Here is a 57,671-nt window from a genome sequence, read left to right on the forward strand (position 1 = left end):
TGCGTGAGTAGCCGCTTTCATCCGCCAGACCCAGGTCCACCGGCACTTTGCGGCCGTCCTTCGCCCGGCTCAGGTATTGCAGGTAGGTTTGTTCGTCAACGTCGAACGATGCGTAGATCGGCGAAACCGACACCAGCGTGGTCAGCGGCGCCGAGCTTGCGCCTGCGGCCACCACATTGCCCACCGTGATTTCCGCACGCGAGACGCGGCCCGCCACCGGCGCGACGATCTTCGTGTAGCCGAGATTGATGCGCGCGGTTTCGACGGCGGCTTGCGCGGCCTTCAGGTTGGCGCTCGCTTCACGCGCGGCGTTCTGCTTCTCGTCGTAATCGCGCTTGGCGATTGCGTTGTCGGCAATCAGCCGTTGCGCACGTTCCCAATCGCTTTGCGTGTAGCCCGTACGCGCTTGCGCTGCCGCGACCTGTGCTTCGGCGCGATCGACTTCGGCGGCGTAAGGACGCGGATCGATCACGAACAGCGTATCGCCCTTCTTCACGAGCGCACCGTCCTTGAAGTTGACGGACACGATCGTGCCCGGCACCTGCGAACGAACGTCCACTTTTTCGACTGCTTCGAGGCGGCCTGAATAGCTTTGCCAGTCGGTGATGGTCTTTTGCACCACAGTGGCAACATCGACCTCCGGCACGATGGTCGGCGCGGCGGGCGAGCTCGCGTCGACCCGGATCGCGCCGAACGTGCCCAGCCCGGCCACAACGAGGACGGCTAGCGCGGCAATCGCCACACGGCGACGGGAAAGAGGAAGGATAGTCATGAGAAGCTCCCGGTATCGTTGATTAAAGTTCTACTTATTTCTGTCTCAGCGATGGGCGCGCGCATCGAAGCGCCACTGAAAAAATCGCACCGCTTCCTGCAACGCAGGTGGATGGTCGGCCAACGCGGCGTGCGAGACACTGGGATAGCGGACCACCTGGGTCAGCACACCCGCATCGATCAGACTGCTCGCGTATTTCTCCGCTTCCACATGCAGCACATCGTTTTGAGCCGTCGCGATCAGCGTGGCCGGCAGGCCCGCGAGGCGTGACGATTCGAGCGGCGCGGCATACGGATGCATGCGTTGCGACGCTTGCGGCAGATATGCGCGATAACACGCAGCGCATTCCTTCGCGGTGATGTCCGAACTGAGGCGTTGCTCGTCGCCCAAACGCGTGAGGCTCGGATCGAGCATCGGTCCGAACAGCGCTTGCGCGGCAATGCGCACGTCGCCGCGGTCCCGCGCGATGAAAGCGAGGCAGTTGGCCAACTGCCCACCCGCATCGTGGCCCGCCACGCCGATCTTCCCGCTATTTCCGCCAAACGCACGTGCTCTTGTCTGCACCCACAGCGCCGCACGGTGTGCGTCTTCAGGCGCCGCCGGAAACGGAAACTGCGGCGCCAGCGAATAACCAACCGAGACGACGAGAGCTGGTAAGTGTTCTGCGAAATAACGCGCGGCGTACTCAGCCTGATCGATCGAGCCCTTCGTAAAACCACCGCCGTGAAAATAAAGCAGTACTGGCAGTGCGGTTTTTTGTGACTGCCGGTACAAACGCAACGTAATGTCCTGGGCGTGCCCTTCGATCTGCACGTCAGTAACGTCGAGTGCCGTGCTGTCTGCCTGTGCCGGGCCGCTGCCAGCGGGCACAAAGGAGTACGGCGGTTTAAATGCATCCATGTCGAGCCGCGCAATGCGCATAGAACTTCAATGGTGCGAATTGTGGGTTCAGCAGACTCGTAAATAAATGCCTATAATCCGGCAACACAATTCGGCGCACCTGAACAATCGAATGCGATTGCTCTCCCGGATTCGATCCCTGCTCAGTGCGCCCGCCCCTTTCGGAGGTTTGCAATGGACCGGCTTCAGGCCATGCAAGTGTTCACGCGCGTCGTCGACACCAACAGCTTTACTCGTGCGGCGGAAACGCTCGACCTGCCGCGCGCATCGGTTACCACCATCATTCAGAACCTCGAAGCGTTCCTCGGCACGCGGCTGATGCACCGGACCACGCGGCGTTTGTCGCTCACACCGGACGGCGCGGCGTATTACGAACGCTGCGTGCGCATCCTCGCGGACGTCGAAGAAACCGAGGCCAGCTTCCAGAGCGGCAACAAAAAACCGCACGGCAAGCTGCGCATCGACATGCCGGGATCGATCGGGCGCCTGCTGGTGATCCCTTCGCTGTGTGAATTCCACACGCGTTACCCGGACATCGACCTGCAACTCGGATTGACGGACCGGCCCGTCGATCTGTTGCAGGAAGGCGTGGATTGCGTGGTACGTGTGGGTGCGCTACAGGATTCGTCGCTGGTGGCGCGGCGCATCGGTTTGTTCGAGGGCGTGACCTGCGCGGCCCCCGACTACATTGAGCGAGCGGGCATGCCGACTTCGCTCGATGACCTCGAGAATCACAAAGCAGTCAATTATTTTTCGAGCCGCACGGGGCGCACGATCGATTGGGCCTTCATGGTTGATGGCAAAGAAATGGAAGTGAAGATGAAGGGCATTGTGTCGGTGAACGACGCCGATGCCTACGTAACTTGCGGACTGGAAGGCTTCGGCCTGATTCAGCCGGCGCTCTTCATGGTGTTGCCGCATCTGCGTTCGGGCCAACTGGTTGAAGTACTACCGGAGCTGAAGCCTTTGCCGATGCCGATTTCCGCAGTCTATCCGCACAGTCGGCATCTGTCGCCTAAAGTCCGTGTTTTCGTAGACTGGATCGCGGAGCTGTTCGACCGCTGCCCGCTGCTGAGCGGACGCGGCAGTCTGGACACGATGTGCACGAAGCGTACTTTCGAAGAACGCGAATCTGCTCCGACGCTCGATACGCCGGTAATAACGGAGTGGGTCGCCTGATTCGCCCGAGTTGAAGTACGTAATCTGGAACAGTGAATTCCAACCGCGGCTCTAATGCCGCGGTTGTCCCGCGGTTGTCCCGCAGTTGCCCTGTAGTGCCCTCTGGTTGTCGGGGAGACACGCGCGCTGCGATGATTGTTCTGGAATCGCGACAATTCATTTCGCGAAAGTGCGATTTATCCGAGTCGCCTCGAAGTCTACATTTCACCCTGTCGCAGCGCTCGTCGTGCTGCAAACGAATCGACAGGAGTGAATCATGAAACGCAATCTCTTAGCAGGTCTGGCTCTTTCGCTGCTTGCCAGCGCATCGGTTTTTGCTCAAAGCAATGGTGGTGGGATTGGCCATGCCGGCACATACGAAACGCAACCCACGCCGACCACAGGCGGTAAAACCCGTGCTGAGGTTAAGGCCGAACTGGTCGCGGCGTATCGTGACGGTTCCCTGCCTGCGCTGAATCGTACGTCGTATCCGAATAAAGGTCTGATTGGTCAGACGCAGGCTGCGCGTATTGCATTGCAGGAAGGCGCCAGTGGCGACGTGACACGCGTTGCTAATGGGCAGTAAGGCTGATGCACCGCGATGATTCGGTTTCCAAAATAAATAGTCATTGCGGTGGTGTTTGTGCACTCTTTATGAAGGAGCATGTGATGACGCCGTCTGAACTTGATCATTGGGATATGGATACGCCTGTGTGGACGCCTTATCGGGCGTCGTGACGATGGGGGTTGGTTTTTGCCGTGCGGCGCTTGTTTGTCTGTTTGCCTGCGGCGTTGGGTTTTTCTCGAGTTGTTTGCCTGCTCGGCGCGTTTTTTTGTGCGTTTTTGGTGTTGGCCTTTCCTTGATTTCTTAGTGGTTTATTAGCGTCGCCCCTGTGCGGGGCAGGCACCTACTTTTCTTTGCCTGCCGCAAAGAAAAGTAGGCAAAAGAAAGCGGCTCACACCGCTAGCTTATAAGCGGGTCTCTCGCACAGTTGCGGTAGTGGAGCATCTGGAATCTGCATTCCCGCACACTCCGCGTTCGTGACAAGGCAGTCATACTTCCGGCGGCGCTGCGCGCGCCGAAGCGCACGTTCTCAAAACCGATTGCGGTGTTTTTGCACTCGCGTTTCATCCGGCGTTTCGCCGAGGCGAAGCCGATGATTCCCTCTGTGCTTAAACGGAGCCCGAGGTTCCTCGTGCAACTTCGTCGTCGCCTGGCCGGAGCCGATCGCCCCCCCAAACGAAGCTCCAGGTTTTCCTGGCAGACTCATCCGCGACGCACGCAGTGCGGAGTGGGAGCGGATGAGCCCTTTGTCACTCACGCCGAATGTGCGAGAACACAGATTCCAGATGCTCCACTACCGCAACTGCGCGAGAGACCCGCTTATAAGCTAGCGGTGTGAGCCGCTTTCTCTTGCTTACTTCTCTTTGCGGCGGCGTAACTATTCAGCGGTTGTAAACTGGAACCAGGCCATGCATAGTGAAGGACATGACGAAGATGCCCGACATCAAGGATCTGACGCCTGAACAGAAGGACGCACTGATCGTCGATCTTGTGAGGCGTCTGAACGAGCTTGAGGCGAAGCTTGAGAAGGACAGTCATAACTCCAGCAAGCCACCATCAAGCGACGGCCCGAAGCGCAAACCGAAGTCGTTGCGCGGCGTAAGCGGTGCACGCCCGGGAGCGCAGCCCGGTCATAAAGGCAAGACGCTAAAACGCGTGGCGCAACCCGATCACATTGAGATTCACCCGGTGGCGCGGGTGTGCGATGCATGCGGGGCACGGCTTGATTCCACACGGATCACCGTGGTGACTGAAGGACGTCAGGTGATCGATTTGCCGCCCACGCGTTTTGAGGTGACCGAACATCGCGTGCAGATCGCACAGTGTCGCTGCGGCAAACGTCATTCGGGCGTGTTTCCCGAAGGCGTAAGCCGGCGGTGCAGTACGGTGCCCAGGTGCGCGCCGCGGCAGTCTATCTGACGCAGTACCAGCAACTGCCAGTGGGACGCACCGCTCAGGCGCTGACGGATCTGTTCGGTCTGCGTGTGAGTACCGGCACCGTGCAGCACAGCATTGATCAGGCAGCACATCTGCTGGCGCCCGCAGTTGAACAGATCAGCCAGGCACTGCATAAGCAGCCGGTCGTGCATTTCGATGAGAGCAGCATGCGCGTGGGACGTACGCCCCACTGGCTGCATACCGCGTCAACGCGCACGCTGAGCTGGTACGGTGCGCACCACAAGCGCGGTCGCGAGGCACTCGACAGTTTCGGCATTCTGCCTGGCTTCACGGGCATCGCGGTACATGACGGCTGGCGACCGTATGCCTACTATGACTGCGACCATGCGCTATGCAATGCCCACCATCTGCGCGAGTTGGTGTTTGTGCTGGAGTCCACCGGGCAGGCGTGGGCCCAGCAGATGATTGATCTGCTGTGTCAGGCCAAACGCGAGAGTGAGCTCAGTCTGGCCTGCGGCAACACGGCACTGAGTCGATCGCGCCAGCGCTATTACGCCAGGCGAAGTCGGGCGCTGATTGCTCTGGGAGACAGGCTTAATCCCCAGCAGGCGCGCGAGTCCAGGCGCAAGGAGCGGCGCGGCAAGATCAGGCAGAGCTTTGCCTACAATCTGCTGCGCCGCCTGCACACACAGACGCGCCAGGTATGGCGTTTTATTGCAGATCACCGTGTGCCGTTCGACAACAATCTGGCCGAGCGCGATATCCGCATGCCCAAACTCAAGCAGAAAATATCAGGGTGTTTCCGCTCTGTCTGCGGCATGGAGGCGTTCTGCACAATCCGCTCCTATCTCGCCACTTTGCGTAAGCAGAACCGCTCGCTGATCGATGCGCTGGCCTTGAGCTTTGCCGGTTTGGTCGTTTCGCCCCTGCCGGCCGCTGAATAGTTACGCGGCGGCAAAGAGAAGTAAGTGCCCGCCCCGCACAGGGGCGACGCTAATAGACCACTAACAAAACAAGGAAAGGCCAACACCGTAGGCAAACAAACGACAAATGCTGCGCAAACAAACAATCCAAGCAAAGCCCACCGCCGCAGGCACTCAACTCAACCCAAACAAGCGCCGAGCAGGCACAAAACCTCTACCTCTTCTGCACCCCCTCCCGCCACTCCCCCCAATGAGTCACAATATCCTGCACAAGCGGATTCCCGGCCCGAAACAAATTCTCAATAGCGATCGTAAAACCCCCTTGCGCAGCATAGTTAAGCAAATTATCCGCACTAGTCTGCCCATCGTAAGGCCGGTCAAAATCAGACCCTGCCCTCACCACAGCAACGCGATTCAAATCGACCTTATGCACCGAGGCCGCGCGCTTAAGCGCCTCATACGTCGCGTTATCCTCCTGCTGCGTAGTGCAATAAACCCCCTTGTTATCAGTCAAAATCCTGGTCCAATCGCGCGCCCGCTGACCAAGCAGTGTCCCTGACCACCAGGTATCGCCCGCAAGCGTATCGCACTGAATAACAGTCGGCGTCCGATTCGCAGGCGCGTACGAATACTTGGCCCGCGCAGCCTGCGCCTGAGCGTTGTCCGACAGCACAACGCTGCGCGACAAATCAAACGCCGTATCGGCAAGCTGGGTATTCAACTGGAACACCTCCGTCCGATAGTCAAGCGGCGGCTTGTCCGTCGGGCTCGTCGTATTGATCCCAAGGTACCCGGTATTCCAGCCAGGCGGAATCTCCCGCCCGTCAATCTCCCACTGAATCCCAAAGTCGACCAGATACTTCGCCCACGCGGCAGATCCGACCGTGCCCTGCTGCGGATCGATCCCCGCAATCCCCGCCACCATAAAGTACGTATGCCGCAAATCGAAGCGAGGCGAGAAGGTCAGCGCCATGATCGACGCGGCAGCGTTGCTATGCCCCATGCCAGTAGTCATGACACACACGTCCTGCTTGTTGCAATGAACCGTCGGGTAATCGGGAGATAGGCCGTCGACCTGAATTTCACGCCATGGCCCCAGCCGGTCGAGCCACACCTGCCCCTCCGGCGCGAACATCGAAATGATCATCACCTTGACCGGCCGGCCATGCGAGCCGCCGTCGCCTTGCGAGAAACCATCGTTGTCGTCCGCGCTGGCGGCGCCGGGCGTGAAGGCGGCGCAAGCCGCGAGTGCAATTGCGGAAATTGCACCAAGTGTGCGAGTCAGCATCGGGATCCTTCCTTTTTGCTTGTGATGCAGATTGGGAGAGGGACTGCTTTCAAGCCGAAAGAAGTATAGATGCGAAGGAATTTTTTTCCACTACGTGTTACTGCATTTCATACGCCACGTCTGAACCCCGCTGGCTCCCGCGTCTGGCCAGCCCGTCGGCCCCTCAGCACGTCAACGCGTCCCTTCCTATAATGGAGGACCGTCAGCACGCACCGCGTTTGTACCGTTCAATACAGGAGCACCACAATGGATTATGTGAAGCTAGGCCGCACCGGCCTCGATGTATCGCGTCTTTGTCTCGGTTGCATGAGCTACGGCGTGCCCGCTCGCGGCACCCACCCCTGGTCGCTTGATGATGAAGCGGCGCGTCCCTTTATCAAGCAGGCGCTCGACCACGGCATCAATTTCTTCGATACCGCCAACGTTTATTCAGACGGCACCAGCGAGGAAATCGTCGGCCGGGCGCTGAAGGACTTTGCGAAGCGCGACGAGATTGTGCTGGCTACCAAGGTGAATAGCCGCATGCATCCGGGCCCGAACGGTGAAGGCCTGTCACGCAAGGCGATCATGGCGGAAATCGACAACAGCCTGCGGCGTCTCGGTACCGACTACGTCGACCTCTATCAGATCCACCGCTGGGACTACGGCACGCCGATCGAAGAAACCATGGAGGCGCTGCACGACGTCGTGAAGGCAGGCAAGGCACGCTATATCGGCGCATCGTCGATGTATGTATGGCAGTTCGCCAAGGCGTTGCATGTGGCTGAACGCAACGGCTGGACGCGCTTCGTAACGATGCAGAACTATGTCAACCTGCTGTACCGCGAAGAAGAACGCGAGATGCTGCCGCTGTGCGAAAGCGAAGGCATCGGCGTCATTCCGTGGAGCCCGCTGGCACGTGGACGACTGACGCGCGACTGGAACACCGAGAGCGCGCGCTCCGAGACCGACGAATTCGGCCGCACGCTGTACGCGCATACCGAAGACGCGGATCGCCGGATCGTGGAGCGAGTGAGTCAGATCGCCAAGGAACGCGGCGTACCGCGTGCGCAAGTCGCGCTAGCCTGGGTGTTGCAGAAGAAGCCGATCACCGCGCCTATTGTCGGCGCGACCAAACTGCATCACCTCGACGATGCGGTTGCGGCGCTGTCGTTGAACCTGAGCGCGGACGAAATCCGTCAACTGGAAGAACTGTATGTGCCGCATGCGGTGACCGGGTTCAAATAAGCGGAAAATGCACCGCTCAGCAGACACATGAGGGGGCACCTGAGCGGCTACCCACCCGGAATCCCACCCGGAATCCCACCCGGAATCCGCCAGTCCCGGACAGACCGGACGCGCCCCGCCAGGCAGCGCGAAAGCGCATCAGATCCGCGGCACGTCCGGTTCAAAAAACACCCAGCGCACTTGCGGAAATGTCGCCTGCAAGTCCGCTTCGATCACGTTGATCGCATCGACCATCGCGCGGCCGCTCGCATAGTCGATCATTTCCGCCTGCACCGCCACCACCACGTGACGGCCCCATTGCAGCGTAATCATGTTGATGATGCTGCGAATCTCTGACCTGGCGCGCAGATGCGCCTCGATCGCGCGGCGCACTTCCGGGCCCGCCGATTCGCCGACGATCATCGACTTCACTTCACGCGCCACCAGCCACGCAATCACCATCAGCAACACACCCACACCGATGGAGCCCAATGCGTCGTAGACGGGATTGCCGGTCACCATCGTCAGCAGCACGGCGACGAAGGCAATCGCAAGACCCGCTAACGCAGCAATGTCCTCGCCGGCCACCACCAGCAATTCGGACTCGCGCGTTTCGCGAAACCAGCGCCACATGCTTTTGTCGGGATGCGTCTTGCGGATTTCCTTAACCGCGCCCCACAAAGAAAGGGCTTCGAGCACCACCGAAACGCCGAGTACGACGAGCGCTACATAGGCATACTGTAAAGGCTCACGTGCAAACAGTCGATGCACGCCCTCGTACACCGAAAACGCCCCACCGACAAAGAACAGCAGTAACGCCACCAGCAGTGAATAAAAATTGATTTCACGGCCGCTACCCATGGGATGCAACGGGCTCGCGGGTTTGCGCGCTTCACGCAAACCGAATAGCAGCAGCAACTGGTTACCGCAGTCGGCGGTCGAGTGAATGGCTTCGGCGAACATCGAGCCGGAACCCGTGAAGGTGGCAGCAGCGAACTTGCAGATAGCAATGCCGAGGTTGGCGGCGAGCGCATAGAAAATGGCTTTCGGCGATTCTTCTTTCATCGTCGTGGAGAGGGTCCGTGGGTTTGCAGAGCGGTTTCGGTTGGCAATTGTTCGTATTATGGACATGCCAGACGGCATGCGTCCAACCCCGGTGCGGTTTTGCACCGTGTTCCATGACGTCTGCAGTCCATCCGCCCTCTCTCACGGTCCGTTGTGCTAAGCCCTTTCGAGCGCGGCCATCTCCCGCACGATCACCAGCAGCATCGACAGGCTCGCGCCGCCCGTGGCCCGCAGATCGGCAAGCAGGCGCGCATAGCGCTCCAGTTGCGCGGTGCGTTTGTCACGCCACGTCTGAACCAGTGCATCCGGCGTCGACGCATCGTCCGCGCCGGTCAGCGCACTCGTGGTCAACGCGCGTTTCAGGCGTGCAAGCTCGGCGAGCGCCGTAGCGCGCGCCAGCATGTCCCAGTGCGTGGGCGCTGGCAGTGCGGCCGCGCGTTCGCTGATCCAGCTGTAGTTCAGCAGCGTACCGAGCGCGAAGTAGACACCCGCCACGAGTTCGAGACTGCGCCCGCAGGTCGACGTCACCTCGGCGATGTCGAGCAAAGCCGCCGATATCTCGCCGCTGGCGATTCGCACCGCCAGTTCGCTATCGACACCCGCGTCCGCGAGCGCGCGTTGCCGCTCGGACAACGCCTCGAGATCCGCGCTCGGCAGCAGCGCAGGCCATTGCGGCGCGAGGCGTTGCGCCGCGTCGCGACAGCGTGCAAGCAAGCCGGCGACGTCACCGTCGCTGACCGCTCCCGACTGCAACTGCCGCAGAAACCACAGCGCCGAGCGTTCGACAAGCCGCGCCACTTCGACGAACATGCGCGCCTGCACATCGTCGGCGACACGGTTATCGAGCGCGTCGATACTGCGCCATACGTCGTCCAGATCGAACACGTCGCGCGCCATAATGCAGGCTCGCACGATGACGCCAGGCTGTGCATCGGTCTCCTCCATCAGGCGATGCACGAACTCGCAGCCCACGCGATTCACCAACGCATTGGTCAGATGGGTTGCAAGAATTTCGCGCCGCAGCGGATGCCGTTGCATCGGTTCGCTGAAGCGTTGTCGCAATGGCTTCGGAAAGTATTCGATCAGCATGTCGCTGACGAGCGGATCTTCCGGCATCGACGATTCGAGCAGAGCGTCGTACAACCACATCTTGCTATAGGCAAGCAGCACCGCGCGCTCGGGCGTGGTCAGCCCTTGTTTTGCGGCCTGGCGTTCGGCGATTTCTTCATCGGTTGGCAAGAACTCGATCACGCGATTGAGCCGGCCCGCGCGTTCGAGGTAACGCATTAACCGCGCTTCGGCATCGAGCAACTCGACGCCAAAGCGTCCTGCGATCGAAAGCGCCTGGGTCTGATAGTAGTTGTCCTGCAAGACGAGCAAACCGACTTCATCGGTCATTTCCGCAAGCAGAGCATTGCGTTGTTTTTCGGTCATTTCGCCGTCGGAGACGACGAGGCCCAGCAGAATCTTGATGTTGACCTCGTGGTCCGAACAGTCGACACCCGCGGAGTTGTCGATCGCATCAGTATTGATGCGGCCGCCGCGCTGCGCGAATTCGATGCGTCCGAATTGCGTGAGCCCGAGATTGCCGCCTTCCGCGACGACCTTGCACTGCAGATCGGCGCCGTTGACGCGAATCGCATCGTTGGCGCGATCGCCGACCTGCAGATGCGTTTCCCGGCTCGCCTTCACGTAAGTGCCAATGCCGCCGTTGTAGAGCAGATCAACAGGCGCCAGCAGAATCGCGCGCATCAATTCAGCGGGCGCGAGCGCCGGCGCGCTGATACCGAGCACCGACTGCACCGCCGCAGACAAGGGAATTGTCTTGGCCGTGCGCGGAAACACGCCGCCGCCCGCAGAGATCAACGACGGATCGTAATCCGCCCAACTCGAGCGATCGAGCATGAAAAGGCGCCCACGCTCGGCAAGGCTTACCGCAGGATCCGGATTCGGATCGAGAAAGATATGCCGATGATCGAACGCGGCGACCAGCCTGATATGCGGCGACAGCAGCATGCCGTTGCCAAATACATCGCCCGACATGTCGCCGACGCCGGCCACGGTGAAGTCGGTCGTTTGGGTATCGACGCCCATTTCGCGGAAGTGCCGCTTGACCGACTCCCACGCGCCGCGCGCCGTGATCGCCATTTTCTTGTGGTCATAACCGACCGAACCGCCCGACGCAAAGGCGTCATCGAGCCAGAAACCGTATTCCTGCGAGATTGCGTTCGCGTAGTCGGAGAAGGTGGCCGTGCCCTTGTCGGCGGCGACGACCAGATAGGGATCGTCGGGATCATGCCGCACCACATCCGGCGGCGGCACCACCGCCGTGCCCGCGAGGTTGTCGGTCAGGTCGAGCAGGCCGCGCAGGAACGTCTGATAACAAGCGATGCCTTCACGCATCCACGCGTCGCGTTCGGTCTGCGGCGGCGGATTCTTCACGACGAAGCCGCCTTTGGAGCCGACCGGCACGATCACCACGTTCTTCACCATCTGCGCCTTCATCAAGCCGAGCACTTCCGTGCGGAAGTCCTCACGCCGGTCCGACCAGCGCAGCCCGCCGCGCGCGACACGGCCGCCGCGCAAATGCACGCCTTCCACACGCGGCGAGTACACCCAGATCTCGAACATCGGCTTCGGTTCAGGCAAACCGGGCACTTGCGCAGGATTGAATTTGAACGACAGATACGGCTTCGGATGACAGTCCGCGTCGAAGCGATAGTAGTTCGTGCGCTGGGTGGCCTTGATAACGCCGAGGAATTGCCGGAGTATCCGGTCCTCGTCGAGATTCGGCACCTGATCGAGCGCGCTGTCGATCGACTTCAACAAGCCGTCGACACGTGCCTCGCGCGTCACGCCCTGCGCCGGGTCGAAGCGCGCAATGAACAACTCCACGAGCATGCGGGCAATCGCCGGATTGCCGGTGACCGCGCGTTCGATATAGGCGTCGCTGAAGGTCGATCCCACTTGCCTCAGGTACTTGGCATAAGCACGCAGAATCGTCACCTCGCGCGCATTCAGTTGCGCACGCAACACAAGGCGGTTGAAATCGTCGCTTTCGATTCCGCCGGTCCACACCTGTTCGAACGCGTCTTCGAAAAGATCCTTCACACGTTCGATATCGAACTCGGCGTCGTCCGCGAGTTCGAGGCCGAAATCGTGAATCCACGCAGGCGTGGCGCCGAGCGCTTCGATCAGATAGGGCCGCTCTTCGTCCACACGCACGCCCAGATGTTCGAGCATCGGCAAGCTGCGCGACAACGCAATGGGTAGTCCCGCGCGATAAACCTTGAAGCGAAACGCACGCGGTCCTGCTTCGATCGGGCGGTACAGGTTCATTGCGAGCCGCTCGCTGCCCTGCACGCGCTCGATCAGCTCGATATCGCGCACCGCGGTACGGGCCGGATAATCGTCGCGATAGCCAGGGGGAAACGAATCCGCATAGTGTTGCAGAAGACGGTTGCCCTGTTCCTCGCCGAATGCGTCGAGTAATGCGTCGGCGAGATCGTCCTGCCAGCGGCGCGTGACCTGGACGAGCCGCGCTTCGAGTTCGCGCGTATCGACATTGGGCATACCACCCGGCTTTGCATGCACGACGAAGTGAATACGTGCGAGGGTCGACTCCGACAACAGCGGCGTGAATTCGACACTTTCCCCATTGAATGCATCGGCCAGCAGGTTGGCAATGCGCTGCCGCATATCGGTGTTGTACTTGTCGCGCGGTACGAACACGAGACACGAGACGAAACGGTCGAAACGGTCGCGCCGCACGAACAGACGCGTGCGCTGGTGCTCCTGCAAACGCAGCACACCCAGCGCGATATCGTAGAGCTGGTCTTCGTCCGCCTGAAAGAGTTCGTCGCGCGGATAGGTTTCGAGCACAGTTACCAGCGATTTGGCCAGGTGACCCTTCGGCAGGAAGCCGGCGCGCCGCACAATGTTCGCGCATTTGCGCCGCACGATCGGAATTTCCGAGGCCGAAACCAGGTACGCGGTAGACGTATACAGGCCGATAAAACGCCGCTCGCCGGTCACCTTGCCGTCCGCGCCGGTCAGCTTGATGCCGACGTAATCCAGATAGCCCGGCCGATGCACCGTTGCGCGCGAGTTGGCCTTGGTCAGGAAAATGGGCGATGAGCCGGAGATGATATCGGCGGCCGCCGGTGGCAACGGCGTGACGTCGGCCGCGCCTGCGGGACGCAGTGCGTCACGCAGAATGCCAAGGCCGGAGCCAGGTACCGCTCGCAGGCCAAAGCCAGTGTCGTGCTGCACCAGTTCATAATCGCGCTGGCCGAGAAATGTGAAATGATCGGCCACCATCCATTCGAGGAAGGCTCGGGCCTCGACACCTTCTGGTCCCGCCTCGCCGGCCTTCATGCCTTTCACCGTAACGCGCGCCAGCTCGACGATCTTCGGCCAGTCTTCCACTGCGGCGCGCACGTCGCTCAACACCTTGGCGATCTCGTCACGCAATGCGTCGAGCTTCGCTGCGTCGCCGCAACGGTCGACTTCGAAGTGAATGAACGAGGCAAGCTGCGAGCGCGTATCGGCTGCGTCTTCAGCGCCCTGGCCCACCCGCACGATACTGCCGTCCGGCCCGCGCCAGATGCGAAACACCGGATGCACGACCGAATGCAGCGCGAGCCCGAGACGGTTGACCGCCATCGACACCGAATCGACCAGAAACGGCATGTCGTCGTTGACGATCTCGATCACCGTGTGATCGGAATGCCAGCCATGCTGTTCGAGTATCGGGTTGTAGACGCGCAGCCGTTCGCTACCTGGCACGAAGCGTTGCGCGGTTTGCCAATGCGCGAGCGCCGCGCCGTAAAGATCGGCAATCGCGCGGCTTTGCAGGTCGTCGGCATCGACGAAATCGTAGTAGTGCTGCAGGAAAGGTTCGACGACTTTGAAGGTCGGCTCGGGCAAGCGCCCACGCGCAAATTCGAAGACATCGTTCAGCAGGTGCGTGACGGCTTCTTCATTCTTCGCTTGCATGATCAACTCCCCCGGCGGGCGGCAATAGCGAGTATCGCTTGATTCGCATGCATCGTATGAACGGGGATTATGCACCTGCTGGCCAGAAAAACGATGTGCGAGCTCTTAGGTTATACCCGCTGGCGGTTGAGGTGCTGCTGTCTGCGTTGTGGTCTGCGTTGTGGTCTGCGCTGTTGCCTGCGCTCTTGCCTGGCTAGAGCCCGGCTTTCGGCTCTTCGCCTTCCTGCATCAGCCACGCGCGAACCTGTTCGCTGGTCCATGCCGGCTCGTCGTGCGGCAAGTCATGACCGGCCCATTGATGCTCGCGATGGGTTGCGCCCCACGCCGCCGCGAGCTTCGCCGAACACGCCGGATTAACCAGCGTGTCGGCGCGTGAAGAAAGAATCAGCAACGGGCAACCCGGTTTTGCCACAGCCGCGCTAAAGCGTGCGGCGGCCCAAAGCTGCCGTAACGCATTGCCCCGGCTCACCGGCGCGGTCCGGCGAATTTCGCTCCATGCATCGAGATCGGCACCCAGCGTTTCGACGTTATTGCACGTCAGCCGATGAATGCCGCTTTCCGCGCGCGGCGCGTCGCGCCAGTGTGCTGCGACGCCCAGAAGGCCCGGCCATGCGGATGGCCGCAAGCGCTCGTGCATGCGGCTGAACGGTCTCATGCTGGTATTGATCAGCACGAGCCGCTCGATCTCGCCGGGATGCCGTTGCGCCCAGTCAGTTGCCACCATGCCGCCAAGCGACATTGCCAGCACGCGATAAGGGCCTGTTGCTCCAGTTTGCAGCGCAGCAATCCGCACGAAGCCCACCATATCTTCCACCGCAGCCGGCGCGCGCAGGTTCGCAAACTCGCCGTTGCCGGGCAGATCGAGCAACAACACGCAATCCGTGCCGATCGCCTCGCGCAACAAGCCAGGCAAACGCCCCCAATGGCGAGTTTCGCGCGTCAGCCCACGCAACAGAATCCACGTGCTCATGACACTTCCGCTTTGTACCAAAGGTCGATCGCGCTTTGCAACAGTTGCTCACGACGATGACCTTGCGGCAGCCAGCGTTGCGACGAGAACGCCGCGCGCGCGAGGAAATCGAGCAGATTCGCATGACGCCGCAACACGCGCGCGGTGCGATGTGCCTTCACCGGGTTGAACATACCTTGACGCGAAAACAGTTGGCGCGGATTCTTCTTGATCCACAGCCACGAACCGAGTTCGAGCGTCATCGGCAGGAAGACGTTCGGTGCAGGTGTGCGGTCGTACGCGAAGTCCCACAGATCGCCGTGCAATAGATACTGGTGGCTCTGCGGCTCGAACGCGTAGCCATGATGCGGATGCGCACGCTCGAACATGGTTTTCAGCACGTACATTTCCGGCAGATGCGGCATCAGCTTGCGCGTGCGCGCATAAGGAAACCAGATGCTGTCCCGCCAGCCATAACCCGAGTGGCAATCGAGCGCGATGCTCAAGGGTCGCGCGGCCATTTCGGTTTCTACCACCCGCAGGAGCGCCGCCGCCTCCGGCTCCATCGGCTCGCCTTGCCGGCCGCGATACCAGGGCAGCCATGCGCCCACCCGCTGGCCGCCGGCGAGCAGCGGCACGCGTTCGTCGGCATTCTGCGGCGCGTTGCGCATCAGATCGACACCGTTTGGATTGGCGCGCGTGGCGGCCCACATCCCGCCCGGATTGACGATCGGCATAAAGATCAGACGAATCGACTGCAATTGCCGCACCAGCAGTTCGTCCCATTCCAGCCGGGCGAGCAGCGCGCGCATGTAGTCGAGCACGAGCTGCGAGCCAATCCGTTCGAGCCCGTGAATGCCGCCAAAGAAGCCGATTGCCGGCGCGAGCGGGTCGGTCGAACCGATGCTCGCGGTGTGCACGGCGAACTGCCGCCCTCGCACCGTCGTCTCGCAGACCGTGCGGATCTCGAAGCTTGCGCTGCCCTGATCGAGGATCGTCTTGAGATCTTCGTACTCCGCAAAACTGTCGGGAAGAAAGCTCAAAGGCTGCATGACGACGTCGAAGGGAACTGCAAGGTTATTGGGGACGGCACGCCGGATGAAGCAATATAGCCTGGCTGCGCGCGATCATGCGCTGCCAGCCCCACCCCACGCAAATCGTGTCATACAGATGTCATTTTTTATTCGAACGAATGACTTCTACCTGTCTTTCTGGCGACGCAAAAAAGTCACATGAAGATATAGTCGTCTAGACGTTGCGATGCCTTCACTCAACCGTCACAGACGCTTCCTAGAATGAGCCCCACACAAGCCGGCAATGGCCGGATGCATCAAGGGGTACTTATGGAAGAGATTCGGGAAGCAATTCGTATCGAACGGTTGAGCAAGACGTTCAGCAATGGCCGCAAGGCGCTGGACGAAATCGATCTGCGCGTCGAACCGGGCGAAATGGTTGCATTGATCGGCGCCTCGGGTTCGGGCAAGTCGACGCTGCTGCGGCATATCGCGGGCTTCACGGCCTCGGATGCTCAGCCGTCGCAGATCGCGATTCTCGGCCGGCCGATCCAGCAGAACGGCCGCATCGTGCGAGAAGTGCGCAGCATTCGCCGCGATATCGGTTTCGTATTCCAGCAATTCAATCTGGTGAACCGGCTTTCCGTGGAGAGCAACGTGCTGATCGGCGCACTCGCGCGGCTGCCTTTGTGGCGCCGTCTCACCGGCAGATTTCCGGTTGCTGAGCGCGCCTTGTCGATGGCCGCGCTCAATGAAGTCGGCATCGGCGACCATGCGCGCGAACGCGCCGCCAATCTCTCCGGCGGCCAACAGCAACGCGCGGCATTGGCGCGAGCGCTGGTGCAACGCGCGCGCATCGTGCTTGCTGACGAACCGATCGCCTCGCTCGACCCGGAATCTTCGCGCCGTGTCATGGAAATGCTGCGCACGCTCAACGTCGAGCATCAACTGACGGTGCTGGTGTCGCTGCATCAGGTCGATATCGCGATGCAGTATTGCCCGCGCACCGTCGCGCTGCGTCGTGGCAAGGTGGTCTATGACGGCGCCTCCGCCGCGCTGAGCCCTGCCCTGCTCAAGAAGCTCTACGGCGACGATGTCCGCGAACTGCTCGACGAAACCAGTGCTGATAGCGCGGCCGATCATACGGACAACAACGCTAACGGTGTCGACACCGGCGCACCGGCGCAAGACGCCGCGCCCACCTCGACACGTTATGCGTTCGCCCTCAATCCGGCGCACTCGAACTGAGCGCGCTCACTCATTCTGTTCACTCAACCGGACCTCAAAAGAGATGAAATTCCTGCGTTCACTGATCACGCTGACCGTCGGCGCGGCCGCTTTCGCCTGCGTCGCTTCCGCACAAGCCGAGGACATCAACCTCGGCATCATCTCGACCGATTCGTCCTCCGTGCTGAAACAGCGCTGGGAACCACTGATCGCGGACATGAACAAGCAAACCGGCCTGAACGTCAAAGCGTTCTTCGCGACCGACTACTCCGGCATCATCGAAGGAATGCGCTTTAACAAGGTACAGATTGGCTATTTCGGCAATGCGTCGGCGATGGAAGCGGTGGACCGGTCGCAAGGCGAAGTGTTCGCGAAGGTCCTGTATGCAAACGGCGATGCCGGTTACAGATCGGTGCTGATCACCAATGTGAACAGCCGCTTCAAGACGCTCGACGACGTCTTTAAAAACACCAGGGACGTCACGGTCGGCTTCGGCGATCCGAACTCCACCTCGGGCACGCTGATCCCCGGCTATTATCTGTTCGCCAAGCACAACACGCCGGTCAACACGTCGTTCAAAGCGGTGCTGCCGTCGAGTCACGAAGCGAATCTGCTCGCCGTGGTGAACAACAAGATCGACATCGCGACCAACAACACCGAGATGCTCGACACACTGAAACAGCAGCATCCGGACAAGTTCGCGCAAGTACGCGTGCTGTGGACCTCGCCGTTGATTCCGTCGGATCCGCTCGTGTGGCGCAAGGATCTGCCGCAAGCCACCAAGGACAAGATCCGCAACTTTTTCCTGAACTACGGAAAAACCGATCCGCATGAAAAAGCGGTGATGGCGGCGATTACGGGCTACGCCGGCTTCGCGGCATCGTCGGATGCTCAATTGCTGCCGATCCGCCAGGTCGCATTGTTCCAGCAGAAGCAGAAGATCGAAAGCGACACGCATCTTTCCGACGACGACCGCAAGACCCAGCTGGCCGCGCTCGATGCGAAGCTGAGCGCACTCAACACCGCCGTAGCCAAGCAATGAACACGATTGATCTGATCACGTCGCCAACGCGTGCGAGCGAAGCGCTCGCCGCGCAGACGGCACGTGCAGCTCCCGCCGCGGGCAAGCGCAGCTGGCTGTCGCTCGTCGGCTGGATCGCGGTGCTTGCCATGTTGGGTGGCGCATGGCACGGCGCCGATATGCGTCCGCTTGACCTGCTCTCCGACTCCGGCAACATGGGCCAGTTCGCCAAGGATTTCTTCCCGCCGGACTTCACCGAATGGCGCAGCTATTTGCACGAGATGGCTGTGACGCTGTCGGTGGCAGTGTGGGGCACGGCCCTCTCGCTGGTGTGCGCGGTGCCGTGTGGACTGATGTCCGCGCACAACATGGCGCCGATGTGGATCGTTCAACCGATGCGCCGCATGATGGACGCGTGCCGCGCAATCAATGAAATGGTCTTCGCGATGCTGTTCATCGTCGCGGTGGGACTCGGTCCGTTCGCCGGCGTACTGGCGTTGTGGGTGCACACCACCGGCGTGCTCGCCAAGCTCTTCGCCGAAGCGGTCGAAGCCATCGATCCGCGTCCGGCCGAAGGCGTACGCGCCACCGGCGCGACCAGTCTCGACGAAATCATCTACGGCGTGCTGCCCCAAGTGCTGCCTTTGTGGATCTCGTACGCGTTATATCGCTTCGAATCGAACGTGCGATCGGCGATGGTGGTCGGCATGGTAGGTGCGGGCGGAATTGGCGTGGTGCTGTACGAGGCGATCCGCTCGTTCAATTACGCGCAGACGGCCGCGGTGATGATCATGGTGATCGTGGTCGTGACGGTGATCGATCTGGCGTCCGCGTGGCTGCGCGAACGCGTGACGTAACGTAACGTGATGTGATGTGATGTGATGTGACGCAATTTGATCGCTTCGCGATTCCTGCATGCCGAAGGGTTGGCGAGACGTGCTTCGTCAACCCTCATCCGGGTTGCTTCGATATTGCGTGCCTGCTGCGAGCCTACTGGGTACCTGCTGCGTGCCAGCGCGGCAGTATAGCGGCACGCAGGCGCCGCGCCGAAGTTGAGCAGCGGGAACTCGCCGCCACAAAATGCCGGCTTCCGCCACATAAAGCCCCTTCACTTTAGTCGTCCACCCCTCCATTCCGGCATTCTGCTGGAATAATCACGTGCTTACGGCCGGCCCCCGGCCGTCTCTCATCTCTCCCTGGTCTTCATGGACACCTTTGTCGTCTTGCTCGTGCTGCTCTCCGCGCTGCTGCACGCCACCTGGAACGCGTTTCTGCATTTATCCGAAGACCGTGTGTGGCTGCTCGGCATGATGGCGATTCCGTATATCGCCGTCAGCGCCGTCGGCGTGATCGTGCTGCCTTTGCCTGACCCGGCCGCATGGCCTTACATCTTTGCATCAGTGGTGCTCGAATTCGGCTACCTGCTGGCGCTGATTCGCGCGTACAAAAGCGGTGACTTCGGCCAGATCTATCCGATCGCGCGCGGTCTTTCGCCGATGCTCGTATTCGTCGGCGCGCTGGTATTCGCGCACGAAACGCTCAAGCCGCTGGCGGCGATCGGTGTGGCGCTGGTATCGCTCGGCATCGTCTCGCTGGCGTTCCGCCGCGACATGCGTTTTTCCGGCGAAAGCGTACCGTTTGCGCTGCTGACGGGCTTCTTCATCGCAACGTATTCGGTTGTCGACGGAATCGGCGCGCGCGTGGCGGGCAATGGCCTGAGCTACATCATGTGGGTCTATCTGATCTGGAATATCCCGCAGTTTCTGCTCGCCTGGCATTGGCGCGGTGGCGCCAAGGGGCTGTTTATCGGCCGCACGGTGGTGCTCAAGGGCATGGCCTCCGGCGCGCTCGCGCTCACCGCGTATTGCCTGATTATCGAGGCCTACCGCTATATGCCGATCGCGATGGTTTCTGCGTTGCGCGAGCTGAGTTCGATCTTCGCGGTGCTGATCGGCTGGCTGTTCATGCAGGAGAAGCTGACGACACGGCGTATCCTGGCGTGCGCATTGGTTACGCTGGGGGCCGTGTTGATCCGGATTTGAAGCGCATGGACACCCGTTGAAGACACGTTGACGCTATCAAGCAACCACGGCCGCCCTTACGCAAACTGCACGAGCGTCGCGTCGATCGCATCAGCCAACGTATTGAATGCCGGCGCGATCTCTTCGTCCGGCACGCATGCATAGCCGATCAGCAACCCCGATGGCGCCAGCGACGGTTGCGCGTAATACCCCGACAACGGCCGCACGACAATATTGCGCTCCAGCGCCGCAGCCGCCACCGCGCGGTCGTCGCTACCCTCGGGCAACTGCATCACGAGATGCAAACCGGCGTCGCCGCCCACAGCCGGCAGCGCGTCGCCATAACGATGCGCGGCGGCATCCAGCAGAGTCTGGCGACGCTGTCCGTAAAGCGTGCGCATCTTGCGGATATGCGAGGTGAAATGCCCTTCCGCGATGAACTCCGCGAGCATCGCCTGCTGCAATAACTGCCCTTCCCGATACAACTCCGCGCTCGCGGTCGCAAAGCTCTCCGCCAGCGCTTCGGGCACGACCAGGTAGCCGATCCGCAACCCCGGAAACAGCGTCTTGCCGAAGCTGCCCACGTAAATCACCTGCCCCGACGTATCCAGGCCTTGCAGCGATGCCAGCGGCCGGCTGCCGTAGCGGTATTCGCTGTCGTAGTCGTCCTCGATGATCCAGCACTGGTTCTGCCGCGCGTACTCCAGCAACATGCGGCGCCGCGCGAGGCTCATCACCATGCCAAGCGGATATTGGTGCGACGGCGTGACGAGCATCAGCTTAGGCGGGTGCGCAAGATCGTCGGCGGATGGATTGATACCTTCTTCGTCGACGGCAATCGGCCGCGATTGCAGGCCGGACACGTGCAGCACGCTGCGCACGCCCCAGTAGCAGGGGTCCTCGGTCCAGATCAGATCGCCCGGATCGGACAGCAGACGCACGGCCAGGTCGACGGACTGGTGGATCCCGGTCGTGATGATGATCTGCTCGGGCGTACATCGCACCGAGCGCGACGTACGCAGATAGTCGGCTAGCGTGTGCCGCAATGAGGCCAGGCCGCCACCCGGCGCATAGGTCAGTAAGTCCGGGCGCAGCCGGCGCCAATACTTGTTGTGCAGGCGGCTCCACACGCGCGCCGGAAACTTCGTGACATCCGGCACGCCGGGCATAAACGCGCCCCATTGCCGCTTCGACACGCCCGCACCCGCGATCAACCGCGCGCCACGCGTCGACAACGCGCGGTTGCCCTGCAACGGCGGCGGCAGTGACTCGAGCGGCGCAGCCAGCGCCTCGGCGTCGGGCACGCCGACGATCTCGTCCGGCGCGCTGTCGGCAACAAACGTGCCGCGGCCGGTTGCCGAGTTCACATAGCCTTCGAGCACCAACTGCTCGTACACCTGCGTGACGGTATTGCGCCCAATGCCCAATTCCTGCGCCAGCAAACGCGACGACGGCACCTTACTGCCCGCCGGCAATTCGCGCGACAGGATCGCCTGCTGCAACAGCCGGTGCAGCTGACGATAGATCGGCTGGCCGTTGCCACGGTCAAGGCGCTGCGCCAGCCAGTCGGACAAAACGCTTGCGCGCATGAATGGCTCCTACATTTTTATTGAAATGGCTCTGAAATTAAGAGCCAAATCTCATTATAGTCGCTACATGTGCTGCGCTAAGCGCGCGGGATCTGCAAAATCGAGGAGCAACGGAGATAACCATGAAGAATGCCGAACTGAAGAGCCGCAAAGACGCCGCCACGCCGCGCGGTGTCGGGGTGATGTGCGATTTCTACGCCGAGCGCGCTGAAAACGCCGAGTTGTGGGACGTCGAGGGCCGCCGTTTCATCGATTTCGCTGCGGGTATTGCCGTGTGCAACACGGGCCACCGTCACCCGAAGATTCTGGCCGCGATCCGCGACCAGCTCGATCATTTCACGCACACCGCGTATCAGATCGTGCCGTATGCGTCGTATGTCGAGCTGGCTGAAAAGATCAACGCGCGTGCGCCGGGCGACTATCCGAAGAAGACGGCCTTCTTCACGACGGGCGCCGAAGCCGTTGAAAACGCGATCAAGATTGCGCGTGCCGCGACCGGCCGTCCGGGTGTGATCGCATTCACCGGCGGGTTCCATGGCCGCACGATGATGGGCATGGCGCTGACCGGCAAGGTTGCGCCGTACAAGATCGGCTTTGGTCCGTTCCCGGCGGACGTATTCCATGCCCCGTTCCCGAATCCGCTGCATGGCGTGACGACGGCCGATTCGCTGAAGGCGATCGAGTTCCTGTTCAAGGCCGACATCGATCCGAAGCGCGTCGCCGCGATTATTTTCGAACCGGTTCAGGGCGAAGGCGGGTTCTATCCCGCACCGGCCGAGTTCGTGCGCGCCTTGCGCAAGCTGTGCAATGAGCATGGCATTTTGCTGATTGCCGATGAAGTGCAGACTGGTTTTGCCCGTACCGGGAAGCTGTTTGCGATGCATCACTATGACGTGGTGCCTGATCTGATGACGATGGCCAAGAGCCTGGCGGGCGGCATGCCGTTGTCGGGGGTGGTCGGGCGTGCAGATCTGATGGACGCTGCCGCGCCTGGCGGTCTGGGTGGCACTTATGCGGGTAACCCGTTGGCGGTTGCTTCCGCACATGCTGTGCTCGATATCATCGATGAAGAGAAGCTCTGCGAGCGGGCGACTGTTTTGGGTGATCGTGTTAAGGCAAAGCTGATCGCGCTTCAGAGCGAAGTTCCGCAGATAGCCGATGTGCGCGGGCCGGGCGGGATGGTGGCTGTTGAGTTCTGCAAGGCGGGTGGGACGGAGCCGGATGCCGACTTTACCAAGCGGGTGCAGGCTCGGGCGCTTGAGCGCGGGCTGCTGCTACTGGTTTGTGGTGTTTATTCGAACGTTGTTCGTTTCCTTTTCCCGCTTACGATTCAAGACGCCGTCTTTGATGAGGCGATGGGGATTTTGGAAGCTGTGCTTAAGGAAAGTGTTGCTGTAGCTGTTTGACGGTTTTTTTGGGCCTGCGCGGCGCTTGGTTGTTTGCCTGTGGCGTTGGCCTTTCCTTGTTTTCTTAGTGGACTATTGGCGTCGCCTCTGTGCGGGGCGGGCACCTACTTTTCTTTGCCTGCTGCAAAGAAAAGTAGGCAAAAGAAAGCAGCTTAAACCGCTAACGCTTAAGTGGGTCCCCTGGCTTGGAGGGGGTAGCGGTGCATCTGGAATCCGTGTTCTCGCACATTCGGCGTGAGTGACAAGGGAGTCATCAGCTCCCACTCCGCACTGCGTGCGTCGCGGAAGGGTCCGCCAGGGAAACCCGGGCTTCGGGCACCGTGGGGGCGATCGGCTTCGCCTCGGCGAGGCGCTGCAATGTGGCGGTGGTTCGGACATGGCGATGGTTTGGTGAAGTTCCCTTCGGCGCGCGCAGCGCCGCCGGAAGTATGACGCCCTTGTCACTCACGCCGAATGTGCGAGAACACAGATTCCAGATGTGCCACTACCGCGTAGCTGTGCGGGGGACCCGCTTATAAGCTGGCGGTGTGAGCCGCTTTCTTTGCTTATCTTTCTTTGCGGCGGCAAAGAAAGTAAGTGCCGCCCCGCACAGGGGCGACGCTAATAGACCAATAAGAATTCAAGGAAAGGCCAACGCCACAGGCACACAACAACAAGCGCCGCGCAGGCAAAAAACCCTAAATCCAAAACCCCAGGAGCAAAAACCAAAATGCCGACGCTAGTCCTAAAAGACCCTACTCTTCTAAAAACAAAATCCTACATAGCAGGCGAATGGCAATCCGCCGACGACGGCGCAACCTTCGAAGTAAAAAACCCCGCCACAGGCGAAACAATCGCCACCGTGCCCCGCATGGGCACAACCGAAACGCGTCGAGCCATCGACACAGCCAATGCAGCATGGCCAGCATGGCGAGCCACCACCGCCAAACACCGCGCCACGATCCTGCGCAAATGGCATGACCTCATGCTGGAAAATGCCGACGATCTGGCCAAAATCCTGACCACCGAACAAGGCAAGCCCCTCGCCGAAGCCAAAGGCGAAATCCTGTATGCCGCCTCGTTCCTGGAATGGTTCGCAGAAGAAGGCAAACGCGTCAACGGCGACACCATCCCCACGCCGGCAAGCGACAAACGCATTGTCGTGACGAAAGAACCGATCGGTGTCTGCGCGGCCATCACGCCCTGGAATTTCCCGGCGGCCATGATCACGCGTAAGGTCGGTCCCGCCCTCGCCGCCGGCTGCCCGATCATCGTCAAACCGGCCGAAGCCACGCCGCTGTCGGCACTCGCCCTCGCCGTGCTGGCCGAACGCGCCGGCGTGCCGCGCGGCGTGTTCAACGTCGTCACCGGCGAGCCGAAAGCCATCGGCGCAGAAATGACCGGCAATCCGATCGTGCGTAAATTGTCCTTCACGGGCTCAACGCCGGTCGGCCGTCTGCTCATGGCGCAATGCGCGCCGACGGTCAAAAAGGTATCGCTCGAACTCGGCGGCAACGCACCGTTCATCGTCTTCGAAGACGCGGATCTGGACGCGGCTGTCGCGGGCGCCATCGCGTCGAAATATCGCAATAGCGGCCAGACCTGCGTCTGCACGAATCGCTTTTATGTGCACGATAAAGTCTACGACGCATTCGCAGAAAAACTGCGCGTTGCCGTCGAACAACTCAAGGTAGGCCGCGGCACCGAAGACGGCGTCACGCAAGGTCCGCTGATCAACGAAGCCGCTGTGCTCAAGGTCGAATCGCATATCGAAGACGCTCTCGCCAAAGGTGCACGCATCGTCACCGGTGGCAAGCGCCATGCGCTCGGTCACGGCTTCTTCGAGCCGACCGTGCTCGCGGATGTCACCCCCGCCATGAAGGTCGCACGCGACGAAACCTTCGGCCCGCTCGCGCCGCTGTTCCGTTTCTCGTCAGATGAAGAAGTAATCCGCCTTGCCAACGACACGGAATTCGGTCTCGCGTCATATTTCTATAGCCGCGATATCGGCCGCGTCTGGCGTGTCGCCGAAGCGCTCGAATATGGCATGGTCGGCATCAACACCGGGTTGATCTCCAACGAAGTCGCGCCATTCGGCGGCGTCAAGCAATCCGGTCTCGGCCGCGAGGGTTCGCATTACGGCATCGACGACTACGTTGTCATCAAGTACATGTGTGTCGGCGGAATCTAAAGCAAAAAAAGCCACGTCGGCATGCCCGACGTGGCCACTTCAACCTCTCAGAACGAATGGCGAATGCCGGCCATTACACCGAGTTGCCCGATGCCTGGCGCCGGCGTCGTGCCACCACCGCCCTGGCTCACCGTGTAGGCGGCATGCGGGCTATTGAACAGATACGCGCCTTGCAGGTAAACCGCGGAACGCGTCGACAACAAATACGTAGTGCGTAGCGCGGCGATTGTGCCACGCGTATCGTCGGCACGATTGATGATGCGATACACGCCACCGTCCAGGATGAACGCAGGCGTCACGTTATACGCCGCGGTCAGGTAGTACAGATTCGAGCGCACGTCCGGCAACGCCGGAGACACCGTTTCGACGTGACGGCCAAGCCAACCCGCCCCAAGTTTCACCGGCCCGATGTGTCCGTAACCGTTCAACTGCATCCGCACGTCCTTGTCGCCAGGCTGCGTCAATGCAAAAGGCGCCGTGCCGTCGTACAGATTTGCGGCCGCGCCCGGGCCGCCGCGTTGTTCGTCGTACGCGCTCGCCACGCCGTAGCCGTTCATGTCATAGCGCAACATCGCCGACCATTCGCGGCAACTCTGCGAACTGCCCGGAATCGATCCCACACAGGTGCCCTGTCCCGGTGAGTTGCCGGTACCCGCGGAATCGCGGCCGAAAGAATAGGTCGCCCCGAACGTGAAGCCCGAGAACGTGCCCTTGTACGCAATCGTATTGTCGCTGCGCGCGCTCGGCATATACTGATCGAACGACCCCGTGCCGCCGTAAATGTCAGGACCGAGCAGATCGGAATCGAGTATCGCCCAATACGTCATCGTGTACTGGCGGCCGAACGTCAGCGTGCCGTACGGACTCTCAAGCCCCACGTAAGCTTGCCGCCCAAACAGCCGGCCACCCTGATTGAGCGTGCCGCCCTTGGTGTTAAAGCCGCTTTCCAGCACGAACACCGCGGACAACCCGCCGCCCAATCCTTCCTTGCCGCGAATCCCCCAACGCGACGGAAATTCACCGGTGATGCCCGGCATGCGTACAAGGCTATCGCCCGCTGCGTTCGCATGCGTCACCAGTTCGATACCGGTATCGATGATCCCGTACAACGTCACGCTGCTCTGTGCGAACGAAGAAGCGCTGATTCCGAGCAGCATACTGCCCAATGCGAGTTTGTATTTCATTGTCTCCATGTCTCCTTGACTGGTGCTTTGTGTAAGCGCGCACCGATCTGGATGCGCTTCATATGCAGCGTTTTTATGTAGCGATACTAATTACAGACGTGACGATACTGACCGCTATTCAAGCCGTCCGATACGCTGAAGATTGACTGCTTCAGATAGCGGCGATCCGCGTATCACGCCCGATCGCCGCGATTCAGGACATTGCGCCCCTCAAACGCCCGGCTTTGGAATATGGCGCTTGACCACCATCAGCGCGACCATCACGATGACCATCGCGATTCCGAGCATCCACAAGTACGACGATGCGCCGCCCGCTGTGATCACCACGGCGCCCGCAAACGCGCTGGCAATCGCGCCGAGCCGGCCGAATGCCAGCGCCGATGCAGTGCCGGTTGCGCGCACACGGGTCGGATAGACGTAAGCGCACAGCGCAAACATTGTCGACTGGACCGCGTTGACAAACAGTCCGTGCACACCTAGACCAAAGATCAGCAGACCCGTGTGATCGGAGATGTTCACGCCGAGTAGCAGCAATGCGCTCGCCGCGCCACCCGCGCTGCAGATAATCAACGGCCAGCGCGAACCGGTGCGAGCGATCACCACCGCGCACAGCAACGCGCCCACCACGCCGCCCAGGTTGTATGCGGTGAGCCCCGAACCCGCCACCGAAACCGACAAACCCTGCGTGCTCAGCATGGTCGGTAGCCAGCTGAAAGCGCTATAGACGGCCAGCAGGCACATGCAGAACGCGCACCAGATCGCCACCGTATCGAGTGCCAGGCCTTCGCGGAACAACGCGGTAAAGCCGGTGTGCTTTTCCGCGGCCTGTTCGCGAACATCGGTAAAGACGCAGTTGCTTGCCACAGGACGCGACATACGGCCAAGCAGGCGTTTGAGCTCCGGCCAGCGCTTTGGCTGCCGGGCGAGAAAGCGTGGCGACTCGGGCAATGTGAAAAACAGCAACACGCTGAGCGCCAACGGCAACACGCCGCCGATCAGGAACAACCCGCGCCATCCATACGTCGGCAGAATTTCATGCGCGAACAAACCCGCCACCATGCCGCCGAGCGGCACGCAAACGATCGTCGCGGTGACTGCCAACGTGCGGCGGCGAGCTGGTGTGAACTCGGCGGTCATCGTCGTCGAACTCGGCAATGCGCCGCCGATGCCGAGGCCGGCGACAAAACGCAGCACGGCAATCGTCACAACATCGGGGGCGAAGCTGATGCCGCAGGTAGCGGCACCGAACACGAGCACGCTGCCGATCACCGCCCACCGCCGGCCGAAGCGATCGGCCAGCAGCCCGGCACACGCGCTGCCTATGCCCATGCCGACCAAGCCGGCCGCCACCACCGGCGCAAAAGCCGCGCGCGTGACGCCCCATTCCTTGATCAGCACTGGAATCGCGAAACCGATTAACTGACTATCGAAGCCGTCCAGAACGATCGACAGCGCGGCGAGAAACACCACGATCTTCTGCATCGTGGTGTAGGGGCCTTCGTCGAGCGTGCGGCCGATGTCGACCGCGTGACGTCCCTCGTCGAATCCTGCCTGATGGCCGGCGAGCGACGTGTCGGTCGCACCGCTCGCCGCACTGGCCGGGCCGGCCGGTGGTACATAACTGGTCATGTAGCTGTCTCCTGGTGTGTGTGCGCGATCTGAGCGCCGCGCTTCTGTCGTCACGCTCTCTGGTCAAACTTTCTGGTCGCGTTTTTTTAGTCAGTATGTAAGCGAGCGGCCGGCTATTGACATTGCCATTTCGCGTAAAAGCCATGACATGTATGCATGGCTTTCACGGCGCGCGTATCGCTGCAGTAAATCAGCGCACAGCGATACGCAGCGACCGGAACGACCATCGCCCCTTCAGAACGGGTAATGACGTGGCGTGGTCTGCACGGTAATCCAGCGCAAATCCGTAAACTCGGCGATTCCCGCCTGCCCGCCGAAGCGTCCAAAACCGCTGCCCTTCACGCCTCCAAACGGCATTTGCGCTTCGTCGTGAACGGTCGGCCCGTTGACATGGCAGATACCCGACTCGATGCGCCTTGCGACATTCATCGCGCGCGCCACATCACGGCTGAACACCGCAGACGAAAGCCCATATTCGTTGTCGTTCGCACAGGCAACGGCTTCGTCTTCGCCGTTCACCCGCACGATGCCCTTTACTGGCCCGAACGATTCATCGGCATAGATGCGCATGGCTGGCGTGACGTGGTCAAGCAACGTGGCGGGCATCAGGGTGCTGTCCGCCTTACCGCCGCAGACGAGCGTGGCGCCTTTGGCCAGCGCATCGTCGATCAGCGCATTACAGCGTTCCACCGTGCTCATATCGACGACCGATCCCAACACCACCGGCCCTTTGCGTGGGTCGCCGAGCGGCAAGCCGCGCGCTTTCTGCGCAAGCTTTGCAACGAACGGGTCAGCGATCCGTTCGTCGACGATGATCCGCTCCGTCGACATGCAGATCTGCCCCGAGTTGGCGAACGCGCCGAATGCAGCCGCATTGACGGCTGCATCGATATCCGCATCATCGAGCACAATCAACGGCGCCTTTCCGCCGAGCTCCAGTACTGAAGGCTTCAGATAGCGCGCACACGTGGCCGCGATGATCTTGCCCACATGCGTGGAGCCGGTGAAATTGACACGCCGGACTTTCGGATGCGCGATCAGTGCCTCGACCACCGCGCCTGCATCGGCCGGGGCATTGGTGACGAAGTTCACCACGCCCTTCGGCAAGCCCGCTTCCTGCAAGACTTCGATAATCAGGCCATGCGTGCCGGGACAAATCTCCGAGCCCTTCAGCACGACCGTATTGCCGCACGCGAGCGGCAATGCAATGGCACGCACCGCGAGGATCACCGGCGCATTCCACGGCGCGATGCCAAGCACGACGCCGGCCGGTTGACGCACGCCCATCGCGAGACTGCCGGGCACGTCGGATGGGATCAGCTCGCCGCCGATCTGCGTAGTAAGCGCCGCCGCTTCCATCAATCCGCCGGCGGCGAGATGCACGTTGAACCCCGCCCACATCGCAGACGCGCCGGTCTCCGCTGCCATCATCGCGGCGAACGCAGCGCTGCGTGCTTCCAACGCATGCGCCGCCTTCATCAGCAGCGCACGGCGCTCGCTCGGCCCCAGCGCGGACCATGCCGGAAACGCCGCTGCGGCGGCATCGGCGGCGGCTACCGCGTCAGCAACCGTCGCCGCGGGGGCACGCGTCGCGACTTCGCCGTCGAGCGGATTGCGCCGCTCGAAGGTGGCGCCGTTGCTCGCCTGCACCGCTGCGCCGTTGATTAGCATCGAAATACTCTGCATCGTCTTGTCTCCTGCGGAAAGTTTTATGAATGCGGGCACGACGCTCGCCTGAGCTCAAGCCACGACGACTTCAACCAGCGTCGGTCCAGATGACGCCAACGCGTCACGCAGCACGTCGCGCAGGCGTTCGGCGTCGGTCACACGCGAGCCTTGGCATCCCATGCCCGCAGCAAGTGTCACGAAGTCGAGTCCCGGCAGATCGGTGCCTTGCACAGGATCGCCAGGACCAAAACCGAATTCCGGGGCAAAGTCCTGCAACGCGGCATAGCGGGAATTGTTCAGGATCACGAATGTGATCGGCAATTTCATCTGCACGGCGCTGTAGATGGCCTGGATCGAATACATGCTGGAACCGTCGCCGATCAGGCCGATCACGCGCGTGCCGGGCTTCGCTAACGCCATGCCGACAGCAGCCGGCATGCCGAAGCCCAGGCCGCCGCTGTCCATCGTGTAGAACGTGCCACTGCGCGTGAACGGCAGACAGTTTTGCATCGCAGGCCGCGAGCTCGGTGCCTCCTCGACCACGATATCGTCCGCATCGCGCACTTCTGCGAGGGTCTGCAACGCGAACTCCACCGACATCAAGGGTGACGGTTCCACGCGTGGACGCTCGGCGCGTGGCGCGGGCAACGGGCGAGTCTTTGGTGCAGTCCGGGTCAGCAGGTCAGCGATGCCGAGGCGAATATTGCCGACCACCGCGGTACCGGTCGGCACCCACGCCGCAATAGCCGGATCGTCGATCAACTGGCATAGCGTTGCACCGGCAGGGAGGTGCGGGCCGTGACCTTCCACGTGATACGTGAAAGCCGGCGCGCCGATCACGAAGATCAGATCATGGCCGCCGAGCAGCTCGACGATCTTCTCGCGCATGGCAGGCAAGAAACCCGCGAACAGGCGATGGTCTTCGGGGAACGCACAGCGGCCTGTCATCGGAGCGACGAATACGCGGGCGTTATGGCGTTCGGCGAGACTCACGACTTCGTCCCAGCCGCCGGCCCGGTCGACCGCGCCACCCACCACGAAAACTGGCCGTTCGCAGCCATCGAGCGCCGCGCCGATCTGCGCCAGCACGAACGGCTCCGGCCGCATCTCTGTACTGACCACACGCGCCGGCACAGGCTCGGCTGCGCGGTCCCAATCGTCGACGGGAATCGACACCAGCACCGGCCCGCGCGGCTCCTGCATCGCCACGTGATAGGCGCGCGCGATCGCCAGCGGCACGTCTTCGGCGCGCGCCGGTTCGATGCTCCATTTGACGTACGGTTTCGGCAATTCGGTGGCTTGCGTCGACCCGAGGAACGGGTCGAACGGCAGAATCGCACGAGCCTGCTGGCCGGCGGTGATCACGATCGGTGTGCGATTGCGGAACGCGGTGAAGATATTGCCCATCGCATTGCCCACCCCCGCCGCCGAGTGCAGATTGACGAACGCAGCGTTGCGGGTGGCCTGCGCATAACCGTCGGCCATGCCGACCACGGTTGCTTCCTGCAAGCCAAGCACGTAACGGAAATCTTGCGGGAAATCGCGGAACAGCGGCAATTCCGTCGACCCCGGATTGGCGAACACCGAAGTCATACCGACGCGCCGCATGAAATCGATCACGGCGTGGCGCACAGTAAATGGTGCGTGTTGAGAGAGTCCCAATGCGTCTGAATGGGGCGTGTTGCTGGTCATACCTGTCTCCTGTCGACCAGAGTTGGCGCTTTAGCGCTTACTCTGGTTCCACGCAAAATAGTTGCGGTCGATAAACGCTGTTTCCTGATGGCTCATTATCGGAAGCTCGCGGTTGATTGAAAATTGCCTTTTTTGAGAAAAGGCATTACTTTTGCGCATGACTTTCAATCTTCAGCAATTGCATGCGTTCGCAACCATCGTCGCGAGCGGCAGCCTGGGCCGTGCAGCCGAGGTGCTGCACGTCACGCAGCCGGCGCTCAGCCGCACCATCAAGCGGCTCGAGGATCAGGTCGGCGCGCCGCTGTTCGAACGGCATTCGAAGGGTATGCAGCTTACTGCGATCGGCAGCGCACTGCTGCCACACGCTACGCTGCTACAACGCGAAGCCGATCACGCGCGCGAGGAGATCGACGCGATGCGCGGCCTTGCGAAAGGGACGATTCGCGTCGGCGCGGTGGCGAGCATTGCGACGCTCGTCCTGCCGCTCGCGGTGAGCGGCGTGCTCGCGCGCTGGCCGAATCTGCGTGTGGAGATCATGGAGGGCGTCTGGGACCGGCTTGCGGACAGTCTGATGAAACACGAGATCGATCTCGCCCTCAGCATGGCGGTGCCCGACACGGATGAGATTACGGCGATTGCCGATTGCAGGTGGGAAGACACGAGCTTTGTGGTCGCCGCGCTCGATCATCCGCTGCGAAACAAAGTGGATTTATCGCTTGCCGACACGCTCGATCAGCAGTGGTGTGTGCCGCCACGCGGGACGGGTCCGTTCGAGCATATGCAGCATGTGTTTGCCGAGCATGGGCTCGGCATGCCGCAGATCGCCGTCGAGACGCGCTCGATCACGGTGCTGAAAAGCCTGGTGACACGTGCGGGATTTCTGAGCTGGATGGCTACGCCGATGTACGACACCGAAAGCGCGGCTGGCGTGTTTGATACGCTGCCGATTCCGGGTTTGATCGCACGCCGCACGTTGACGGCTTTTCGGCGCCGTCAGGGGATTTTGCCGAGTCCGGCGGTGAAGTTGCTGGAACAGCTCCGGCAGTTGACTGCCCCTCAGGGCTAAGCGTCTGTGCGAGACCAAGAGAGGACTACGAGCGCCAATTACTTCGCTTAATGCTAAATCGCGCAGCGACCTTCCACTTTACGATGAAAGCAGGCCTGCTGCGCGTTATTGCCAACGTTACTGCCAATCAAGCCGGCGCGAGACGACTGCTCGCACCGCGGTCATTAATGACCGACGTTGACGACCGGAGCCGAATACGAACTCGGCGTCACTTCGGTGCGGTTGCCCGCTTGCGACGACCCGTTCGTGGCCGAACCATAACCGCTGGTTTGAGCGCTGCCGTTTTGTGCAGCAACACGCGCCTCAGCAGCCTGAATGTTCGCCGGATAATCGTCGGTATTCGCTGTCGCCGGGTTGTAGCCGGCCTTTTCCAGCTGGACCAGTTCCGCACGCACCTGGGCGCGGGTCACCGGCTGGTTGGATTGGGCAAAAGCAGCGAGCGGCGCAGTGATAAGAGCAGCGATAACAACAGCTTCGATCAGGGATTTCATGACGACTACCTCCAGAGATTGTTTTTTGCCGTGCTGCAAACCTGTTTGTTTGCAGCCAGTGGAGACAGTCTAGGAGTCCGCACATATAGGGTAAACCCCTAATTAACGAATTCACTGTTGCTAGATGCGGCACAATCTTCGTGAAAGGTAGTTGGAAGCCAGAGCGGTAGAGCCGGCTCTCAACGTTCGAAGCCTCGAACGTAACCTCTTGATTACGCCGGATCAGCGCGGCGACGCGATCGGCGAGCAGTAGTCGCTGCCGCGCAGCGAAGTCAGCTTGCTGACAATGCAGGGGCGGATGCCTGCGTTGGCTCGCCTGATGACAACCCAGCGCCGCCATTTCTGCCACCCGTCACCTGCCGATCGCCTCTTGGACTCACGCCGAACCGCGCGCGATACGTCCGCGAAAAATGCGAGGGGGATTCGAATCCGCATGCAACGCAAATCGATGTGATCGACATGTCAGTCTGTTGCAGCAGCTCACGCGCCCGGGTGAGGCGCAGTTGCAGATAGAAATGCGTCGGCGTGTCCTTCAGCGACGCGCAGAACAACCGCTCCAGTTGCCGCCGCGTCACGCTAATCTCCTCTGCGAGTTGAGCGGGCGACAATGGCTCTTCCATATGCTGTTCCATTGCGCCGATCACCTGAATCAGCTTGCGGTTGTGCACGCCGTAGCGCGCCGCAATTTCCATGCGCTGATGGTCCGAACGCTGACGGATCCGGCTCACGACAAACTGTTCCGATACCGCCGAGGCCAACGCTGCGCCGTGCTTGCGGCCGATCAGGTCGAGCATCATGTCGATCGACGCCGTGCCGCCCGCACACGTGATACGTCGCGCGCCGATCTCGAACAGCTCCTGGCTTGCGTTCAGCGAGCCATAGCGCTCACGGAACGCCGACAAGGCTTCCCAATGTACGGTCACGCTGTCCGAACCGCTGAGCAGCCCCGCCTCCGCGAGTACAAAGCTGCCCGTATCGATGCCGCCGAGCGTCGCGCCAGCGCGCTCGAGCCGCTTCAGGCAATCGCCGAGCACACGCGTATAGCAGGCGAGCGGCTCGAAGCCCGCGACGACAAACACCGTCTGCGTTTCGCGAACGTCGACGATTGCGGCCTCTGCGTTGATCGAAATACCGTTGCTGGCCGCGACCGGCGCGCCGTCGAGACTCAGAATGCGCCACCGGTAGAGATCGCCGCGAAAGCGGTTCGCCACGCGCAACGGCTCGACCGCCGACATGAAGCCGATCGCCGAAAAGCCGGGCAGCAGCAGGAACGACATATCTTCAGGCATCTTACGCAGACTCGATCAGGGACAAAAACCGCAGGCGGACGCGGGATTCCGGGCGAGCGTAGCAAGCAGTGCGCGAGCCGGCAAGGCACACCAAAAATCACTGCACCAATCGATGCTGCATCGCAATGACGAACAATGCTGGTTTTCCCTCGCTGTCGCGTGGGAGCAAGAACGGGTCGCTGGTGGTCGCTTTGGCAGGAATATGGGGCATTAACGTTACGTCACTCGTACAGATCCGGCCCGACTCAAGTATTACTCAAACATTACTCAAGCCGTATCGCGCAGGTCCGGGGGCCGCCCTGCTTTTCTCGCCGCGGCCCGGTTCGAAACACGCTGTCTAACGTGTCCGAAGGGGGAACGTCATGAAGTTACGCGTCAAAGTCTTGCTTGCCCGTCTTGCCTGTCTGGCAGTTGTCGTCGCTGCGTCGCCGGTGTTTGCACAGGATCCCGCCACTTGCCGCGCGGTGCATTTTGCCGACATCGGCTGGACAGACATCACCTCGACCACTGCGCTCGCATCCACCGTATTCGAGGGACTCGGCTATCAGCCGGTTACGACCGTCGCCTCGGTGCCGATTTCGTTCGCTGGCCTGAGGAGCAAACAGCTCGACGTGTCGCTCGGCTACTGGTGGCCCGTGCAGGAGAAAGCGATTGCGCCGTTCGTCGATTCGAAATCGATCCAGGTGCTGCAACCGCCTAATCTGACCGGCGCTAAAGCGACCTTCGCGGTGCCGGGTTACGAATACGACGCCGGGCTCAAGACTTTCGCCGACATCGCGAAGCACCGCGATCAACTCGACGGGAAGATCTATGGCATCGAACCCGGCAGCAGCGCGAACGCCGCGATTCAGAAAATGATCGCCAATAATCAGTTCGGCCTCGGCGGCTTCAAGCTGATCGAATCGAGTGAAGCGGGCATGCTGGTTTCGGTGGACCGCGCCATTCGTGAGAAGAAATGGGTGGTGTTTCTCGGCTGGGAACCGCATCCGATGAATATCCAGATCGATATGAAATACCTCACCGGCAGCGACGGCGTATTCGGTCCGAATGACGGCGAAGCACGCGTCTATACGCTGACGTCCCCCGACTTTCTGACGCGTTGCCCGAACGCGGGCAAGCTCGTGAGCAACCTGCGCTTTTCGACGCAACTTGAGAACGTGGTGATGCAGTCGGTGATGAACAAGGAGAAGCCTGCCGATGCCGCCAAAGCGTATCTGAAGAAGAACCCGCAAGTACTGGATGCGTGGCTCGCGGGCGTGAAGACCTATGACGGCAAAGACGGCTTGCCGGCAGTGAAAGCCTTTCTCGGACTTTGACGGGGTCGCCTAGACGGGGTCGCCTGGACGGGCCAGCCCAGGCGCGGTCAGCCTGAACGCGGTTGGCTTAGCCCCAGTCCGGCTCTCATCCATCGAGTCGCACATTTCAATCCACAGGAACTAGCACGCATGAATCATGAAGTCATCGTGACCTGCGCCGTCACTGGCGCGGGCGATACGGTCGGCAAGCATCCGGCCATTCCCGTCACGCCGAAGCAGATCGCCGACGCCGCTATCGAAGCCGCGAAAGCCGGCGCCACCGTTGCGCATTGCCACGTCCGCGATCCAAAGACCGGACGCGGCAGCCGCGATCCGCAGTTATATCGCGAAGTAGTCGACCGGATCCGCTCGTCAGGCACCGACGTGATCATCAATCTGACGGCTGGCATGGGCGGCGATCTCGAGATCGGTCCCGGCGAAGACCCGATGCGCTTCGGCGCGGGAACCGACCTGGTCGGCGGTTTGACGCGGCTCGCGCATGTCGAGGAACTGCTGCCGGAAATCTGCACGCTCGATTGCGGCACACTCAATTTCGGCGATGGCGACTACATCTATGTGTCGACGCCCGCGCAATTGCGCGCCGGCGCCAAGCGCATCCAGGAACTCGGCGTGAAGCCGGAACTGGAAATCTTCGATACCGGCCATCTATGGTTCGCGAAGCAATTGCTCAAGGAAGGCTTACTCGACGCACCACCGCTGTTTCAGATCTGCCTGGGCATTCCATGGGGCGCGCCCGCCGATACCACGACGATGAAAGCGATGGCGGACAGTCTGCCGGCTGGCGCGCAATGGGCCGGATTCGGCATCGGGCGCATGCAGATGCCGATGGTCGCGCAGGCGATGCTCCTCGGCGGCCACGTGCGGGTCGGCCTTGAAGACAACGTCTGGCTCGATAAAGGTGTGCATGCAACGAACGGCACGCTGGTGCAACGCGCGGTCGAGATCATCGAACGGCTTGGCGGGCGCGCGCTCACACCCGCCGAAGGCCGCCGCAAACTCGGCTTGCCCGCGCGTGGCGAGCGGCAGCTGGAGCGGCGTGTGGCTGGACAGTACGCGTGAATACGGCGCGTACCCGTTGCGCCTGACAGGGCACGCTTCGGAACTTGAAAAAACTCATAGGCAAAGGAAACGTCAGCAATGGCAGTGATCGTCGATATCAAAACATTTGCGGCAATCGGCGTGGGCGTGATCGGCAGCGGCTGGGTGGCGCGCGCGCTCGCGCACGGGCTCGACGTCGTCGCCTGGGACCCCGCTCGTGGCGCGGAGAAACAGTTGCGCGAAAACATCGCGAATGCATGGCCGGCATTGGAGCGCGTCGGCTTGTCGGAAGGCGCAACGCCCGACAGGCTGCGCTTCGTCGATACGATTGAAGCCTGTGTCGAGCAAGCGGATTTCATTCAGGAAAGCGCGCCCGAACGCGAAGAATTGAAGCTGGCCCTGCACGAACAGATCAGCCGTGCGGCGAAGCCGGATGCGATCATCGCTTCATCCACTTCCGGCCTGCTGCCGAGCGATTTTTACGCACGGGCGGTGAATCCGCAGCGTTGCATTGTCGGGCATCCGTTCAATCCGGTGTATCTGCTGCCGCTCGTCGAAGTGGTCGGCGGCGAACTCACCGCACCGGCAACCATCGATGCCGCGATGCAGATTTATCGTTCGCTGTCGATGCGCCCGCTCCTCGTGCGCAAAGAAGTGCCCGGCTTTATCGCCGACCGTTTGCTCGAAGCACTGTGGCGCGAGGCGCTGCATCTGGTCAACGAAGGCGTGGCGACCACGGGCGAAATCGACGACGCCATCCGCTTCGGCGCGGGGATCCGCTGGTCATTCATGGGCACGTTCCTGACGTACACACTGGCGGGTGGTGACGCGGGTATGCGCCACTTCATGCAGCAGTTTGGACCGGCGTTGGAGCTGCCCTGGACTAAACTGGTCGCACCGCAGCTGACTGATGAATTGATCGATCGGGTGGTGGAAGGAACGTCTGAACAAGTTGGACCACGCTCAATCAAGCAGCTCGAGCGGTATCGGGATGATTGCATTACGAGTGTGCTGGCAGCGATTGACGCGGCTAAGGTGCGGCATGGGTTGCTTCCGGCGGAGTGAAGCTGTGTGCTGGAAGACGCGCCGCCTCGCCTGAATGCGTCGACAGCGCATGATCGCTGCGGCCACTGCCATTCATAGGAATGAAGGAGATCAATTGCATATGCCGGACCACGCGCTGCTGCCCTGCTACCGCGACATTGTTCGCTCCGAATGGGTCGATTACAACGGCCATCTACGCGACGCGTTCTATATGCTGATTTTTAGCTTCGCGACAGATGCGTTGATCGATGCAATCGGGTTGCCCGATGCGGTGCGTAAGGAGCGTGGCCGCTCGATCTATACGCTCGAGGCGCATATCAACTATCTGCATGAAATCAAGGAAGGTGTGCAGGTTCGCGTCGATATGCGCGTGCTAGGGCACGACGCGAAGCGGCTGCATCTTTACCTCGAGATGTTTGCCGATGATGGCGTTGACCCGGTGGCCGCAGGAGAGCAGATGCTTCTGCATGTGGATACGGGCGGCCCACGCGCTGTTGCTTTCGACCCCGATGTCGAGGCGCGCGTGCGCGAGTTGGCGCAAGCGCATACTGTGTTGCCGGCGCCCCGGTTTGCAGGACGCGTGATTGGATTGCCCGTTAAGACACCGCCTCATGGGAGTGAGCATGCTTGAACCGGAGATTGCCGCGTTCATCGAACGGACCGCTGCAATCTATGCAGGGCATTCGACTTCATTGCCACCAAGCGAGCAGCGCGCGATTTACGATCGCTATGCGGCTGCGCTCACACCACCATTACCAGCCGACGCGATAGCACAAGACGCCGTGTTTCGGGCGAGCGCGGGCCATCCGATCAGACTGCGGCTCTATCGGAATCGCTTAAAGGCGAACGGGACGATCCGCGGCACCGTCCTGTACTTTCACGGTGGCGGCTTCGTGCTTGGATCATTGGCGAGTCATCAGATCGTGACAGCACGTATCGCCGCGGATACCCGTCTCGATGTGATTGCGGTCGATTACCGGCTTGCGCCTGAACACCGCGCTCCAGCCGCCCATGACGATTGTCTGGAGGTCACGCTCGCCGCATTGAACGGCCGTTTGCCGTTTGATTTACTCGCGGAAGGTGCGCTGCAACTGGCGGGCGATAGTGCTGGCGCCACGCTCGCTGCCAGCGTCGCCATGCGGCTGCGCGATGACGGCATTCAGGGCATACGCGGACTTGCACTGGTCTATCCGATGCTCGGCACCGAACCGCAAATGCCCGCGCGTGACGACGAAGCGCATGCGCCAATGCTCACACTTGCTGATGTCCGTGCGTTTCGCGATCTGTATTGGGGCGAACACGTGCCCTATCCCGCGTGGACCGTCCCACTGGACGCGGTGCGCTTCGACGGTCTGCCGCCGACGCTTGCCATAGGTGTTGAACACGATCCGTTGCGCGACGATGCGCGGGTGTTTGTTGAGCGCGTCATCGCGGCTGGCGGAGAGGCGCGATTGTGGATTGGCGCAGGGCTCGTACATGGTTGCTGGCGTGCGCTTGAATCGAGCCCAGGTGTACAGGCGCTACATCGCCACGTCTGTCAGTTTCTGGATGCGCATTCCGTCACGTCTGCGCCGCGCCCCCACTGCGCCTGAACGAACTGGCAAAGAACAGCACCTGATACTGCACCGCGTTGCCCCAATATTTCCAGGTGTGTCCGCCAGGCCGCTCCGCGTAGTCATGCGGCACGCCGAGTTCAACAAGCCGCGCATGCAGCATCCGGTTCGATTGAACAAGCGAGTCGTTCACCCCACAATCGATTGTCAGCGCGATATGCTCATTGCCGAAACTACGGGCGTTCTCGACTATGGCCTCGTTGTTCCAGAAATCAGCGTGACGGGTAGGATCCCCAAACACCTGATCGATCCCGGGCTCATCCTCACAGCCGCGCGGATCGACCGCGCCGCTGATACTTCCCGCGGCGCCGAATTCATCCGGCCGGTCCAGCGCGATATGCAAGGCCCCGAATCCTCCCATGCTCAACCCCGTAATCGCACGTGCCTGCCGCGTCGCGATCGTCCGGAAATGCGTGTCGATATAGCCGACGACTTCCGTCCCCACATAGGTTTCGTAAAGGCTGCGCGGATCGACAGGGCTGTCGATATACCAGCTCTCGTGACCACCGTCCGGCATGACGAGGATCACGTGATAGCGGTCGGCCAGTTTGCCGATGTGCGAATTCGTGGTCCAGTCGGTGTAGTCGCCGCCTGAGCCGTGCAGCAGGTAGACAACCGGGAAGCGATCGGCCGCTTTGCCGTGTGTGTATTGATCAGGCAGCACCACAGTCGCCTCGAACGACTTATGCATGGCAGCACTGGGAATGGTGACGACCCTGGACTGGAAGGCCCAGACCGGGTTCGTAAAAAGCAGCATCAGAATGAGCCAGAACGCGCGATTCATCTTCATGGCTTGTCGCTCTTCCCTTTCTATGTGTCCGAAGGACACTGTCCGGCATCTGGCGGCAAAATTCTGTTGATGACTCTAGCAATGGCGACTTACAACCATATTTCAGCGAAGCATACGGTATCGTCAGCTTGGCGCCGCCCCAAGGGGGCGGATCGGCCCAAACTGAACGTCTGGACAAGGGTTACGCCCGGCACGTAAATGCAACGCCGGCACACGGCCTACGCGATATGTGCCGCGAAGCCAACCTGATCCGGCGACACATCGTCGCGTAGCGTGAGTTCCGGAATGTCGTACGCGCCGGCGTTTTGTGGACGAAACGGTATGGGCGCGGTCTTCCACAGGTCGTCGAGACGTTGTCCGAGCGCGTCACAGACCTTTGAGAATCGTGTTTCGTCGATCCGGCTCGTCCGATGAATGACGAACGGTGGCAAAACGTCGAAGCCGGGGTAATACAGAACGCCATGCTGAATGGGGAACAACACCTCGTCGATCGGCCCGTTGATACCCCGCGCGCTGTAATGAGACTCCCATCCACCTGTTGTGACAATCAGCATCGCCCGCTTGCCTGCCATGCTGCCTTCCCCATAGCGGTCACCCCAGCGCGCGTCGGAATGCTCCCCTACACCGTACGCGAAGCCATAGGCATAGACGCGCTCCACCCAGCCTTTCAGAATCGCGGGCATCGAAAACCACCACAGCGGAAACTGCAGGATCACGGCACCCGCCCACTTCAGTTTCTCCTGCTCGAGTGCGATGTCCGGGCTCTGCAAACCCGCCTCGAAGGCACGCTTTGAGTCGAGAGCGGGATCGAAACGCGTATCGGTTTGCCTCTCCAGGCTGTCGTCCGCATCCAGCGATGCTTTCCACTTCATTGCATACAGATCCGATACCTGAACGACGTGTCCAGCGTCCTCGAGACGTTTGACCGAAAAATCCTTCAGGGCCCCATTCAGTGATCGGGGTTCCGGGTGGGCATAGACGAGAAGAACATTCATGACCTGACCTCCATTGCCAGAAAGGAACACGATAGATTCCCATCAGGTATATTGGAAATGAATTACCAAGATATCAGGTATTAACATGAATAATCTCAGAAGGCTCGACCTCAACCTGCTGGTGACACTCGATGTTCTGTTGTCGGAGCACAATGTGACCCGCGCGGCGGAACGCTTGAACTTCTCTCAACCATCGGTGAGCGTGCATCTTGCCAAGCTGCGGGATGTCTTTGGAGACCCCTTGTTACTGCCGGGCCCACGAGGTATGCGCCCCACCGCGAGGGCGGAAGAATTGCGCAAGCCTTTGCGCCTGGCGCTCGACGCACTCGAGCACGCAGTGTCGCCGGCCAGCCCGTTTAATCCGGCCGAAGCGAGTCATACATGGCGCGTTGCCGCCACGGACTACGCTGAGTCGACAATCCTGCTGCCCGTACTGCTCCGGTTGCGCGCAGCGGCGCCCGGCACCAGGCTTGCGATCGTGGAAGCTGTTCCGCCCCGTCTCGCGAAGCAGGCGGAACAGAGAGAGATCGATCTGGCATTCCATACCAGCGAAGGCGCGCCGCCCGGATTGCGCCGGCGGGTGCTTTTCAAGGAGCGGTATGTGCTGGTCGGCCGCGCAGATCACCCACGCCTGAAGCGAAGGCCAACGCTTGCGCAGTTCTGCAAACTGGAGCACGTGATCGTCTCGCCGGATGGCGGTGGGTTTAGCGGCGTTACGGATGACGTGCTGGCCGAGGTGGGCGTCACACGCCGGGTTGTGCTTTCGGTCCCGCACTTCCTGTTCATGATGTCAGTCCTGGCGAGCACCGACCTCGTGGCGATGCTGCCAGCGCGACTGGTGCGTGGCAATAGCGCGCTCAGGGTCGTCGAGGCGCCGGTTGAGGTACCGGGTTATGAAATGGCGATGCTTTGGCATGAGCGGTCTCATCGCGACCCGGCACATCAATGGCTGCGGGAATGCATCGCGGACTCGGTCGCGACGTGAACATCCATGATCTAGAAGCGAGATCACGCGCAACGAGGCTATCGTCGGGTCGATCCTGAGCGACCCCGGCCACTACTCCGTCCGCTAGATCACGCTTCCCTGTTCCCCGCACCAATCGCGTCCAGCTCTGCGCGCACCTCGTCAGTCAAGCTCAAGCGCGCTGCCTGCATGTTTTCACGCAAATGCCCAAGCGACGAAGTGCCCGGAATCAGCAGAATGTTAGGCGCGCGATGCAGGAGCCAGGCAAGCGCCACCTGCATCGGCGTCGCGCCGATCGTTTGCGCAATCGTGGACAGCGCTGACGACTGGATCGGCGTGAATCCGCCAAGCGGGAAGAACGGTACGTATGCAATACCCTTCCCCGCCAGTTCGTCGACCAGTGCGTCGTCGTCCCGGTGAACCAGGTTGTAGTGATTCTGCACGCAGACGATCTCCACGATGCCCTGCGCCTCGGCGACCTGGGCCGCGGTCACGTTGCTCAAACCGATGTGGCGAACCAGCCCTCGCTGTTGAAGTTCGGCAAGCGCCGCAACCTGCCTTTCAATCGACCCTTCGGCAGGTGCATGCACGCTGCCCATGTTGCGCATATTGACGACGTCGAGCGCGTCGACACCGAGATTACGCAGGTTGTCGTGAACACCGCGCTCGATATCTTCCGGCTCGAGCGCCGGTAGCCACGAGCCATCGTTGCCACGGACCGCACCCACCTTTGTAACGATCACGAGACCGTCCGGATAAGGATGCAGTGCTGCGCGAATCAACTGGTTGGTGATGTGAGGTCCGTAGAAGTCGCTCGTATCGATGTGATTGACGCCCGACGCCACGGCTTCGCGCAGTACGGCGATCGCTACATCACGATCTTTCGGAGGTCCGAATACGCCCGGTCCGGCCAGTTGCATGGCGCCGTAGCCCATGCGTTGCACGGGGTGGCCAGCCAGCGAAAATGTGTCCGCGGGGGTGAAGTTCGACATGATGCGCTCCTTGATGTGAGGTGTTGGGCGCCAGTATGGCGGGGATTGCGCTGTTCGATAATCCGGCATAAATTGCACAGGTTGTTAAATATTTTGAACAATGGCTATGGAATTCAACGATCTTGCCGCATTCGTTTCAGTCGCTCGCGCCGGCGGTTTCCGCGACGCCGCGCGCATTAGCAGCGTCTCCGCCTCCAGCCTGAGCATTGCTGTGCGCCGTCTCGAGTCGAAGCTCGGTATGCGCCTGCTCAACCGAACCACGCGCAGTGTGGCGCCGACCGAAGCCGGACTGCGTCTGATCGAAAAACTGACGCCATTGTTCAGCGAGATGGAAGCCGCACTGGACGTGCTGAACGGCTTCAGGGACAAACCGAGCGGCACACTCAAACTCAACGTCCCGTCGAGCGCCGCGCGCATCGTATTGCCGACTATCATTCCCCGGTTCCTGAAGGCCTATCCCGACATACGCGTAGAGGTCGTGGTGGAAGATGGTTTTGTCGACGTGCTGTCGATCGGCTGCGATGCGGGCATTCGCTATGACGAGCGGCTTGAACAGGACATGATCGCGATTCCAATCGGTCCGCGCGTGCAGCGTTTCGCTACGGCTGCGGCGCCGGGCTATCTCGACACGCATGGCAGACCGGAACATCCACGCGACCTGCTCTCTCATGCATGCTTGCGGGGCCAATTTGCCGGCGGCGCTACGCCAACCTGGTATTTCGAGCGTGACGGCGAGGTGGTCCAGTTGAATCCGTCAGGGCCGCTCCTCGTCAGACCCGGCGCGGCAATCGACCTGGCTGTCAGTACAGCTATCGCAGGCGTGGGGGTGATTCACCTTTTCGAGGACATGTTGCGCCCGCATCTCGATAGCGGCGCCTTGGAGCCGATCCTTGAGCCATGGTGGCAACGCTTTTCGGGGCCGTTTCTTTACTATCCTGGCCGTCGTCACTTGCCTGCACCGTTGCGCGTATTTGTCGATTTCCTGAAAGCGGATGCCTGATTGGATACACCGGGCGTTTGCCTGGCAGGAGAGCTTACGCAAGCGGTGTTCCACAAGCAGCAATTGCGGCGATAATGACGCCAGTTATCGGCTGCGGCGGCTCGGCTTCGGAAACCCGGAAGCCACGAGATCGCTGGCCCCAGGCCTCTAATTCATTCCAGCCGAAGTATGTTTGCCGCAAGGCGTAGGCATGTGCCCTCGTGTCCGACGCGTCTGGTGTGGTTCGAGCATATGTATGTTGTAGCAACTTCACACCGATGCACCCAATATGACCGAAATACGCCTTAGCCCGCTGCGCAAATTTGCCGATTTCATTCGTGCGCAACGGTCCCGCCTGACCGAGCAATGGATGAATGCCGTTTTCAGCGATGCCGACCTCGTCGAAGCGGACAAACTTACCTATCAGCAGCTCGCCGATCATCTGCCGGAAATTCTCGAAGGACTCTGCCTCGCGCTCGACGTCGAAGATCTCGAACGCGTCGAACCGGCGATCGAGCGTAATGCGAGAAAACACGGCATAGTCCGCTGGCGTCAGGGCTACCGGATCGAGGAACTCGTGCGCGAGCTCGATCTGTATCATCAGGTGCTCGCCGACGCGCTGGAAGAATTCGCCGACCAGGACAGCACATTCACGCGCCGCCATGAAGGCCGCGCGCGGCGCATGGTCGCCGAAACACTCAGCATGGTGACGCTCACGTCGATCCGTGAAGTGGTCAGCGAACGGGACCGCAAGATCGATGAGTACACAGGCAGGCTCGAGCGCGCCAATCACGAGCTGACACTCAAGCAGCGGCTGGTCGGCGATCTTTACGAGTCACGCATGCAGATCACCCGCAGCGTGGTCCATGATCTGCGCAATTTTCTGAACGCGTTTTCGATCGCGTTGCAATTGATCGAACGGGCGCCTTCAAAGGCCGATATGGCGCTGACGCTGGCCAACCGGCAGGCCGCGGACATGAAACAACTCGTCGATCAGATGGTCGAGTACTCCGTCGTGCTCGGCGACGAGACGCCTCTCACACGCGAGCCGGTTGAGCTGCATGAGCTTTACGACGAACTCGTCACCGCCTCGCGTCCGGCCATCGAGGCCAAGGGGCTGAAGTTGCGCGCCACGTTCGACCCGGCGCTATCCGCTATCACGTCCAATCGTCTCAAGCTTAAGCAGATCGCCGTCAATCTGCTCTCCAACGCAACGAAGTACACGAAGTCCGGCGAGATCGAACTTGGCTTCGCAACGGCCGGCACAGAGCACTGGTCGATTCGCGTGTCGGACACCGGCGTGGGCATTGCACCTTCGGATGCGGACCGGGTATTCGACGAATTCGAACGCGCTGCGGGCGAAGATATTCCCGGCACGGGCCTCGGCCTCGCGATCGTCAAGGAGCTTTGCCGCGTGTTGAACGGCCAGATCGATTTTGCGTCACGCGAAGGCGTTGGCACCCGGTTCGAAATCCGGTTCCCGCTGGTGCTGGCTGAAACCGAATAAATGGTCCGCCGGCAACTGGCTGCCAGAACCGGTGGTGAGGCGATGGAGACGTGTGAATGGTAGAGATTTGTCCCGCTCGATTTCCCGAACAGCTTGACGTTGTGCGGGCGATATTTCGCGAGTACGCCGACAGCCTGGGTATCGATCTGGGCTTCCAGAATTTCGAATCGGAACTCGCGGAGTTGCCCGGCAAGTTTGCGGCGCCCCGGGGGCGCGTTCTTCTCGCTCTGAACAATGGGAACGTGATCGGTTGTGTTGCAATGCGTCCTCTGGATGAATTGACGTGCGAAATGAAACGCCTTTATATCCGCCCATCTGGACGTGGCCAGCAGGTGGGCAGGCAATTGGCAACGCTGATTTGTCAAATTGCACGGGAGGCGGGATATCCGCGTATTCGTCTCGATACACTTCCGGACATGCACGCCGCGCAACAGCTTTATGTGTCGCTCGGTTTCGAGCCGATTCCGGCCTACGTTTTTAATCCCGTCGCGGGCACGCTCTTTATGGAACGCGATCTGACACGTCTGGAAAATCAGGCCACGTAGTCATGCGGCACAGCGCTCATCCCTGCAGCAGTGCCTCAGGCATTACACCGGGCCGTCCAACCCGGCCGATTCCCGGAAGATCACGATTTCACGGATAAGTGGAACGCTTGCGCTCCCCGGTACAATTTAATTATTACGATTAACAAACAAAAACATTTTATTCCGTAATAAATAATCGATTAACTCATATCGGCCTCACGACCTAACCGATTGAATCGATTGAATCACACACGAATTCAAGTGCAATTTTCCGAGGTTGCAATTACGGAAATTCGGTACATCCTTGACAAACTCCAGTTGCGTCACCTATTTTTCTTCTGCCACCAATATACGAATATCCGATTAAGGAAACGTATCCAGAAAAGCACTGGAATATCCAAACCAGATATTTAGTTATTCTACGCATGTCGCATAGAACTCTATATCTATGCGCTTTGAAGTAAGTTGGTCTCAACCGCTGCATGCCGACAATGCACCATCAATAGTTCGAACTCCGATATATCTTCATCGGCGAGAGCGGCCTTTGTGAAACGGTATCTGAACCCACCACCAAGGATAGAGATGAAACGAGACGAGCGTCTTACCGGCCATAGTCATCATCGCCTATGCAGGCTGCCGGCCCTGGGAACCTTGGCAGTCACGATCATGCTTCTCGGAGGTTGCGGCGGAGAGGACGGCAGTTCGTCCTCAGGCACGGCTGTGAGCATGCAGCAGGCTACAGCGAATCAGCAGCTCACCGCGCAACAGGCCGCCGCGCAATCGCAAGCACCAACGGCCAATCAAACCTATGTCGACCCGGTGGCCTATTCCGGCAATGCCACAGATGGCCTCGCTCCGGCTCAGGCCTCGGAGAAGACGGCTGTCATGCACTACAAGTGGACGTTAGGCAAAACGCCGATCAACTACACCACGACGACAGGCCATTTGACGGCCGCCGATTCGAGCGGCAACCCTGAAGCCACGATGTCCTATGTCGCATACACCGCGCCGGGTACGAACGGCTCGCCGCGACCAGTCACGTTCGTCTACAACGGTGGCCCGGGCTCCGCCTCCATCTGGCTGCGACTTGGATCGTTCGCGCCAACGCGGGTCGCCACGCCCGACCCCGCGTTCGGGAACTGGCCGAACTATCCGCTCGTCGACAATAAGGACAGCCTGATCGACACCACCGACATGGTCTTCATCGACCCACCGGGAACAGGGCTTTCCGAGGCGATTCTGCCGAACACGAACCAGAAGTTCTGGACGACCGACGCGGACGTCAACATCATGCGCGATTTCATTGAGCGCTATCTGGCGGTCAACAATCGCGGCAGTTCGCCGATTTATCTGTACGGCGAGTCGTACGGCACACCTCGCACCGATATGCTCTCATTGGCGCTCGAATCGGCCGGCGTGCATCTGACCGGCATCGTTCTCCAGTCTTCAATCCTGAACTATTTCGCGGATGCAATCGAGGCCGTCGCCATCACGAACTCGACGAGCGCACTGGCATTGGACACGGATACGCTGGCCGGATATTTCCCCGGCTACGCGGAAGTCGCGGCTTACTACAACCAGGTGTCGCCGGCGCCACTCAATCAGGACCTGTACGCATACCAGGCAAGCCTGTTCGCCACGGCCGAATACGACCGGTTCAAGCGGTATTCACAGTCGTGGGTGCTCAGTCAGCTCGGCATACCGGACGCGCTGGGCACACCAGTGTTTCCCAATGCCAAAACGCTTCAGTCGTGGACCTTGCCATCCAGTTTGACCGTGCAGGCGCTGCAGGGCTACTTCGGCGCCAACCCGTTCTCGACGAGCCTCTTGCCTGGCACAACAATCGGCCGGTACGACGGACGCGTGTCATTGCCGAATTCGGATCCGCGGCTGCAAAACGACGGGGACCCGTCCGACATCCTGATCTCCCAGCCGTTCACCACGGCGCTGGCAACGCAGATGCCCGACTACCTCGGATACACGGCGCCGAACGCGACCTATTTGCCGCTGAACGACAACATCATCCAGGTCTGGGATTTCTCGCATGACGGAAAGCCGCTGCCCGATACGATCCCTGATCTGCTGGGTGCGCTGACGCTCAACCCGAAACTCAAGGTGCTCTCGGAAAACGGCTTTCATGATCTGGCCACACCGTTCTTCAATACCGAGAAGCAATTGGCGCGGCTGCAGACAGTACCCGGTCTGAATCCGGACTTGCAGGTCAACTTCTTCCAGGGCGGACATATGATTTATCTGGATGACGTCGCCCGTCCGTTGATGAAACGGGATCTGGTGCGCTTCTACCGGGGCACGCCGCTTCCGGATGCGCTCGCGCTCTGGACGCTGCCGCCGCCGTGGCACGACGAAAGCGCCGCCAGTCAGCCGACCGCTACCGCTACGGCGCAAGCCACGGCGCCCTGACTGATCTGAACCGACGTGCCTCGTTCGCGATACTCTATTCACTCAATCAATGCGAGTCATCATGTCTCTTTTCGATAGATTGCGGCGTGTTTCCCCGTTGATCGTTCTTGGCTGTCTGATTGGCAACGCGCATGCGTTACCGCCGCAAGCGGTGGCGCCGGCGACGCCGCCAACCGGGTCCAGGGGCGTCGACGGTCCGTTCTTCCCTCAAAACCGTGCTGCCCCCGTCGCGCCATCGACCGGCACGGCACTGCAACAGGAAGCTCAGCAGCGGCTCGAGGCGCGGCTGGGGGCCAATACGGCCCTTAGCAATGGCGCCGCGGTCACAAAAGCGCAGGCCCAGACCCAGGGGCTCGGCTATGTCGCCAAGCACTTCGATCAGATCGATACAAGCCATAAAGGAAGTGTGACCCTGAGCGACGTCAGGCAGTATCTGCAGCAGCAGGGCCGCTAGCGGCCGGCCATTACTGATCCAGGGATTCCTTCTTTGGATAACCGCTTTTGACACTCGCGAATGGCCGCTCGGGCCATTCGCGTGTCTACTTTGCCCCGGCGTTCCTGCCAATCGGCAAACATTCACTCATTGCGCCGCCGCTGTCGCTCAACCCGCGCATCACGACCTCGGACGATTTGCCATCACGTCTCGCTAATTCGGCGAGATCGAGCAACGCCGCGTATTTCGCCGAGCAGTCCTGCCCGGGTTCAATTGCCCGGTGCACAGCACGCGTTTCAGTGTTGGTGATGCGCTCACCCACTGCAATCGCCACACCCGCAGCAACGATCATCGTTGCCAACACACCTACCTTGCACAATGTCCGTGTACGTACCGCGTTGAAACGTGACCGGACCGCCTGCGCACTTCCCTGCCTGCTTATCAACGGCGGGCCGATTCGTCCGGCTTCATCTTCGGTTCTCACGCGCGGGTTTTCGCTCATGACCAGTGCGCCGGCACCCAGACATTCCCCACCCAGTGGCCCGGCACCCACACTACAGGGCGCGGCGCAGGCGCCACATAGACAACGCGCGGGGCGACATACACAGCAGGCGGCGGGGGCGGCGGAATGTAGACAACCGGAGGAGGCGGCACATACACAACTGGCGGCGGCACGACAACAACCGGCTTCGGCGCAACCACAACCGTCGTGCTGCCTGTCGTAACGACACCCGTGGTCACGACGGTCCCGCTTGTCGTCACCGTGTTGCCATGTGTCCCCGTCGTACTTGTCGACGTCGTAACGACGCCCGGCGCAACACGCGTCGCCGTACCGGAGTGATCGACGGTGGCGCCATCGGACCCTGTCACCGTGCCGGAACGCGAACACGAAGCGCCCGCGCAGTTTGCGGAGGCCGAATGGTTGACCGTGTTGCCGTTTGATCCGGTGATCGACCCAGACGACGAATACTGGCCAGGCGCGGTTTTGGTCACATCGCCGGAGGTGGTGGCTGTTTTGCCGTCCGGCCCGGTGAGCGTGCCGGTATGCGAACAGCTGCCACCCGCGCAGTTGGTGTCGCCCGCATGCTGGACCTGGTTGCCGTAGCGCCCCGTCGCCGTGCCTGAATTCGAGAATTGGCCGGGCGCGTTGCGGGTCACCGTGCCGGTATTGGTCGCCACGCCGCCGTAGGGCCCCGCCACGCCGCCAGCATGCGAACAACTGCCGCCGCCACACGAGCCGTACCGCGCGCCGTTGTAAGTGCCGCGCGAGGTGTACGCGGTGCCGTGTTGCGACCAGGCGAAAGCCGAAGCGCTGCCGAGCGCGAGCACGGTGACGGTCGCAGTAAGCACGAGCTTGCGCAGCGGGCCGCGCATGGATGCGGCGGTCGCTACGGAGACGGGGGAAGCGGCGGTGGCTGGGACGACGAACGAATCATGTTTCACGGTATGTCCTTCCTGATTTCGGGCCACTTCTGCGCACTGCGGCGTGGCGACAAACGGACTATAGAAGGACGCGTGGTTTTAATCAGCAGCGAAGATATGTCGCCCTGTTTCACCACCAAAGAGGCCCGCTGGACAAGGGTTTGCAGGCAATCCGAACGTGCCGCGACATAGGCCGACATAAATTGTTTCAGGTCGGGCTGAGTACGTGACGCCCACGTGCCACACACAGAGTCAAACGCGGCGGCAAGCCATGTTCGACATCACCGCGACACTTTTCCGAAATACACATGTCGTAGGGTTCGATGAATGCCACGGCGAAAACCGCTGGCGTATCACCCCGCTTACTCTTCTTCAAGAGGCGCTCATGTCGACAAAACGCGAGTCGAAATCCAAAGCCAAGGTGAAAGAAAGCACGGCGAAAGCAGAAGGGAAACGAAAACCGGCCAGCAAGGCAGCGGCATCCGGCAAAAAGGCCACTGCGCCCACCCGCGGCTCAAACCCGCCTGCCGCAACGGCCACCACGTCGGCGCTCCGTCCGCGAATGCTGGACAAGCCCGTGTTCGCCCAGCCTCAGCCGACCGCGGACCCGACGGTGTTTCGTGTGCCCCATCCATCGGATGATGCGGCCTACAAGGAAATCGACAAGCTCAATGCGGAGCACAAACTGTTTCCGTTGCCGTTTCCCGCGCCGAGAGGCGGCGTGGAGCCCCAGCTCACGCTGGCCGAGGTCATGGGCGGCAATGCTACCGCCATCGACAGAATCACAGCCAACGGACAACTGGTATTTCACGCGCTAGGAGATTGCGGCAATACGAAAGGCCCCGCGACCCAAAACGAAGTGGCCGACAAATTGACCGCGGACTTCAACGAAACCAATGCCAGTGAGGTACCGCAGTTCGCGTTGTTACTTGGCGACGTCGTCTATAGCTTCGGCGAGGGCCAGTACTATTACGATCAGTTTTACGAACCGTATCGGGACTACCCCGCACCGATCCTCGCCTGCGCCGGCAACCATGACGGCATGGTTTCGCCGGAAGCGCACGCCGCGAGTCTCACCGCGTTCCTGCGAAATTTTTGCGCGGATACGTTCGCCGTTTCGCCCGAAGCCGGCGGATTGTCGCGCACCGCGCAAATCCAGCCCGGCGTGTTCTTCACGCTCGATGCGCCATTCCTGCGCGTGCTGGTGATTTACAGCAACACACTCGAAGATCCCGGTGTGATTTCAGACCCGAACATCGGACGCACGCAGCTCGACTTTCTCGACGCCGCGCTCAAACGCGTCAAAGCCGAGAAGTTCGCCGGCGCACTGCTGATCGCGGATCATCATCCGCCATACTGCGCGGGCGGACACGGATCGAGCGTCGCTATGCTGGCGCAGATCGACAAGGTGTGCGAAGCCAACGGCGTGTGGCCACATGCATTTCTTTCCGGCCACGCCCACAATTATCAACGCTTCACGCGCACGAGAAGTGCGGACGGCACGCAGATTCCATATCTCGTATGCGGCAACGGCGGACATGGTTTGATCAAGCTTGCCGCGCAGGGCGCGCCCGCCATCCGCGCGCCACAAGTCATGCAGGCTGCGTCCACCACCACGGATCAGGTCGTACTGGAAAACTACGACGACACCAATTACGGTTATCTGCGCCTGGTCGTCACCGCGACGCAGTTACGTATCGAGTATCACTCGGCGTCCGACGGTCTCAGCACGAAAGCGCCTAACGACTATGTGACAGTCAACCTTGACGAACGTAAAGTGGCTCATTTCGTTGCGCCGGATATGGGGCATCCGATGGCCGCAAGGGCCGTGCGTGCGTTGATGGGGCGCTAGTGCCGCAAGACAGGCGCCCTACGCCCGGTTCCAGCATGCTTCACCCGAACCTCGCATTGATGCGACGTTCAAGGCGCCACGACTACGCTTTTCCGTAAACCCACGTTTATGCGAAATCACCTGTTTTTACCGGGGCAAAACAATGTAATCTCTCGGTTTTCTTCCTGCGTCAAAACAGATGAGTCGAGCGTCGGCGAACGAACAACTGCAACAAACGGTGGCACACATGTGGCGCCGGCCTATCGTTCTTCGTTTGCGCTGCACCGTGGTGCTACTGGCGTGCGGGATCGCCGCCTTCGCACACCCCGCTCTCGCAGCCGAATCCGCGTGCGGCGCGGAAGCGGGCCCAGCCGGCCGGCCCTCCGTCGGTCTCGTGCTCTCAGGCGGTGGCGCGCGCGGCTATGCGCACCTCGGCGTATTGAAGGTGCTCGAGGAAAACCGCATTCCGGTCGACTGTATCGCCGCCACTAGCATGGGCGCGGTAGTCGGCGGCCTGTACGCGAGCGGTATGACGGCGCAGGATATGCAAAACCGCCTCACGGGAATCAATCTCGCGGACATCGCGTTCGACGTCACCGAGCGCGCCGATCTGCCGCAATCGCGCCGTGAGGACGAGCGGCTATATGTGAATAGCCTTTCGCTCGGCTACGGCGCCAATGGCTTCCGTCTGCCGGTGGGGCTGGTCCAGGGCAATCGCCTGCAAGCGCTGCTGCAGGACTGGACCTCCGCCGTGCCGGGCAGTGTTTCGTTCGACCGGCTGCCGATCCCCTATCGCGCGATCGCCACCGATCTGCGCACCGGCCAGAAGGTGGTGCTCGATCACGGTTCGCTGCCGCAGGCGATTCGGGCCAGCATGGCGTTGCCCGGCCTGTTCGCGCCGGCCGACATTGACGGGCGCACGCTGGTGGACGGCGGTATCGTCAGCAATCTGCCCATCGAAACGGCGCGCGACATGGGCGCGAACGTCGTGATCGCCGTCGATATCGGCTCGCCGCTGCGGCCGCTGGATGCACTGGCGTCACCCGCCGACGTGATGCAGCAGATGATCGGCATCCTGATCCACCAGAACGTTGCGCGCCAGCGTGAACAGTTGCAAGCCGGTGACGTACTGATCGAACCGGCGCTCGGCTCGCTGAGCTTCACCGATTTCGCCAACGCGAGCCAGGCGATCGCGGCTGGCGCCGCCGCCACGCGTGCGGTACTGCCGCAGCTTCAGCATCTGGCGCTCTCGCCCGCCGACTACGCCGCGTGGCGCGCCCGGCATGCGGTGCCCGCAACGCATCCGGTGCGGATCACGCAGATCGAGATCGCCTCGCAAGGCGTGGTGCCCGAGGCACGCATTCGCGCCGCGTTGCACGTCAAACCCGGCGACGTGTACGATCCCGCCGCACTCAACAAGGACTTGCTGGCGCTCTCCACTGCCGGTGATTTCGACAGCGTGAGCCAGCAACTCGTCGACGACGGCGATGAGCACAAGCTCGTGATCGTCGCGCAGCAGAAACAGTGGGGACCGAATTTCCTGCTGTTCGGGCTCGGTCTCTCGAGCAGTTCGACGGATGAAGGCGGCTTCCGGCTGCATCTCGGTTATCGCCGCCCGTGGCTCACTTCGTCAGGGCTCGAAGGGCGAGTGGACGGCACTGTCGGCAGCGATCTGATCAACCTGCATGCGGAGCTGCGGCAGCCGCTGTCGAGTTCTTTCGGCTATTACGTGGCGCCCTATCTCGAGTTTCAGCGCCGCTACGCCAACCTCTACGACGACTCCGGCGACGTCAAGGTTACGCAATACCGCTTGCAGACCGAGCGCGTCGGGGTCGATTTGGGCCTGCCACTCGCGCGTCTCGGCGACTTCCGTATCGGCGTGGCATACGCACATGGCTTCGCCTCGCCGCAATACAACTTACCGCTCGAGGACGGGCCTAACTCGCCGCTGCTGTTCCCCGACATTTACGGGCGGCAGCTCAGCGCGCGCGCACGTCTCGTGATCGATCAGCTCGACGATCCGCTGTTTGCGCGCAAGGGTTATTTCGGCGAACTACGCGTAGAGCGTTCGCTGTTCGCGGGCAGCGATAGTTTCACCGAGGTATACGGGAAAAGCATTGTCGCGGCGAGCTACGGACGGCATAGCATCAACGCGAGTATCGAAGCGGGCAACGATTTCGGCGGCACCAACCTGACGAACCCGTTCGGCTTCACGCTAGGCGGTTTTCAGCATCTGTCGGCCTACGCCGCCGATCAACTGTCCGGCAATTCAATGGCGTACGGCCAGGTCACGTACATGAATCAGCTCGCCACGTTTAACGCGTCGCCGATTCGTGGCCTGTATGCAGGGTTGAGCATTGAAGCCGGTAACGTCTGGAACCGCGATTCGCAGTTCGGAAGCGGGCCGCTGAAGCGCAGCGTGACGGCGTTCACCGCGCTGACCAGTTCATTCGGACCGATCTATCTGGGCGTAGCGTTTGCACCGGGCGGTCGCCATAACTTTTACTTCCAGTTGGGACACACCTATTGAAGCTGCGTAGGCACGGTGTGTTTCACGCCACCGTGCCTACCGGCCAGCTCATTTCGAAACGCGCGCCGCCGAGCGTCAACGGATCGGTGACGGCGATACGGCCGTGATGGGCGCGCAGCACCTGTTGCGTAATCGCGAGACCTAAGCCGTAGCCGCCGGTCTGACGATCGAGCCGCACGAAGGCATTGAAAATGCGCTCGCGTTGATCGGGTGGCACGCCGGCACCGTCGTCTTCCACGTAGATTTCCACATTGCCATGCTTGACGCACAGGCCGACCGTGATCCGCGAATGTGCGTATTTGCTGGCATTGCGCAGCAAGTTACGCATTGCGTAGGACATCAGGCGTTTGTCCATCACTACGCGTAGCGGCGTGTCCACGTCTACTTGCGCGACGAGTTGCTTGTCCGCGTACAACAACGTGGCGTCGGTAATCTGGCTGTCGAACCATGCCGTGAGCAAGGTGGCTTCGAGGTTCGATTGCAGGGAGCTGTATTCGAGGCGCGCGTAGGTCAGGCTCATATCGATGAGCTCATCGAGTTCGGTAACGTCCTGAGCGATGCTTGCCAATGCGCTGTTGTATTCGGCCGCGGACGCGGGTTCGCGGAGGTTCTCCAACGCAAAACGCACGCGGGCCAGGGGCGTGCGGAGTTCGTGGGAGATGCCATTGGTGAGTTCGCGCTGTGCGGCGATCAGGCGTTCCATGCGCTCGGCCAGGGCGTTTAACGTGCGGGCCAGTGGACCGATGATGACGCTGTGCGATTCGCGGGCGCGAGTGTTGAAGCGGCCGCCCGTGAAGTCGATTGCGCGTTCGCGGACCATGACGAGGTCTAGCCAGACTGGGCGCATCCAGCGGTAGGCTGTTATCGCCGGTAGCAGTAGTGTTACCAATGCGATTGGTATGGATGCTTTTGCTGTTGTTAATGCTTGCCAGAGCGATGGCGATGTTTTTAGTGTCAGGTTTAAGGTTGTTATCGATGCCGCCAGTACTAGCAATGTCAGTGTTAGCAGGCGTGTGTAGACACGGACGTATAGCCTCGACCAGCTGGGGATTCTGTCTGCTCGGGTGTCTGTCCAGGAGCGGCTGAAGCGGCGCCAGCGCCATTTTCCATAGCGGTAGGGGGTTAGTTTTTTTTGCTCCGCTGGGGGTGGCATTTTGGTTTCTTCGCTTTTTTTGTTGCGATTGTGGTCTATTCGCGTTGCCCCTGTGCGGAGCGGCACTTACTTTCTTTGCCGCCGCAAAGAAAGATAAGCAAAGAAAGCGGCTTCACACCGCTAATTCTTAAGCGGGTTCCCCGCACAGTCGCGGTAGTGGTGCATCTGGAATCTGGGTTCTCGCACATTCCACCTCGGTGACAAGGCCGTCATACTTCCGGCGGCGCTGCGCGCGCCGAAGCGTAGTTCTTAAAACCGGCGGGGCGGTGGTTTGGTTCCTCTCGCGATGCGGGTGGTTTAGCTTGCGCTGGCTTGCGGTTTTTTGCCTGCCTTTTCGGTTGCGCCTTACGTTCCCGGTTGAGGGTGTCCGGAATTTTGTGTAAACGGGTATTGATTTAACCCGGTAACAGGCGGTCTTCGAACTGGATAGTGAAGCGGTTCAGGGCTGCCTTCCAGTCCCGGATCGGCATCGACCACTTCTTGCTGATGTTGTTAAGTGCCAGGTAAAACAGCTTGGTCACGGCCTCGTCGGTCGGGAACGAACTGCGGGTTTTGATCACCTTGCGCAGGCTCATGTTGATCGATTCGATGGCATTGGTGGTGTAGATCACCTTCCGGATCTCCGGCGGATAGTCGAAGAACGGAATGACGCGTGCCCAGTTGCGCCGCCAGCTCTGCCCGATGGACGGATAGTCCTTGTCCCACGTGGCTTCGAAGGCACTCAGCTTCTGCTCGGCCAGCTCGACCGTCGATGAAGTGTAGATCGTCTTCAGGTCGGCGGCGACCTCGCGCTGCACCTTCCAGGACACGAAGTTCAGACTGTTGCGCACCATATGCACGATGCACAGTTGAACTGCTGCCTTCGGATAGACTGCTTCGATGGCTTCGGGGAAGCCCTTGAGCCCATCGACACAGGCAATAAAAATGTCCTGCACGCCGCGCGTTTTCAGCTCGGTCACCACCTGCAGCCAGAACTTCGCGCCCTCGGTCTGGGCGATCCACAGCCCCAGGACTTCCTTGTGGCCGTCCATGTTCACGCCGATGGCGAGATAGACCGCCTTGGTCCGTACAGCACCGCTGTCGCGCACCTTGACGTGGATGCAGTCGAGATAAACGATGGGGTAAAGCGCGTCGAGCGGGCGGGCTTGCCAGGCCTTCACATCCTCGCTCACCGCGTCTGTTACGGCCGAGATGAGCGTGGGCGACACCTCGGTACCGTACATTTCTTCCAGATGCCCCTGAATCTCCCGCACGCTCAGGCCGCGGGCATATAGCGAGATGATCTTGTCGTCAAAGCCCGACCAGCGCGTCTGATGACGACTCACCAGCTTCGGCTCGAACGCACCCTGACGGTCACGCGGGATATCGAGCGGCAACTCGCCAAACTCCCCCTGCAACGTCTTGGCGCTATGGCCGTTGCGGGTGTTGCCC

At 60.9% G+C, this 57,671-nt stretch carries 47 protein-coding genes (2 of these 47 cut by a window edge); 25 read left to right on the forward strand and 22 right to left on the reverse strand.

Annotation, left to right across the window (positions count from 1 at the left end; translation table 11 throughout):
- Both ACUN0E_RS18010 and ACUN0E_RS18015 read right to left on the reverse strand, forming a co-directional pair.
- Positions 1-772 carry the 5' portion of an efflux RND transporter periplasmic adaptor subunit gene (locus ACUN0E_RS18010; protein WP_408229537.1) on the reverse strand. 440 nt of this gene lie to the left of the window's left edge, so the window shows 772 of its 1,212 coding nt (coding positions 1-772); its start codon is at positions 770-772; the stop codon falls past the left edge of the window.
- A gap of 45 nt (positions 773-817) precedes the next feature.
- Complete coding sequence (locus ACUN0E_RS18015; RefSeq protein ID WP_445567486.1) at positions 818-1,672, reverse strand: alpha/beta hydrolase; 855 nt, start codon at positions 1,670-1,672, stop codon at positions 818-820.
- A 174-nt stretch (positions 1,673-1,846) separates the two neighbouring features.
- On the opposite strand from ACUN0E_RS18015, the gene ACUN0E_RS18020 reads away from it, so the two are divergent.
- The 4 genes from ACUN0E_RS18020 (at position 1,847) to tnpC (ending at position 5,737) form a co-directional block, all read left to right on the forward strand.
- Complete coding sequence (locus ACUN0E_RS18020) at positions 1,847-2,851, forward strand: LysR family transcriptional regulator (RefSeq protein ID WP_445567487.1); 1,005 nt, start codon at positions 1,847-1,849, stop codon at positions 2,849-2,851.
- Positions 2,852-3,107: 256 nt separating this feature from the next.
- Positions 3,108-3,416, forward strand: a complete 309-nt coding sequence (locus ACUN0E_RS18025; protein ID WP_445567488.1) for a DUF4148 domain-containing protein — start codon at positions 3,108-3,110, stop codon at positions 3,414-3,416.
- A 903-nt stretch (positions 3,417-4,319) separates the two neighbouring features.
- Positions 4,320-4,814, forward strand: a complete 495-nt coding sequence (locus ACUN0E_RS18030; protein WP_445567489.1) for a DUF6444 domain-containing protein — start codon at positions 4,320-4,322, stop codon at positions 4,812-4,814.
- The gene (gene tnpC, locus ACUN0E_RS18035; RefSeq protein WP_445567490.1) at positions 4,772-5,737 is read left to right on the forward strand and encodes an IS66 family transposase; all 966 of its coding nucleotides are present in this window, start codon (positions 4,772-4,774) and stop codon (positions 5,735-5,737) included. The genes ACUN0E_RS18030 and tnpC overlap by 43 nt, the downstream gene beginning before the upstream one ends.
- A 193-nt stretch (positions 5,738-5,930) precedes the next feature.
- Here tnpC and ACUN0E_RS18040 read toward each other — a convergent pair whose 3' ends face one another.
- Positions 5,931-7,004, reverse strand: coding sequence for a purine-nucleoside phosphorylase (locus ACUN0E_RS18040; protein WP_445567491.1), 1,074 nt, complete (start codon positions 7,002-7,004; stop codon positions 5,931-5,933).
- A 246-nt stretch (positions 7,005-7,250) separates the two neighbouring features.
- On the opposite strand from ACUN0E_RS18040, the gene ACUN0E_RS18045 reads away from it, so the two are divergent.
- A complete protein-coding gene (locus ACUN0E_RS18045; protein ID WP_445567492.1) occupies positions 7,251-8,231 on the forward strand; it encodes an aldo/keto reductase in 981 nt (326 codons plus the stop codon).
- Positions 8,232-8,369: 138 nt separating this feature from the next.
- Here ACUN0E_RS18045 and ACUN0E_RS18050 read toward each other — a convergent pair whose 3' ends face one another.
- The 4 genes from ACUN0E_RS18050 to ACUN0E_RS18065 form a co-directional block, all read right to left on the reverse strand.
- Positions 8,370-9,275 (reverse strand): cation diffusion facilitator family transporter, encoded by a 906-nt coding sequence (locus ACUN0E_RS18050; RefSeq protein WP_445567493.1) that lies wholly within the window; start codon positions 9,273-9,275, stop codon positions 8,370-8,372.
- A 156-nt stretch (positions 9,276-9,431) separates the two neighbouring features.
- The gene (locus ACUN0E_RS18055; RefSeq protein ID WP_445567494.1) at positions 9,432-14,273 is read right to left on the reverse strand and encodes an NAD-glutamate dehydrogenase; all 4,842 of its coding nucleotides are present in this window, start codon (positions 14,271-14,273) and stop codon (positions 9,432-9,434) included.
- A 193-nt stretch (positions 14,274-14,466) separates the two neighbouring features.
- Positions 14,467-15,243 carry an alpha/beta fold hydrolase gene (locus ACUN0E_RS18060; protein WP_445567495.1) on the reverse strand — a complete coding sequence of 259 codons (777 nt, stop codon included), beginning with the start codon at positions 15,241-15,243 and terminating at the stop codon, positions 14,467-14,469.
- Positions 15,240-16,274 carry a M14 family zinc carboxypeptidase gene (locus tag ACUN0E_RS18065; protein WP_445567496.1) on the reverse strand — a complete coding sequence of 345 codons (1,035 nt, stop codon included), beginning with the start codon at positions 16,272-16,274 and terminating at the stop codon, positions 15,240-15,242. Before ACUN0E_RS18065 ends, ACUN0E_RS18060 begins: the two co-directional genes overlap by 4 nt.
- Before the next feature lie 291 nt (positions 16,275-16,565).
- On the opposite strand from ACUN0E_RS18065, the gene phnC reads away from it, so the two are divergent.
- The 4 genes from phnC to ACUN0E_RS18085 all read left to right on the forward strand — a co-directional run bounded on the left by phnC (position 16,566) and on the right by ACUN0E_RS18085 (position 20,525).
- Positions 16,566-17,483 (forward strand): phosphonate ABC transporter ATP-binding protein, encoded by a 918-nt coding sequence (gene phnC, locus ACUN0E_RS18070; protein WP_408335129.1) that lies wholly within the window; start codon positions 16,566-16,568, stop codon positions 17,481-17,483.
- Positions 17,484-17,526: 43 nt separating this feature from the next.
- The gene (gene phnD / locus ACUN0E_RS18075; RefSeq protein ID WP_445567497.1) at positions 17,527-18,504 is read left to right on the forward strand and encodes a phosphonate ABC transporter substrate-binding protein; all 978 of its coding nucleotides are present in this window, start codon (positions 17,527-17,529) and stop codon (positions 18,502-18,504) included.
- A 128-nt stretch (positions 18,505-18,632) separates the two neighbouring features.
- Positions 18,633-19,340, forward strand: a complete 708-nt coding sequence (gene phnE, locus ACUN0E_RS18080) for a phosphonate ABC transporter, permease protein PhnE (RefSeq protein ID WP_445570468.1) — start codon at positions 18,633-18,635, stop codon at positions 19,338-19,340.
- Positions 19,341-19,688: 348 nt separating this feature from the next.
- Positions 19,689-20,525: an EamA family transporter gene (locus ACUN0E_RS18085; RefSeq protein WP_445567498.1), complete on the forward strand. Its 837-nt coding sequence runs from the start codon at positions 19,689-19,691 to the stop codon at positions 20,523-20,525.
- A 56-nt stretch (positions 20,526-20,581) separates the two neighbouring features.
- On the opposite strand, the gene pdxR is transcribed toward ACUN0E_RS18085, so the two are convergent.
- Complete coding sequence (gene pdxR / locus ACUN0E_RS18090; protein ID WP_445567499.1) at positions 20,582-22,093, reverse strand: MocR-like pyridoxine biosynthesis transcription factor PdxR; 1,512 nt, start codon at positions 22,091-22,093, stop codon at positions 20,582-20,584.
- Positions 22,094-22,215: 122 nt separating this feature from the next.
- Here pdxR and ACUN0E_RS18095 point away from each other — a divergent pair, with 122 nt between their 5' ends.
- Together ACUN0E_RS18095 and gabD are read left to right on the forward strand one after the other, a co-directional pair.
- Positions 22,216-23,499, forward strand: a complete 1,284-nt coding sequence (locus ACUN0E_RS18095; protein ID WP_408229495.1) for a 4-aminobutyrate--2-oxoglutarate transaminase — start codon at positions 22,216-22,218, stop codon at positions 23,497-23,499.
- A 709-nt stretch (positions 23,500-24,208) separates the two neighbouring features.
- Entirely contained in the window at positions 24,209-25,669 is a 1,461-nt protein-coding gene (gene gabD / locus ACUN0E_RS18100) for an NADP-dependent succinate-semialdehyde dehydrogenase (protein WP_445567500.1), read from the forward strand.
- Positions 25,670-25,716: 47 nt separating this feature from the next.
- Here gabD and ACUN0E_RS18105 read toward each other — a convergent pair whose 3' ends face one another.
- From ACUN0E_RS18105 to mdlC, 4 genes are all read right to left on the reverse strand, one after another.
- Entirely contained in the window at positions 25,717-26,853 is a 1,137-nt protein-coding gene (locus tag ACUN0E_RS18105; protein ID WP_408521281.1) for a porin, read from the reverse strand.
- A gap of 210 nt (positions 26,854-27,063) precedes the next feature.
- A complete protein-coding gene (locus tag ACUN0E_RS18110; RefSeq protein ID WP_408335383.1) occupies positions 27,064-28,335 on the reverse strand; it encodes an MFS transporter in 1,272 nt (423 codons plus the stop codon).
- Positions 28,336-28,716: 381 nt separating this feature from the next.
- A complete protein-coding gene (locus tag ACUN0E_RS18115) occupies positions 28,717-30,168 on the reverse strand; it encodes an aldehyde dehydrogenase (RefSeq protein WP_408335117.1) in 1,452 nt (483 codons plus the stop codon).
- A gap of 54 nt (positions 30,169-30,222) precedes the next feature.
- Positions 30,223-31,842, reverse strand: coding sequence for a benzoylformate decarboxylase (gene mdlC, locus ACUN0E_RS18120; protein WP_445567501.1), 1,620 nt, complete (start codon positions 31,840-31,842; stop codon positions 30,223-30,225).
- A gap of 157 nt (positions 31,843-31,999) precedes the next feature.
- Here mdlC and ACUN0E_RS18125 point away from each other — a divergent pair, with 157 nt between their 5' ends.
- The gene (locus ACUN0E_RS18125) at positions 32,000-32,908 is read left to right on the forward strand and encodes a LysR family transcriptional regulator (RefSeq protein WP_445567502.1); all 909 of its coding nucleotides are present in this window, start codon (positions 32,000-32,002) and stop codon (positions 32,906-32,908) included.
- A gap of 164 nt (positions 32,909-33,072) precedes the next feature.
- Here the strand turns inward: ACUN0E_RS18125 and ACUN0E_RS18130 are convergent, their stop codons facing one another.
- Both ACUN0E_RS18130 and ACUN0E_RS18135 read right to left on the reverse strand, forming a co-directional pair.
- Entirely contained in the window at positions 33,073-33,399 is a 327-nt protein-coding gene (locus tag ACUN0E_RS18130; protein ID WP_408237836.1) for a DUF4148 domain-containing protein, read from the reverse strand.
- A 272-nt stretch (positions 33,400-33,671) separates the two neighbouring features.
- Entirely contained in the window at positions 33,672-34,688 is a 1,017-nt protein-coding gene (locus ACUN0E_RS18135; RefSeq protein ID WP_408237839.1) for a GlxA family transcriptional regulator, read from the reverse strand.
- Between the two features lie 362 nt (positions 34,689-35,050).
- Here ACUN0E_RS18135 and ACUN0E_RS18140 point away from each other — a divergent pair, with 362 nt between their 5' ends.
- The 5 genes from ACUN0E_RS18140 to ACUN0E_RS18160 all read left to right on the forward strand — a co-directional run bounded on the left by ACUN0E_RS18140 (position 35,051) and on the right by ACUN0E_RS18160 (position 39,678).
- Entirely contained in the window at positions 35,051-36,004 is a 954-nt protein-coding gene (locus ACUN0E_RS18140; RefSeq protein WP_445567503.1) for a choline ABC transporter substrate-binding protein, read from the forward strand.
- A 129-nt stretch (positions 36,005-36,133) separates the two neighbouring features.
- Positions 36,134-37,063, forward strand: a complete 930-nt coding sequence (locus ACUN0E_RS18145; RefSeq protein WP_408237845.1) for a BKACE family enzyme — start codon at positions 36,134-36,136, stop codon at positions 37,061-37,063.
- A gap of 78 nt (positions 37,064-37,141) precedes the next feature.
- Entirely contained in the window at positions 37,142-38,107 is a 966-nt protein-coding gene (locus ACUN0E_RS18150) for an L-carnitine dehydrogenase (protein ID WP_445567504.1), read from the forward strand.
- A gap of 100 nt (positions 38,108-38,207) precedes the next feature.
- A complete protein-coding gene (locus ACUN0E_RS18155; RefSeq protein WP_445570469.1) occupies positions 38,208-38,717 on the forward strand; it encodes a thioesterase family protein in 510 nt (169 codons plus the stop codon).
- Entirely contained in the window at positions 38,710-39,678 is a 969-nt protein-coding gene (locus tag ACUN0E_RS18160; RefSeq protein ID WP_445567505.1) for an alpha/beta hydrolase, read from the forward strand. The genes ACUN0E_RS18155 and ACUN0E_RS18160 overlap by 8 nt, the downstream gene beginning before the upstream one ends.
- On the opposite strand, the gene ACUN0E_RS18165 is transcribed toward ACUN0E_RS18160, so the two are convergent.
- On the reverse strand, positions 39,647-40,489 hold the full coding sequence (locus ACUN0E_RS18165) for an alpha/beta hydrolase (protein ID WP_445567506.1): 843 nt from the start codon (positions 40,487-40,489) through the stop codon (positions 39,647-39,649). The genes ACUN0E_RS18160 and ACUN0E_RS18165 overlap by 32 nt on opposite strands.
- Positions 40,490-40,707: 218 nt before the next feature.
- The gene (locus ACUN0E_RS18170; RefSeq protein WP_445567507.1) at positions 40,708-41,484 is read right to left on the reverse strand and encodes an NAD(P)H-dependent oxidoreductase; all 777 of its coding nucleotides are present in this window, start codon (positions 41,482-41,484) and stop codon (positions 40,708-40,710) included.
- An 85-nt stretch (positions 41,485-41,569) separates the two neighbouring features.
- On the opposite strand from ACUN0E_RS18170, the gene ACUN0E_RS18175 reads away from it, so the two are divergent.
- On the forward strand, positions 41,570-42,469 hold the full coding sequence (locus ACUN0E_RS18175; RefSeq protein WP_445567508.1) for a LysR family transcriptional regulator: 900 nt from the start codon (positions 41,570-41,572) through the stop codon (positions 42,467-42,469).
- 89 nt (positions 42,470-42,558) lie between these two features.
- On the opposite strand, the gene ACUN0E_RS18180 is transcribed toward ACUN0E_RS18175, so the two are convergent.
- Positions 42,559-43,440: an aldo/keto reductase family oxidoreductase gene (locus tag ACUN0E_RS18180; protein WP_408521287.1), complete on the reverse strand. Its 882-nt coding sequence runs from the start codon at positions 43,438-43,440 to the stop codon at positions 42,559-42,561.
- A 106-nt stretch (positions 43,441-43,546) separates the two neighbouring features.
- On the opposite strand from ACUN0E_RS18180, the gene ACUN0E_RS18185 reads away from it, so the two are divergent.
- From ACUN0E_RS18185 to ACUN0E_RS18205, 5 genes are all read left to right on the forward strand, one after another.
- On the forward strand, positions 43,547-44,440 hold the full coding sequence (locus tag ACUN0E_RS18185; protein ID WP_408521288.1) for a LysR family transcriptional regulator: 894 nt from the start codon (positions 43,547-43,549) through the stop codon (positions 44,438-44,440).
- A 268-nt stretch (positions 44,441-44,708) separates the two neighbouring features.
- Positions 44,709-45,926 carry a sensor histidine kinase gene (locus ACUN0E_RS18190; RefSeq protein ID WP_408237872.1) on the forward strand — a complete coding sequence of 406 codons (1,218 nt, stop codon included), beginning with the start codon at positions 44,709-44,711 and terminating at the stop codon, positions 45,924-45,926.
- 56 nt (positions 45,927-45,982) lie between these two features.
- Positions 45,983-46,471 (forward strand): GNAT family N-acetyltransferase, encoded by a 489-nt coding sequence (locus ACUN0E_RS18195; protein ID WP_408237875.1) that lies wholly within the window; start codon positions 45,983-45,985, stop codon positions 46,469-46,471.
- A 561-nt stretch (positions 46,472-47,032) separates the two neighbouring features.
- On the forward strand, positions 47,033-48,871 hold the full coding sequence (locus ACUN0E_RS18200; protein WP_445567509.1) for a S10 family serine carboxypeptidase-like protein: 1,839 nt from the start codon (positions 47,033-47,035) through the stop codon (positions 48,869-48,871).
- A 61-nt stretch (positions 48,872-48,932) separates the two neighbouring features.
- Positions 48,933-49,325, forward strand: coding sequence for a 2-oxoglutarate dehydrogenase (locus ACUN0E_RS18205; RefSeq protein ID WP_408335079.1), 393 nt, complete (start codon positions 48,933-48,935; stop codon positions 49,323-49,325).
- Positions 49,326-49,410: 85 nt separating this feature from the next.
- Here the strand turns inward: ACUN0E_RS18205 and ACUN0E_RS18210 are convergent, their stop codons facing one another.
- The 3 genes from ACUN0E_RS18210 to ACUN0E_RS18220 form a co-directional block, all read right to left on the reverse strand.
- On the reverse strand, positions 49,411-49,656 hold the full coding sequence (locus ACUN0E_RS18210) for a hypothetical protein (protein ID WP_445570470.1): 246 nt from the start codon (positions 49,654-49,656) through the stop codon (positions 49,411-49,413).
- Positions 49,657-49,802: 146 nt separating this feature from the next.
- The gene (locus tag ACUN0E_RS18215; protein WP_445567510.1) at positions 49,803-50,747 is read right to left on the reverse strand and encodes a hypothetical protein; all 945 of its coding nucleotides are present in this window, start codon (positions 50,745-50,747) and stop codon (positions 49,803-49,805) included.
- A gap of 351 nt (positions 50,748-51,098) precedes the next feature.
- Positions 51,099-51,299 (reverse strand): hypothetical protein, encoded by a 201-nt coding sequence (locus ACUN0E_RS18220; RefSeq protein WP_445567511.1) that lies wholly within the window; start codon positions 51,297-51,299, stop codon positions 51,099-51,101.
- Positions 51,300-51,303: 4 nt separating this feature from the next.
- On the opposite strand from ACUN0E_RS18220, the gene ACUN0E_RS18225 reads away from it, so the two are divergent.
- Together ACUN0E_RS18225 and ACUN0E_RS18230 are read left to right on the forward strand one after the other, a co-directional pair.
- Positions 51,304-52,578: a metallophosphoesterase family protein gene (locus tag ACUN0E_RS18225; RefSeq protein ID WP_445567512.1), complete on the forward strand. Its 1,275-nt coding sequence runs from the start codon at positions 51,304-51,306 to the stop codon at positions 52,576-52,578.
- A gap of 226 nt (positions 52,579-52,804) precedes the next feature.
- Complete coding sequence (locus tag ACUN0E_RS18230; protein WP_445567513.1) at positions 52,805-55,087, forward strand: patatin-like phospholipase family protein; 2,283 nt, start codon at positions 52,805-52,807, stop codon at positions 55,085-55,087.
- Positions 55,088-55,109: 22 nt separating this feature from the next.
- On the opposite strand, the gene ACUN0E_RS18235 is transcribed toward ACUN0E_RS18230, so the two are convergent.
- A complete protein-coding gene (locus ACUN0E_RS18235; RefSeq protein ID WP_445570471.1) occupies positions 55,110-56,240 on the reverse strand; it encodes an ATP-binding protein in 1,131 nt (376 codons plus the stop codon).
- 395 nt (positions 56,241-56,635) lie between these two features.
- Positions 56,636-57,671, reverse strand: partial view of an IS256 family transposase gene (locus ACUN0E_RS18240; RefSeq protein WP_408265345.1) — the 3' portion only. It continues 215 nt past the right edge of the window; only the last 1,036 of its 1,251 coding nucleotides appear in the window; its start codon lies beyond the right edge, outside the window; the stop codon is at positions 56,636-56,638.

It is taken from the genome of Paraburkholderia sp. D1E (genome assembly GCF_052682275.1).

Bases quoted from the DNA above. Each gene is read 5' to 3' on its own strand.
- ACUN0E_RS18190 (WP_408237872.1), top strand. From the start codon at position 44,709: ATGACCGAAATACGCCTTAGCCCGCTGCGCAAATTTGCCGATTTCATT.
- ACUN0E_RS18050 (WP_445567493.1), bottom strand. From the start codon at position 9,275: ATGAAAGAAGAATCGCCGAAAGCCATTTTCTATGCGCTCGCCGCCAAC.
- ACUN0E_RS18055 (WP_445567494.1), bottom strand. From the start codon at position 14,273: ATGCAAGCGAAGAATGAAGAAGCCGTCACGCACCTGCTGAACGATGTC.
- ACUN0E_RS18195 (WP_408237875.1), top strand. From the start codon at position 45,983: ATGGTAGAGATTTGTCCCGCTCGATTTCCCGAACAGCTTGACGTTGTG.
- pdxR (WP_445567499.1), bottom strand. From the start codon at position 22,093: ATGCGCGCAAGCGTTTTGTCCGACTGGCTGGCGCAGCGCCTTGACCGT.
- ACUN0E_RS18065 (WP_445567496.1), bottom strand. From the start codon at position 16,274: ATGCAGCCTTTGAGCTTTCTTCCCGACAGTTTTGCGGAGTACGAAGAT.
- phnC (WP_408335129.1), top strand. From the start codon at position 16,566: ATGGAAGAGATTCGGGAAGCAATTCGTATCGAACGGTTGAGCAAGACG.
- ACUN0E_RS18045 (WP_445567492.1), top strand. From the start codon at position 7,251: ATGGATTATGTGAAGCTAGGCCGCACCGGCCTCGATGTATCGCGTCTT.
- ACUN0E_RS18200 (WP_445567509.1), top strand. From the start codon at position 47,033: ATGAAACGAGACGAGCGTCTTACCGGCCATAGTCATCATCGCCTATGC.
- ACUN0E_RS18105 (WP_408521281.1), bottom strand. From the start codon at position 26,853: ATGAAATACAAACTCGCATTGGGCAGTATGCTGCTCGGAATCAGCGCT.
- ACUN0E_RS18130 (WP_408237836.1), bottom strand. From the start codon at position 33,399: ATGAAATCCCTGATCGAAGCTGTTGTTATCGCTGCTCTTATCACTGCG.
- ACUN0E_RS18060 (WP_445567495.1), bottom strand. From the start codon at position 15,243: ATGAGCACGTGGATTCTGTTGCGTGGGCTGACGCGCGAAACTCGCCAT.
- ACUN0E_RS18185 (WP_408521288.1), top strand. From the start codon at position 43,547: ATGGAATTCAACGATCTTGCCGCATTCGTTTCAGTCGCTCGCGCCGGC.
- ACUN0E_RS18125 (WP_445567502.1), top strand. From the start codon at position 32,000: ATGACTTTCAATCTTCAGCAATTGCATGCGTTCGCAACCATCGTCGCG.
- ACUN0E_RS18115 (WP_408335117.1), bottom strand. From the start codon at position 30,168: ATGCAGAGTATTTCGATGCTAATCAACGGCGCAGCGGTGCAGGCGAGC.
- ACUN0E_RS18140 (WP_445567503.1), top strand. From the start codon at position 35,051: ATGAAGTTACGCGTCAAAGTCTTGCTTGCCCGTCTTGCCTGTCTGGCA.
- gabD (WP_445567500.1), top strand. From the start codon at position 24,209: ATGCCGACGCTAGTCCTAAAAGACCCTACTCTTCTAAAAACAAAATCC.
- ACUN0E_RS18030 (WP_445567489.1), top strand. From the start codon at position 4,320: ATGACGAAGATGCCCGACATCAAGGATCTGACGCCTGAACAGAAGGAC.
- ACUN0E_RS18015 (WP_445567486.1), bottom strand. From the start codon at position 1,672: ATGGATGCATTTAAACCGCCGTACTCCTTTGTGCCCGCTGGCAGCGGC.
- ACUN0E_RS18210 (WP_445570470.1), bottom strand. From the start codon at position 49,656: ATGATCGTTGCTGCGGGTGTGGCGATTGCAGTGGGTGAGCGCATCACC.
- ACUN0E_RS18165 (WP_445567506.1), bottom strand. From the start codon at position 40,489: ATGAAGATGAATCGCGCGTTCTGGCTCATTCTGATGCTGCTTTTTACG.
- ACUN0E_RS18170 (WP_445567507.1), bottom strand. From the start codon at position 41,484: ATGAATGTTCTTCTCGTCTATGCCCACCCGGAACCCCGATCACTGAAT.
- ACUN0E_RS18230 (WP_445567513.1), top strand. From the start codon at position 52,805: ATGTGGCGCCGGCCTATCGTTCTTCGTTTGCGCTGCACCGTGGTGCTA.
- mdlC (WP_445567501.1), bottom strand. From the start codon at position 31,842: ATGACCAGCAACACGCCCCATTCAGACGCATTGGGACTCTCTCAACAC.
- ACUN0E_RS18205 (WP_408335079.1), top strand. From the start codon at position 48,933: ATGTCTCTTTTCGATAGATTGCGGCGTGTTTCCCCGTTGATCGTTCTT.
- ACUN0E_RS18160 (WP_445567505.1), top strand. From the start codon at position 38,710: ATGCTTGAACCGGAGATTGCCGCGTTCATCGAACGGACCGCTGCAATC.
- ACUN0E_RS18180 (WP_408521287.1), bottom strand. From the start codon at position 43,440: ATGTCGAACTTCACCCCCGCGGACACATTTTCGCTGGCTGGCCACCCC.
- ACUN0E_RS18025 (WP_445567488.1), top strand. From the start codon at position 3,108: ATGAAACGCAATCTCTTAGCAGGTCTGGCTCTTTCGCTGCTTGCCAGC.
- ACUN0E_RS18085 (WP_445567498.1), top strand. From the start codon at position 19,689: ATGGACACCTTTGTCGTCTTGCTCGTGCTGCTCTCCGCGCTGCTGCAC.
- ACUN0E_RS18110 (WP_408335383.1), bottom strand. From the start codon at position 28,335: ATGCAGAAGATCGTGGTGTTTCTCGCCGCGCTGTCGATCGTTCTGGAC.
- phnD (WP_445567497.1), top strand. From the start codon at position 17,527: ATGAAATTCCTGCGTTCACTGATCACGCTGACCGTCGGCGCGGCCGCT.
- ACUN0E_RS18235 (WP_445570471.1), bottom strand. From the start codon at position 56,240: ATGCCACCCCCAGCGGAGCAAAAAAAACTAACCCCCTACCGCTATGGA.
- ACUN0E_RS18175 (WP_445567508.1), top strand. From the start codon at position 41,570: ATGAATAATCTCAGAAGGCTCGACCTCAACCTGCTGGTGACACTCGAT.
- ACUN0E_RS18020 (WP_445567487.1), top strand. From the start codon at position 1,847: ATGGACCGGCTTCAGGCCATGCAAGTGTTCACGCGCGTCGTCGACACC.
- ACUN0E_RS18150 (WP_445567504.1), top strand. From the start codon at position 37,142: ATGGCAGTGATCGTCGATATCAAAACATTTGCGGCAATCGGCGTGGGC.
- ACUN0E_RS18155 (WP_445570469.1), top strand. From the start codon at position 38,208: ATGCCGGACCACGCGCTGCTGCCCTGCTACCGCGACATTGTTCGCTCC.
- phnE (WP_445570468.1), top strand. From the start codon at position 18,633: ATGTTGGGTGGCGCATGGCACGGCGCCGATATGCGTCCGCTTGACCTG.
- ACUN0E_RS18040 (WP_445567491.1), bottom strand. From the start codon at position 7,004: ATGCTGACTCGCACACTTGGTGCAATTTCCGCAATTGCACTCGCGGCT.
- ACUN0E_RS18095 (WP_408229495.1), top strand. From the start codon at position 22,216: ATGAAGAATGCCGAACTGAAGAGCCGCAAAGACGCCGCCACGCCGCGC.
- ACUN0E_RS18145 (WP_408237845.1), top strand. From the start codon at position 36,134: ATGAATCATGAAGTCATCGTGACCTGCGCCGTCACTGGCGCGGGCGAT.
- ACUN0E_RS18135 (WP_408237839.1), bottom strand. From the start codon at position 34,688: ATGCCTGAAGATATGTCGTTCCTGCTGCTGCCCGGCTTTTCGGCGATC.